The organism is Thiobacillus sp. (assembly GCF_030696885.1).
Classification (GTDB): Bacteria; Pseudomonadota; Gammaproteobacteria; order Burkholderiales; family Thiobacillaceae; genus Thiobacillus.
On record NZ_JAUYRI010000015.1, the window covers coordinates 56,458 to 109,913 of the forward strand.

General features: G+C 63.8%; 63 protein-coding genes (2 of these 63 only partly in view). 19 read left to right on the top strand and 44 right to left on the bottom strand.

Translation table 11 applies throughout. The features are described 5' to 3' along the window. The 20 genes from Q8R61_RS07420 to Q8R61_RS07515 all read right to left on the bottom strand — a co-directional run. Nucleotides 1-97: the start of an O-succinylhomoserine sulfhydrylase gene (locus Q8R61_RS07420; RefSeq protein WP_305535798.1), read on the bottom strand. The gene continues 1,079 nt to the left of window position 1, outside the view; the window shows 97 of its 1,176 coding nt (coding positions 1-97); the start codon lies at nt 95-97; the stop codon falls past the left edge of the window. 424 nt (nt 98-521) lie between these two features. Then, a complete protein-coding gene (gene purF / locus Q8R61_RS07425) occupies nt 522-2,045 on the bottom strand; it encodes an amidophosphoribosyltransferase (protein ID WP_305535800.1) in 1,524 nt (507 codons plus the stop codon). A gap of 21 nt (nt 2,046-2,066) precedes the next feature. Next, the gene (locus Q8R61_RS07430) at nt 2,067-2,558 is read right to left on the bottom strand and encodes a CvpA family protein (RefSeq protein WP_305535802.1); all 492 of its coding nucleotides are present in this window, start codon (nt 2,556-2,558) and stop codon (nt 2,067-2,069) included. Next, nucleotides 2,555-3,178 (bottom strand): SPOR domain-containing protein, encoded by a 624-nt coding sequence (locus tag Q8R61_RS07435; protein WP_305535804.1) that lies wholly within the window; start codon nt 3,176-3,178, stop codon nt 2,555-2,557. Before Q8R61_RS07435 ends, Q8R61_RS07430 begins: the two co-directional genes overlap by 4 nt. Further along, nucleotides 3,159-4,436 carry a bifunctional tetrahydrofolate synthase/dihydrofolate synthase gene (gene folC, locus Q8R61_RS07440; protein WP_305535806.1) on the bottom strand — a complete coding sequence of 426 codons (1,278 nt, stop codon included), beginning with the start codon at nt 4,434-4,436 and terminating at the stop codon, nt 3,159-3,161. Before folC ends, Q8R61_RS07435 begins: the two co-directional genes overlap by 20 nt. Before the next feature lie 3 nt (nt 4,437-4,439). Continuing rightward, nucleotides 4,440-5,306 (bottom strand): acetyl-CoA carboxylase, carboxyltransferase subunit beta, encoded by an 867-nt coding sequence (accD, locus tag Q8R61_RS07445; RefSeq protein WP_305535808.1) that lies wholly within the window; start codon nt 5,304-5,306, stop codon nt 4,440-4,442. A 12-nt stretch (nt 5,307-5,318) separates the two neighbouring features. Continuing rightward, on the bottom strand, nt 5,319-6,125 hold the full coding sequence (trpA, locus tag Q8R61_RS07450) for a tryptophan synthase subunit alpha (RefSeq protein WP_305535810.1): 807 nt from the start codon (nt 6,123-6,125) through the stop codon (nt 5,319-5,321). 45 nt (nt 6,126-6,170) lie between these two features. Beyond that, nucleotides 6,171-7,370, bottom strand: a complete 1,200-nt coding sequence (gene trpB, locus Q8R61_RS07455; RefSeq protein ID WP_305535812.1) for a tryptophan synthase subunit beta — start codon at nt 7,368-7,370, stop codon at nt 6,171-6,173. Beyond that, a complete protein-coding gene (locus Q8R61_RS07460) occupies nt 7,367-8,014 on the bottom strand; it encodes a phosphoribosylanthranilate isomerase (RefSeq protein WP_305535813.1) in 648 nt (215 codons plus the stop codon). The genes trpB and Q8R61_RS07460 overlap by 4 nt, the downstream gene beginning before the upstream one ends. Then, the gene (gene truA, locus Q8R61_RS07465; protein WP_305535814.1) at nt 7,999-8,778 is read right to left on the bottom strand and encodes a tRNA pseudouridine(38-40) synthase TruA; all 780 of its coding nucleotides are present in this window, start codon (nt 8,776-8,778) and stop codon (nt 7,999-8,001) included. Before truA ends, Q8R61_RS07460 begins: the two co-directional genes overlap by 16 nt. Continuing rightward, the gene (locus Q8R61_RS07470) at nt 8,775-9,401 is read right to left on the bottom strand and encodes a CbiQ family ECF transporter T component (RefSeq protein ID WP_305535816.1); all 627 of its coding nucleotides are present in this window, start codon (nt 9,399-9,401) and stop codon (nt 8,775-8,777) included. The genes truA and Q8R61_RS07470 overlap by 4 nt, the downstream gene beginning before the upstream one ends. Further along, entirely contained in the window at nt 9,394-11,808 is a 2,415-nt protein-coding gene (locus Q8R61_RS07475; RefSeq protein WP_305535817.1) for a FimV/HubP family polar landmark protein, read from the bottom strand. Before Q8R61_RS07475 ends, Q8R61_RS07470 begins: the two co-directional genes overlap by 8 nt. A 133-nt stretch (nt 11,809-11,941) precedes the next feature. Beyond that, nucleotides 11,942-13,054: an aspartate-semialdehyde dehydrogenase gene (gene asd / locus Q8R61_RS07480; protein ID WP_305535819.1), complete on the bottom strand. Its 1,113-nt coding sequence runs from the start codon at nt 13,052-13,054 to the stop codon at nt 11,942-11,944. A 91-nt stretch (nt 13,055-13,145) separates the two neighbouring features. Then, on the bottom strand, nt 13,146-14,222 hold the full coding sequence (leuB, locus tag Q8R61_RS07485) for a 3-isopropylmalate dehydrogenase (protein WP_305535821.1): 1,077 nt from the start codon (nt 14,220-14,222) through the stop codon (nt 13,146-13,148). Nucleotides 14,223-14,302: 80 nt separating this feature from the next. Next, nucleotides 14,303-14,941 carry a 3-isopropylmalate dehydratase small subunit gene (gene leuD, locus Q8R61_RS07490; RefSeq protein ID WP_305535823.1) on the bottom strand — a complete coding sequence of 213 codons (639 nt, stop codon included), beginning with the start codon at nt 14,939-14,941 and terminating at the stop codon, nt 14,303-14,305. A 5-nt stretch (nt 14,942-14,946) separates the two neighbouring features. Beyond that, a complete protein-coding gene (locus tag Q8R61_RS07495; RefSeq protein ID WP_059751398.1) occupies nt 14,947-15,081 on the bottom strand; it encodes an entericidin A/B family lipoprotein in 135 nt (44 codons plus the stop codon). A gap of 10 nt (nt 15,082-15,091) precedes the next feature. Further along, entirely contained in the window at nt 15,092-16,495 is a 1,404-nt protein-coding gene (gene leuC / locus Q8R61_RS07500; RefSeq protein ID WP_305535825.1) for a 3-isopropylmalate dehydratase large subunit, read from the bottom strand. Between the two features lie 39 nt (nt 16,496-16,534). After that, nucleotides 16,535-17,698 (bottom strand): MFS transporter, encoded by a 1,164-nt coding sequence (locus Q8R61_RS07505; RefSeq protein WP_305535827.1) that lies wholly within the window; start codon nt 17,696-17,698, stop codon nt 16,535-16,537. Nucleotides 17,699-17,845: 147 nt separating this feature from the next. Continuing rightward, on the bottom strand, nt 17,846-18,046 hold the full coding sequence (locus Q8R61_RS07510; protein WP_305535829.1) for a dodecin family protein: 201 nt from the start codon (nt 18,044-18,046) through the stop codon (nt 17,846-17,848). 79 nt (nt 18,047-18,125) lie between these two features. Next, nucleotides 18,126-18,662: a flavin reductase family protein gene (locus Q8R61_RS07515; RefSeq protein ID WP_305535830.1), complete on the bottom strand. Its 537-nt coding sequence runs from the start codon at nt 18,660-18,662 to the stop codon at nt 18,126-18,128. A 124-nt stretch (nt 18,663-18,786) separates the two neighbouring features. Between Q8R61_RS07515 and Q8R61_RS07520 the strand changes: the two genes are divergently transcribed. The 3 genes from Q8R61_RS07520 (at nt 18,787) to Q8R61_RS07530 (ending at nt 20,977) form a co-directional block, all read left to right on the top strand. Continuing rightward, on the top strand, nt 18,787-19,158 hold the full coding sequence (locus Q8R61_RS07520) for a TusE/DsrC/DsvC family sulfur relay protein (protein WP_305535831.1): 372 nt from the start codon (nt 18,787-18,789) through the stop codon (nt 19,156-19,158). A 179-nt stretch (nt 19,159-19,337) separates the two neighbouring features. Further along, nucleotides 19,338-20,132 (top strand): GGDEF domain-containing protein, encoded by a 795-nt coding sequence (locus tag Q8R61_RS07525; protein WP_305535833.1) that lies wholly within the window; start codon nt 19,338-19,340, stop codon nt 20,130-20,132. Further along, nucleotides 20,129-20,977 carry a MinD/ParA family protein gene (locus Q8R61_RS07530; RefSeq protein ID WP_305535835.1) on the top strand — a complete coding sequence of 283 codons (849 nt, stop codon included), beginning with the start codon at nt 20,129-20,131 and terminating at the stop codon, nt 20,975-20,977. Before Q8R61_RS07525 ends, Q8R61_RS07530 begins: the two co-directional genes overlap by 4 nt. A 172-nt stretch (nt 20,978-21,149) precedes the next feature. Here Q8R61_RS07530 and Q8R61_RS07535 read toward each other — a convergent pair whose 3' ends face one another. Further along, a complete protein-coding gene (locus tag Q8R61_RS07535) occupies nt 21,150-21,992 on the bottom strand; it encodes an HDOD domain-containing protein (RefSeq protein WP_305535837.1) in 843 nt (280 codons plus the stop codon). Nucleotides 21,993-22,330: 338 nt separating this feature from the next. Continuing rightward, on the bottom strand, nt 22,331-22,855 hold the full coding sequence (locus Q8R61_RS07540) for a DsrE family protein (protein WP_305535839.1): 525 nt from the start codon (nt 22,853-22,855) through the stop codon (nt 22,331-22,333). A gap of 192 nt (nt 22,856-23,047) precedes the next feature. Here Q8R61_RS07540 and Q8R61_RS07545 point away from each other — a divergent pair, with 192 nt between their 5' ends. Next, nucleotides 23,048-23,608: a hypothetical protein gene (locus tag Q8R61_RS07545; RefSeq protein WP_305535840.1), complete on the top strand. Its 561-nt coding sequence runs from the start codon at nt 23,048-23,050 to the stop codon at nt 23,606-23,608. Nucleotides 23,609-23,743: 135 nt separating this feature from the next. On the opposite strand, the gene Q8R61_RS07550 is transcribed toward Q8R61_RS07545, so the two are convergent. From Q8R61_RS07550 to Q8R61_RS07560, 3 genes are all read right to left on the bottom strand, one after another. Then, the gene (locus Q8R61_RS07550; protein WP_305535842.1) at nt 23,744-24,298 is read right to left on the bottom strand and encodes a DUF3617 family protein; all 555 of its coding nucleotides are present in this window, start codon (nt 24,296-24,298) and stop codon (nt 23,744-23,746) included. Nucleotides 24,299-24,356: 58 nt separating this feature from the next. Further along, nucleotides 24,357-24,872 (bottom strand): DsrE family protein, encoded by a 516-nt coding sequence (locus tag Q8R61_RS07555; RefSeq protein ID WP_305535843.1) that lies wholly within the window; start codon nt 24,870-24,872, stop codon nt 24,357-24,359. Nucleotides 24,873-24,983: 111 nt separating this feature from the next. Beyond that, on the bottom strand, nt 24,984-25,481 hold the full coding sequence (locus tag Q8R61_RS07560; protein ID WP_305535845.1) for a Spy/CpxP family protein refolding chaperone: 498 nt from the start codon (nt 25,479-25,481) through the stop codon (nt 24,984-24,986). A gap of 211 nt (nt 25,482-25,692) precedes the next feature. Between Q8R61_RS07560 and Q8R61_RS07565 the strand changes: the two genes are divergently transcribed. Beyond that, nucleotides 25,693-25,833 carry a hypothetical protein gene (locus Q8R61_RS07565; protein WP_305535846.1) on the top strand — a complete coding sequence of 47 codons (141 nt, stop codon included), beginning with the start codon at nt 25,693-25,695 and terminating at the stop codon, nt 25,831-25,833. Between the two features lie 219 nt (nt 25,834-26,052). Beyond that, nucleotides 26,053-26,559, top strand: a complete 507-nt coding sequence (locus tag Q8R61_RS07570; RefSeq protein ID WP_305535847.1) for a hypothetical protein — start codon at nt 26,053-26,055, stop codon at nt 26,557-26,559. 14 nt (nt 26,560-26,573) lie between these two features. On the opposite strand, the gene Q8R61_RS07575 is transcribed toward Q8R61_RS07570, so the two are convergent. Further along, nucleotides 26,574-26,843, bottom strand: coding sequence for a hypothetical protein (locus tag Q8R61_RS07575; RefSeq protein ID WP_305535848.1), 270 nt, complete (start codon nt 26,841-26,843; stop codon nt 26,574-26,576). A 357-nt stretch (nt 26,844-27,200) separates the two neighbouring features. On the opposite strand from Q8R61_RS07575, the gene Q8R61_RS07580 reads away from it, so the two are divergent. Both Q8R61_RS07580 and Q8R61_RS07585 read left to right on the top strand, forming a co-directional pair. Further along, complete coding sequence (locus tag Q8R61_RS07580; RefSeq protein ID WP_305535850.1) at nt 27,201-27,554, top strand: hypothetical protein; 354 nt, start codon at nt 27,201-27,203, stop codon at nt 27,552-27,554. Nucleotides 27,555-27,713: 159 nt separating this feature from the next. Next, on the top strand, nt 27,714-28,166 hold the full coding sequence (locus Q8R61_RS07585; protein ID WP_305535851.1) for a high-potential iron-sulfur protein: 453 nt from the start codon (nt 27,714-27,716) through the stop codon (nt 28,164-28,166). Between the two features lie 50 nt (nt 28,167-28,216). Here Q8R61_RS07585 and Q8R61_RS07590 read toward each other — a convergent pair whose 3' ends face one another. Continuing rightward, nucleotides 28,217-28,633, bottom strand: a complete 417-nt coding sequence (locus Q8R61_RS07590; RefSeq protein ID WP_305535853.1) for an AF1514 family protein — start codon at nt 28,631-28,633, stop codon at nt 28,217-28,219. Between the two features lie 260 nt (nt 28,634-28,893). Here Q8R61_RS07590 and Q8R61_RS07595 point away from each other — a divergent pair, with 260 nt between their 5' ends. After that, complete coding sequence (locus Q8R61_RS07595; RefSeq protein WP_305535855.1) at nt 28,894-30,009, top strand: GGDEF domain-containing protein; 1,116 nt, start codon at nt 28,894-28,896, stop codon at nt 30,007-30,009. A gap of 36 nt (nt 30,010-30,045) precedes the next feature. Here the strand turns inward: Q8R61_RS07595 and Q8R61_RS07600 are convergent, their stop codons facing one another. Then, a complete protein-coding gene (locus Q8R61_RS07600) occupies nt 30,046-30,540 on the bottom strand; it encodes a DUF456 domain-containing protein (protein WP_305535857.1) in 495 nt (164 codons plus the stop codon). Between the two features lie 185 nt (nt 30,541-30,725). Between Q8R61_RS07600 and Q8R61_RS07605 the strand changes: the two genes are divergently transcribed. The 3 genes from Q8R61_RS07605 (at nt 30,726) to Q8R61_RS07615 (ending at nt 33,543) form a co-directional block, all read left to right on the top strand. Further along, the gene (locus Q8R61_RS07605) at nt 30,726-31,961 is read left to right on the top strand and encodes an EAL and HDOD domain-containing protein (RefSeq protein WP_305535859.1); all 1,236 of its coding nucleotides are present in this window, start codon (nt 30,726-30,728) and stop codon (nt 31,959-31,961) included. Between the two features lie 351 nt (nt 31,962-32,312). After that, nucleotides 32,313-32,966 (top strand): guanitoxin biosynthesis heme-dependent pre-guanitoxin N-hydroxylase GntA, encoded by a 654-nt coding sequence (gene gntA / locus Q8R61_RS07610; RefSeq protein ID WP_305535861.1) that lies wholly within the window; start codon nt 32,313-32,315, stop codon nt 32,964-32,966. After that, complete coding sequence (locus tag Q8R61_RS07615; RefSeq protein ID WP_305535863.1) at nt 32,956-33,543, top strand: urea carboxylase-associated family protein; 588 nt, start codon at nt 32,956-32,958, stop codon at nt 33,541-33,543. Before gntA ends, Q8R61_RS07615 begins: the two co-directional genes overlap by 11 nt. A 39-nt stretch (nt 33,544-33,582) precedes the next feature. Here the strand turns inward: Q8R61_RS07615 and Q8R61_RS07620 are convergent, their stop codons facing one another. Further along, a complete protein-coding gene (locus Q8R61_RS07620) occupies nt 33,583-34,053 on the bottom strand; it encodes a cytochrome C (protein ID WP_305535865.1) in 471 nt (156 codons plus the stop codon). A gap of 218 nt (nt 34,054-34,271) precedes the next feature. Between Q8R61_RS07620 and Q8R61_RS07625 the strand changes: the two genes are divergently transcribed. Then, nucleotides 34,272-34,829: a PleD family two-component system response regulator gene (locus Q8R61_RS07625; protein WP_305535867.1), complete on the top strand. Its 558-nt coding sequence runs from the start codon at nt 34,272-34,274 to the stop codon at nt 34,827-34,829. Nucleotides 34,830-34,893: 64 nt separating this feature from the next. Here Q8R61_RS07625 and Q8R61_RS07630 read toward each other — a convergent pair whose 3' ends face one another. Continuing rightward, the gene (locus tag Q8R61_RS07630) at nt 34,894-35,325 is read right to left on the bottom strand and encodes a glutaredoxin family protein (protein WP_305535869.1); all 432 of its coding nucleotides are present in this window, start codon (nt 35,323-35,325) and stop codon (nt 34,894-34,896) included. A 63-nt stretch (nt 35,326-35,388) separates the two neighbouring features. Continuing rightward, nucleotides 35,389-35,982: a hypothetical protein gene (locus Q8R61_RS07635; RefSeq protein WP_305535871.1), complete on the bottom strand. Its 594-nt coding sequence runs from the start codon at nt 35,980-35,982 to the stop codon at nt 35,389-35,391. A 383-nt stretch (nt 35,983-36,365) separates the two neighbouring features. On the opposite strand from Q8R61_RS07635, the gene Q8R61_RS07640 reads away from it, so the two are divergent. Further along, entirely contained in the window at nt 36,366-37,388 is a 1,023-nt protein-coding gene (locus tag Q8R61_RS07640) for a hypothetical protein (RefSeq protein WP_305535873.1), read from the top strand. Between the two features lie 31 nt (nt 37,389-37,419). On the opposite strand, the gene Q8R61_RS07645 is transcribed toward Q8R61_RS07640, so the two are convergent. The 3 genes from Q8R61_RS07645 to Q8R61_RS07655 form a co-directional block, all read right to left on the bottom strand. Further along, nucleotides 37,420-38,832, bottom strand: a complete 1,413-nt coding sequence (locus tag Q8R61_RS07645) for a dihydrolipoyl dehydrogenase (protein WP_305535875.1) — start codon at nt 38,830-38,832, stop codon at nt 37,420-37,422. A 41-nt stretch (nt 38,833-38,873) separates the two neighbouring features. After that, nucleotides 38,874-40,535, bottom strand: a complete 1,662-nt coding sequence (locus Q8R61_RS07650) for an AarF/ABC1/UbiB kinase family protein (RefSeq protein ID WP_305535877.1) — start codon at nt 40,533-40,535, stop codon at nt 38,874-38,876. A 236-nt stretch (nt 40,536-40,771) separates the two neighbouring features. Beyond that, the gene (locus tag Q8R61_RS07655; RefSeq protein WP_305535879.1) at nt 40,772-41,830 is read right to left on the bottom strand and encodes a class I SAM-dependent methyltransferase; all 1,059 of its coding nucleotides are present in this window, start codon (nt 41,828-41,830) and stop codon (nt 40,772-40,774) included. Between the two features lie 115 nt (nt 41,831-41,945). Here Q8R61_RS07655 and Q8R61_RS07660 point away from each other — a divergent pair, with 115 nt between their 5' ends. Then, entirely contained in the window at nt 41,946-42,983 is a 1,038-nt protein-coding gene (locus tag Q8R61_RS07660; RefSeq protein ID WP_305535881.1) for a GlxA family transcriptional regulator, read from the top strand. 142 nt (nt 42,984-43,125) lie between these two features. After that, on the top strand, nt 43,126-43,413 hold the full coding sequence (locus Q8R61_RS07665; RefSeq protein ID WP_305535883.1) for a hypothetical protein: 288 nt from the start codon (nt 43,126-43,128) through the stop codon (nt 43,411-43,413). A gap of 8 nt (nt 43,414-43,421) precedes the next feature. Here the strand turns inward: Q8R61_RS07665 and Q8R61_RS07670 are convergent, their stop codons facing one another. From Q8R61_RS07670 to Q8R61_RS07690, 5 genes are all read right to left on the bottom strand, one after another. After that, the gene (locus Q8R61_RS07670; RefSeq protein ID WP_305535885.1) at nt 43,422-44,030 is read right to left on the bottom strand and encodes a YceI family protein; all 609 of its coding nucleotides are present in this window, start codon (nt 44,028-44,030) and stop codon (nt 43,422-43,424) included. A 78-nt stretch (nt 44,031-44,108) separates the two neighbouring features. Further along, nucleotides 44,109-44,648: a GNAT family N-acetyltransferase gene (locus Q8R61_RS07675; RefSeq protein WP_305535887.1), complete on the bottom strand. Its 540-nt coding sequence runs from the start codon at nt 44,646-44,648 to the stop codon at nt 44,109-44,111. Continuing rightward, entirely contained in the window at nt 44,645-45,739 is a 1,095-nt protein-coding gene (locus Q8R61_RS07680) for an RNA methyltransferase (protein WP_305535889.1), read from the bottom strand. Before Q8R61_RS07680 ends, Q8R61_RS07675 begins: the two co-directional genes overlap by 4 nt. Before the next feature lie 297 nt (nt 45,740-46,036). After that, a complete protein-coding gene (gene ppk2, locus Q8R61_RS07685) occupies nt 46,037-47,197 on the bottom strand; it encodes a polyphosphate kinase 2 (protein WP_305535891.1) in 1,161 nt (386 codons plus the stop codon). A 244-nt stretch (nt 47,198-47,441) separates the two neighbouring features. Beyond that, nucleotides 47,442-47,990, bottom strand: coding sequence for a DUF4410 domain-containing protein (locus Q8R61_RS07690; RefSeq protein ID WP_305535893.1), 549 nt, complete (start codon nt 47,988-47,990; stop codon nt 47,442-47,444). Nucleotides 47,991-48,165: 175 nt separating this feature from the next. Here Q8R61_RS07690 and Q8R61_RS07695 point away from each other — a divergent pair, with 175 nt between their 5' ends. Beyond that, a complete protein-coding gene (locus Q8R61_RS07695) occupies nt 48,166-48,477 on the top strand; it encodes a hypothetical protein (RefSeq protein WP_305535895.1) in 312 nt (103 codons plus the stop codon). A gap of 25 nt (nt 48,478-48,502) precedes the next feature. After that, nucleotides 48,503-48,742 (top strand): hypothetical protein, encoded by a 240-nt coding sequence (locus Q8R61_RS07700; RefSeq protein ID WP_305535897.1) that lies wholly within the window; start codon nt 48,503-48,505, stop codon nt 48,740-48,742. A gap of 340 nt (nt 48,743-49,082) precedes the next feature. Here the strand turns inward: Q8R61_RS07700 and Q8R61_RS07705 are convergent, their stop codons facing one another. After that, a complete protein-coding gene (locus Q8R61_RS07705; protein WP_305535899.1) occupies nt 49,083-49,271 on the bottom strand; it encodes a Thivi_2564 family membrane protein in 189 nt (62 codons plus the stop codon). 201 nt (nt 49,272-49,472) lie between these two features. Between Q8R61_RS07705 and Q8R61_RS07710 the strand changes: the two genes are divergently transcribed. Continuing rightward, nucleotides 49,473-49,829 (top strand): hypothetical protein, encoded by a 357-nt coding sequence (locus tag Q8R61_RS07710; RefSeq protein ID WP_305535901.1) that lies wholly within the window; start codon nt 49,473-49,475, stop codon nt 49,827-49,829. Between the two features lie 159 nt (nt 49,830-49,988). Here Q8R61_RS07710 and Q8R61_RS07715 read toward each other — a convergent pair whose 3' ends face one another. The 4 genes from Q8R61_RS07715 to Q8R61_RS07730 form a co-directional block, all read right to left on the bottom strand. Then, nucleotides 49,989-50,555, bottom strand: a complete 567-nt coding sequence (locus Q8R61_RS07715) for a PEP-CTERM sorting domain-containing protein (protein ID WP_305535903.1) — start codon at nt 50,553-50,555, stop codon at nt 49,989-49,991. A gap of 413 nt (nt 50,556-50,968) precedes the next feature. Beyond that, nucleotides 50,969-51,943 (bottom strand): phosphoribulokinase, encoded by a 975-nt coding sequence (locus tag Q8R61_RS07720; RefSeq protein WP_305535905.1) that lies wholly within the window; start codon nt 51,941-51,943, stop codon nt 50,969-50,971. A 269-nt stretch (nt 51,944-52,212) separates the two neighbouring features. After that, entirely contained in the window at nt 52,213-52,470 is a 258-nt protein-coding gene (locus tag Q8R61_RS07725) for a hypothetical protein (RefSeq protein WP_305535907.1), read from the bottom strand. A 179-nt stretch (nt 52,471-52,649) separates the two neighbouring features. After that, a protein-coding gene (locus Q8R61_RS07730; RefSeq protein WP_305535909.1) for a hypothetical protein crosses the window boundary here: on the bottom strand, nt 52,650-53,456 show its 3' portion. It continues 240 nt past the right edge of the window; the window shows 807 of its 1,047 coding nt (coding positions 241-1,047); the start codon falls outside the window, past its right edge; it ends in the stop codon at nt 52,650-52,652.

Here is a 53,456-nt window from a genome sequence, read left to right on the forward strand (position 1 = left end):
AGGTCAGGAACAGCGCCTCCGAGTGTTCGTTGAACTGGCTGCGCACCGTGCCGGCGCGAACGCCCAGCGTCTCGATGTCGTATTCGTCGTGGCTCATTTCAGCTCCAAAATAAAAAACCCCGAACAGCGTGCGCAATTCGGGGTTTCCCAAGCAGGCCGTTGAAGGACTTTCCGGGGCCGCGACGCGGGCTTTCCGGGATGGATCGCGGGGCGCGTCGCGATGCGAAGGGTCTCCCCTTCGCAAGCGGCGCAACGAAGCGAGCCGCCCGGAAAGCCCCGTCCCTTTGGGTTTGCCCGGGAAAGGCCCGTCTGCGGCGTTGCGGGCCTCGGCATCGTGGAATGACCACGACCTTCGGCCCGCGCCTTGCATCCAGGCCTTTCTCGGGCAAACGCGGCTCCCGGAAAATCCTTCAACGGCCTGCAAACGCTTTAGCCGAATTTCTTGGGCGCCCGCAAGCTGAGGTTCAAATCGGCGCCTAGTGCATTTACAGGTTTGAATTTACGCCCGGCGCCCAACGGGGTCAACCGTTGTTCGTTGCCAGGTTGAGGTCGAGCTGCTGGGTCGACAGCGCCGACGGCGGCGGGGTTTCGCCATTGCGCACGGCCTCGACGTAATTCAGATACTCCGGCGTGACGTCGCCGGTGATGTAGCGGCCGTCGAAGCACGAGGTGTCAAAGTCGAGAATCGCCGGATTGCCCGCCCGCACCACCTCCACCATGGCGTCGAGGTCCTGGTAGATCATGGCATCGCAGCCAATCTCGCGTGCGATGTCCTCGTCGGTGCGGCCGTTGGCGATCAGCTCGTTGCGCGTCGGCATGTCGATGCCGTACACGTTGGAATAGCGCACCGGCGGCGAGGCCGAGGCGAAGTACACATTCGCCGCGCCGGCGTCGCGCGCCATCTGCACGATCTCGCGGCTGGTGGTGCCGCGCACGATCGAGTCGTCGACCAGCAGCACATTGCGGCCCTTGAATTCCTCGGCGATGGCATTGAGCTTCTGCCGCACCGATTTCTTGCGCAGCGCCTGGCCCGGCATGATGAACGTGCGGCCGATGTAGCGGTTCTTGATGAAACCTTCGCGGTACGGCACGTTGAGGTGATTCGCCAGCTGCAGCGCGGAAGGCCGGCTGGTGTCGGGAATCGGGATCACCACGTCGATCTTCAGGTGGGCGAACTCGCGCTTGATCTTTTCGGCCAGCGACACGCCCATCGCGAGGCGCGTGCTGTAGACCGAGACGCCGTCCATCACCGAATCAGGACGTGCGAGATAAACATATTCGAAGATGCAGGGATTGAGCGCGGACTTGTCGCTGCACTGGCGGCTGTGCAGCTTGCGCTCGTAATCGATGAACACCGCTTCGCCCGGCGCCACATCGCGCAGCAGACGGAAGCCCAGCGTATCGATCGCCACGCTTTCCGAGGCGATGATGTATTCGTGCGGCACGACCTGGTCGTTGACGCCGATCACCAGCGGCCGGATGCCGTACGGATCGCGGAAAGCCAGCAGGCCATAGCCGGCGATGAAGGCCGTGACCGCGTACGCGCCCTTACAGCGCGCATGCACGCCAGCGACGGCGCCGAAGATCGTGTCCAGATTCAGCTGCCGCCCCGAGGCACGTACCTGCAGTTCGTGCGCCAGCACGTTCAGCAGCACTTCGGAATCCGAGTTGGTGTTGACGTGACGCAGGTCGGCGCGGAACAGCGATTCCTTCAGTTCGTGGGTATTGGTCAGGTTGCCGTTGTGGCCGAGCACGATGCCGTACGGCGAGTTCACGTAGAAGGGCTGCGATTCGGCCGACGACGAGGCGCTGCCGGCGGTGGGATAACGCACGTGCGCCACGCCCATGTCGCCGAGCAGGTTGCGCATGTCGCGGGTGCGAAAGACGTCGCGCGCGAGACCCTGTCCCTTGTGCATGTGGAAGCGGCTCTCTTCGGCCGTCACGATGCCGGCCGCGTCCTGGCCGCGATGCTGCAGCACCATCAGCCCGTCATATAGAAGCTGATTGGCTGCCGAATTGGAAACAACGCCGATTACCCCGCACATGCTGTGCACCCATCCATAAAATTATTCAAAACGAACATGCTTCGCCACGTCGGCCGGCAGCAGCGGCAAGGTGCGCAGCGCCATGGCCTGCAGGCTGCCCGACAGCGCGGCCTGCTTCCAGAAATCGGTGCGCGGCAGCGAGGTCAGGCCGGCGGCCAGCGTCAGCCCGACCAGAATGACCACGCCCTTGGCCAGGCCCATCACCCCGCCGAGCATCCTGTCGACGCCGCCCAGTCCGACCGCCTTGACCAGCGTGGCCAGCAGATGGCCGAGCAACAGCACACCAATCAGCACCACCAGAAAAACCGCGGTGAAGCCGCCAAAATAGCGGATCGCCGGGTTTTCCACCGCGACCGGCAGCAGCGGCGCCACCCACAGCGCGCCCCACTTGCCCAGCATGAACGCCAGCACCCAGGCCGCCAGCGCGAACAGCGCATTGACCATGCCCTGCATCAGACCCCGCACCAGCGTGAGCAACAGCAGCAGCACGATGATCAGGTCGAGCAGGCTCACTTCGCGACAACCTGGGCGGTTGTCATGCCGTTCTCGGCCAGTTTCACGGCCGCCGCCACCGCCGCCTCGCGCGTTGCAAACGGCCCGACGCGCACGCGCGTCAGCTTGCCCAGTGTATCGGTGTAGGCCGGCAGGCCCACGGCCGCAGCGCGCGCCTTGAGCGCCTCGGCCTTGGCGGCGTCGGACAGCGCGGCCAACTGCACCACATAGGGCTCGGCAGCCGGTTTGGCTGCGGGCTTGTCAGGCGCAGGCTTGGGCGCCGGCGGCGTCGGTTCGGATTTGACTGGCGCCGGCCTGGGCGGTTCGGCTTTGGCCGGCTCGGGCTTGGCCGGCGGCGCTGCGGCGGGTTCGGCTTTGGTCACCGGCTCGGGCTTGACAGGCTCCGGAGCAGGTTGGACAGGCGCCTCGGATACGCTAACCGGTTTGGGCGGCGGTGGTTCCGTGGCGGGCGCTGGCGCCGGCATGGCGGCCATGCGCACGGCCAGATCGCTGGCTGGCGGCGGCTCATCTTCCAGCAGCAGCGGCAGCACGATCACGGCAAGCAGCGTCAGCGCCACCGCGCCAATCAGGCGACGCCGCGCGAGGCGTTTGAGGTCATGTTCACTGCTGGGTGGCGGCATGGTCGAGGACGGCGGCAACGGTGTAGAACGAACCGAAGACGAGAATTCTATCACCTTCACGCGCCGCGCCCCGCGCCTCGGCCAGCGCCGTGTCGACATCCGGCTGCACCCGGACCGGCGCTGCCCCCGCCACCTCGTGCAGGACCGCGGCCAGCGCCGCGGCATCGCAGGCGCGCGGCGTCGCCGGGGTGCAGGTCCACCACGCATCGATCTCGCCGGCCAGGGCCGCCAGCACCCCCGCCGCGTCCTTGTCGGCCAGCATGCCCACCACCGCCAGCGTACGTCCCGCCGCCGGCTGCGCACGCAGGGTGGCCGCCAGCGCGCGCGCCGCTTCCGGGTTGTGCGCCACATCGACGATGATCTCCGGCGCCTGCGCGATGCGCTGGAAGCGCCCCGGCAACCGCACCGCCGCAAGCCCCTGCTGGATCGCCACCTCGCTCACCGGCAGGCGCTCACGCACCGCGTCCAGCACGGCCAGCGCGCCGGCCGCGTTGCGCAACTGGATGGCGCCCGCCATGGCGGGCAGCGGCAGCTTGGGCCAGTGGCTTGCGCGGCCGTGGAAGGACCAGCGATCGCCCATCTGTTCAACGGAGAAATCCAGTCCGAAACAGCGCAGGTCTGCACAGATGTCGCGGGCATGCGCCAGCAGGCTGGCGGGCGGATCGGGGTCGGCGCAGAGGGCCGGGCGGCCGACACGGTAGATGCCGGCCTTCTCGAAGCCGATCAGCTCGCGGGTGTCGCCCAGATAGTCCATGTGGTCGAGGTCGACGCTGGTGACGATCGCGGCGTCGGCGTCGAACACGTTGACCGCGTCGAGCCGCCCGCCCAGACCCACTTCGAGGATGGCGACGTCGACGCCGGCGTCGACGAACTGCAGCATTGCGCCCAGCGTGCCGAACTCAAAATAGGTCAGCGAAATGTCGCCGCGCGCGGCGTCGATTTTTTCAAACGCGGCGACCAGTTCGGCGTCGCTCGCTTCCGCGCCGGCGATGCGCACGCGTTCGTTGTAGCGCAGCAGGTGCGGCGAGGTGTAGAGGCCGGTCTTGTAGCCGGCCGCGCTGAGGATCGCTTCCAGATAGGCGCAGGTGGAGCCCTTGCCATTGGTGCCGCCGACGATCAGGAGCGGGAACGCCGGCGCCAGCCCGAGTGCATCCTTGACCTGGCGCACCCGATCGAGGCCGAGTTCGATCACGCTGGGGTGCAGCTGCTCCAGCCGCGCCAGCCAGTCGGCCAGCGAAAGGCCCGGATTTACACCCACGCGCTAGGCGGCAAGCGCGGGGCGGCCCATCATCATCGACAGCGTGGTCGCCAGTTCGTCGCGCATCTGGCGGCGGTCGATGATGCGGTCGATGGCGCCCTTCTCCTGCAGGAATTCGGCGCGCTGGAAGCCTTCCGGCAGTGTCTCGCGCACCGTCTGCTCGATCACGCGCGGCCCGGCAAAGCCGATCAGTGCGTTGGGCTCGGCGATGATCAGGTCGCCCAGCATGGCGAAGCTCGCCGACACGCCGCCCATGGTGGGGTCGGTCAGCACCGAGATGAAGGGCAGATGATGGCGCGACAGCTGCGTCAGCGCGGCCGATGTCTTGGCCATCTGCATCAACGAAAACAGGCCTTCCTGCATCCGCGCACCGCCGCTGGCGGAAAAGCAGACGAAGGCCGAATTCGACTCGATCGCCGCTTCCACGCCCTGGACGAAGCGCTCGCCCACCACGGAACCCATCGATCCGCCCATGAACTTGAACTCGAACGCCGCCGCCACCACCGGCACCGCCTTGACGCTGCCGCCCAGCACCACCAGCGCGTCGGTTTCCGAGGTGCCGGCCTGGGCGTCCTTAAGACGGTCGGGATACTTCTTGCCGTCCTTGAATTTCAGCGGATCGAGCGGGGTGACATGGGCGCCGATCTCGTGCTGCCCTTCGGCATCCAGCAGCATGGCCAGCCGCGCGCGGGCGCCGATGCGGTGATGGTGACCGCACTTGGGGCACACCTCGAGATTGCTCTCGAGGTCGGCGCGGTACAGCACCTCGTTGCACGCCGGGCACTTGGACCACAGGCCTTCCGGCATCGATTTGCGCGCCTCAACCCGGCGCTTGATTTTGGGGGGCAGGATTTTCTGGAACCAGCTCATGCTTTTCTCCGATTATTTGGATGCAGCGTCGACACCGCGCCGTAACTCGGCCACCAGATGCCGGACGCGGTTGCTGCACTCGCCTTCCGGCGCGGTCTCGATCTCGTTCACGATGCGGCTGCCCACCACCACGGCGTCGGCAATCCGCGCCACGGCCTCGGCGGTCGCCGCGTCGCGGATGCCGAAGCCGACGCCGACCGGCAGGCTGCAATGCCTGCGCACCATCTCCAGTTTTCGCGCGACCTCCTCGGTGTCGAGGTTGGCCGAACCCGTCACGCCCTTCAGCGAGACGTAATAGATGAAACCGCCCGCCGCCGCCGCCACCTGCTCCACGCGCGCTTCGGGCGTGGTCGGCGACAGCAGGAACACGGGGTCGATGCCATGCGCCTTGAACACGTCGGACACGCCAGCCGACTCTTCCGGCGGAATGTCCACCGTCAGCACGCCGTCCACCCCTGCCGCTTTTGCTGCCTTCGCAAAGGTTTCATAGCCCATGTGCTCGACCGGATTGGCATAGCCCATCAGCACCACCGGCGTGGTGGTGTTGCTCTTGCGGAATTCCGCCGTCATCGCCAGCACGTCTTTCAGCCCGACCTTGTTGGCCAGGGCACGCTCGGAAGCGCGCTGGATCACCGGGCCGTCGGCCATCGGATCGGAAAACGGCACCCCCAGCTCGATGATGTCGGCACCGGCTTCTACCAGCACGTGCATCATCGGCACGGTCAGGCCCTTGCCGGGGTCGCCGGCGGTGATGAAGGTAATCAGGGCTTTCTTGTTTTGCGCTTTCAGCGCGGTAAAGGTCTCGCCGATGCGGCTCATGGTTTGTTCTTCTGAAAAATGCGCTTCAATTGGCCGGGGTCGGGTCTACAGCGTGATGCCCGCCACCTTGGCCACGGTGTTGATGTCCTTGTCGCCACGCCCGGAAAGATTCACCAGGATGATTTTGTCCTTGCCCAGGGTCGGCGCCAGTTTCTTCGCATGCGCAACGGCATGGCTGGATTCGAGCGCGGGGATGATACCCTCGTACCTGCACAGGTCGTGGAAGGCGGCCATCGCCTCGTCGTCGTCGATCGCGACGTATTCGGCGCGGCCGGCATCCTTGAGCCAGCTGTGCTCGGGCCCGACGCCGGGATAGTCGAGGCCGGCGGAGACCGAGTGGGTCTCGATGATCTGGCCGTTGTCGTCCTGCATCAGGTAGCTGCGGAAACCGTGCAGCACGCCCGGAGTGCCGGCCGACAGCGGCGCCGCGTGCTTGCCGGACGCGATCCCGGAGCCGCCGGCCTCGACGCCGATCAGGCGCACGTCCTCATAGGGAATATAGGGATGAAAAATGCCGATGGCATTGGAGCCGCCGCCGACGCAGGCGACCACACAATCAGGTTGCCGCCCGGTCAATTCGGGCATCTGCACGATGCATTCGCGGCCGATCACGCACTGGAAGTCGCGCACCAGCATCGGGTACGGGTGCGGGCCGGCAGCGGTGCCGAGGATGTAGAACGTCGACTCGACGTTGGTGACCCAGTCGCGCATCGCCTCGTTCAGCGCATCCTTCAGCGTTTTGGAGCCCGACGACACCGGCACCACGGTGGCGCCCAGGAGCTTCATGCGGAAGACGTTGGGCGACTGCCGCGCGACGTCTTCGGCGCCCATGTAGACCACGCATTCCATGCCGTAGCGCGCAGCGACCGTGGCCGAGGCGACGCCATGCTGGCCGGCGCCGGTTTCGGCGATAACGCGCTTCTTGCCCATGCGTCGCGCCAGCAGCGCCTGGCCGATGGTGTTGTTGATCTTGTGCGCGCCAGTGTGGTTGAGATCTTCGCGCTTCAGGTAAATCTGCGCGCCGCCATAGGCCTCGGACAAACGTTTGGCGTGGTACACCGGGCTGGGACGGCCGACGTAGTGCTTCAACTCATATTCGAACTCGGCCAGGAAGGCGGGATCGTTGCGCGCCTTTTCATATTCGACACGCAGTTCTTCCAGCGCGGCCATCAGGGTTTCGGCGACGAAAATACCGCCATAGGGACCGAAGTGGCCGCGTGAATCGGGTAGATCGGTGAGCTTCATGTTGCCTTTGCCTTCGCAATGAATTGCGCAATCTTGTGCGCGTCCTTGATGCCCTTGGCGGCGACTGCCGCCCCATTTAATTGCATCGCTGCCTCAACGCCGCTGGACACATCCACCGCCCACGGACGCACCTGCTGGACGGCGGCGGCGACATTGACCGGGGTGAGACCGCCCGACAGCACGATCGGTTTCGGCAGATTGGACGGAATCAGCTTCCAGTCGAAGCTTTCGCCGGTGCCGCCCGGCACGCCGGGAACGTAGGCGTCGAGCAACAGGCCGCGCGCGGTTTCGAAATCAGCCGCGCATTTTAGCAAATCCGTGTCGGCCGTGACGCGAATGGCCTTGATGTAGGGCCGGCCATGGCGCGCGCAGTCGGCGGGCGACTCGTCGCCGTGAAACTGCAGCAGGTCGAGCGGGACGGCATCGAGCACACGCCGGATGAACGCAGCATCGGCGTTGACGAACAGTCCCACGCTCTGAACGAAGGGCGGCAGCGTACGCACCAGTTCGGCAGCGGCCTCGATCGACAGATTGCGCGGGCTTTTTTCGTAGAACACGAAACCCAGCGCATCCGCCCCCGCATCGCAGGCGACGTGCAGATCCTGCACCCGGGTGATGCCGCAGATTTTTACGCGAACAGCCATCGTTCAGAGCTTTCCGGCAGGGCAAAGTGCGCAGGATACCGGATATGGGTGAGGTACAGCCCGGCAGCGTCGAAGGTGGGCGCAGCCAGCGTGCGATCGCGACCGTGCAGGATCTCGCCCACCCATTCCGGCGCCCGGCTGCCGGCGCCGACCTGGACCAGACAACCCATCAGGTTACGCACCATGTGATGCAAAAAGCCATCGGCGCGGAAGTCGCATAAAAGGTAATCGCCACGCCGCTCGATCTCTGCCAGGCGCAACTCCTTGACGGGAGACTTGGCCTGGCATTCGGCGGCACGAAACGCGGAAAAATCGTGTTGTCCGATCAGGTGGGCGGCCGCTCGGTTCATTGCGTCGATATCGAGCGGGCGATGGTGCCAGCCGATCACCCCCTGGTTGATGCCGGGCCGCACCGGATGATTCAGCAGCACATAGCGGTAGCCGCGCTGGGTGGCGGCAAAACGCGCGTGGAAATCCTCGCCCACTTCGCGCGCCCACAGCACCGCCACGCCGGCCGGCAGGTGGCTATTGACGCCACGCACCCAGGCGGTCAACGGACGCTGCGCATCGGTATCGAAATGCGCCACCTGGAACGCCGCATGGACGCCGGTATCGGTGCGACCGGCCGCGGTGACCGCGGTTTTCACGCCGGCGATCGTTGAGACCGCGGCTTCCAGCGCGTCCTGCACGCCGCAGCGCTGCGGTTGCGACTGCCAGCCGCAAAAACCGACGCCGCAATATTCCAGACCCAGTACGACTCTCATGCCAACCCGATCACCATCCCAAACAGGCCCACGAGTATGACGGCGCTGTCGCGGCTTTGCCAGCGTTCGGCTTCGAGGGTGTATGTGGTCGGCGTTCCCTCGTCGGGCAACGGTACGCGCAGCGCATCCAGCCAGTTGGCTGGTTTGGGCGCGCGTTCGACATAGTCGAGCGTCAGGCCCAGACGCACGGCGAAGGCGCGACGGTCGAAGCCCAGCCAGGTCAGCGGCCAGGCCAGGACATAGAGGCCGTAAATCAGACGCGGGCGGCTTGTGCTGGCCAGCAGCAGCGCCAGACCGGCCAGCATCAGCGCCAGCCGCCCGACGCGCAGCACGCCCTGCTGCACGCCTTCCAGCGCCGGGCTGGCCCAGCCCAGCGCCGGCCACCATGCCGTCCCAGGCAGCAGATAGGCATAGGTCAGCAGCAACACCAGCAGCAGCCAGCGGGTACGCCGCAACAGACGCAGCAACTGCAGGCGGACCGGTGCAAACAGAAAGGCCGTCGCAGCGGCGACGGCCAGAAAGATCAGCGGGGTCTGCGCGGCGCGTTCCACCGTCACCGCCCACCCGCACCACAACAGGATGCGGGCGGCCGGGTGCAGCCCACCAGGGCGAACACTAGCCAAGCGTGCTCAGCATGTCCTTCGCGTCGGCCTGCTGCCGGTCGCTGCCCTCGGCCAGCACTTCGTTGAGGATTTCACGGGCACCTTCCTTGTCGCCCATTTCCACATAGGCGCGCGCGAGGTCGAGTTTGGTGCCGACTTCGTCGAGCTCCAGATCGTCGCTGTCGCCCGACTCGCCCAGATCGAGGTCGAGCGCGCCGAAATCGAATTTCCCATCGGCATCGTCGCCCGTATCCAGGTCGAGATCGAATTTCGACGCATCGTCCGGCGCCGGCAGATCCAGATCCGGCAGGTCGAAATTGAGGCCCTGGGTATCCATTTCGACATAGCCCGATTCGGGTGCGGCAGCAGGCTCGCTGCCCGCATCGAAATTGAGAGCAGGAGCGGCCGTTTCGAATTCGAGCGGCGCACGCGTGTCAACAGGCTCAGGCTCGGACTTAGGCTCAGGTTCAGCCATCTGGGTATCGAACGCCACCGCGCCGCCCGCGATGGCGGCGGTCCCGGCAATGGCCGCCAAGGGCGTAGCGGTGACCGGCGCGTCGTCGGACTGCACGCCGCCGTACAGGGGGTTGGTCGGGTCGATCGCACGGCCCATCTCGCAGGCCTTGTCCCACAGCGGGCTCGATTTGCTGCCGAGCGCGGCATAGAGTTCGCCGGCCACCGCCTCGAACGCGACGGGGTTGTGGCGGGCCGCATAGATTTCCAGCAACTTGACGCGGATTTCAGGGCGGTCCGGGTTCTTGCCGATGGCTTCCTTGAGAATTTCCTCCGCCTGAGCGTCGCGGCCATAGGCCATGTAGACCTCGGCTTCGGCAATCGGGTCGACGTCGTGGGTGTCGATGGTACCGAGACCGGCCTGGCTGAAGTCGGTGAGGAAGGATGTGTCGCCGGTATTGACGCTGCCCCCCGAGGCGGCGCCGATCACCGTGTTGGGCTGGATGTCGCCGCCGGTCATGATGCTGTCTTCCAGCGAGGTGCCGAGCGTCTTGCGGCGACGGCCGCCGCCGGCCATCATCCACCACAGCACGCCGCCGAGACCGAGCGCGGCCAGACCGCCGCCCCAGTACATCGGATTGGCCAGCAGCGGGTCATACCAGTTGTCAGTGGAAGTGGGCGCGGCCGGCGGTGCAGCCACGACCGGCGCCGGGGTGGGCGGCTTGGGTGCAGGCTCGGCCACAGCAGGCTCGGGCGCAGCTTCCGCCGGGGCCGGCACTGGCGGCGCAGCTTCGCCATTTTGCGCCTGTTCCTTCATGTCCGCCAGTTTCTGCAGATCCTGAACCTGTTTTTCCAGCATGGCCACACGCTGGCCGGATTCACTCAGCGCCTTTTCGCGCGCGGTCGCGTCTTCTTCCTGGGCACGCAGTTTTTCCTGCAGCACACGGGCCTCGTCCGCCTTGGCCGCCGCAGCGGCAGACGGCGGCGTGGCCTTGGACAGCTTCAGCACATCCTGCTGGGCCTCGGGTGCCGGCTTGGCGCGATCTTCCACTTTGGGCGTGACCTTGCCGCTGGCGGCCTGGCCCGGTGCAGCCTCGGCCTCAGGTGCGGCGCTGACCGCGGCAGCCAGCTTCTGCCGGTAGGCGCGCCAGTCTTCGGACTGCAAGCGGACTTCCCGCACAGCTTCCTGTTGCGGAATGGCCGCCACCGCCTCGGCGGAGGGGACACTGAGCGTTTTTCCTGCCTTCAGGCGGTTCATGTTGCCGTCGAAGGCCTGGGCGTTCTCGCGATAGAGCCCGAGCAGGGTCTGCTCCAGACTGACGCCGGCAGGTCGCACCCGGCTGGCGATGCCCGACAGGGTATCGCCGCGCTTGACGGCCACGCTGTCCGGCGTCGCGGCCTGCGGGGCCGGGGTGGGGGCCGGTGTCGGCGCGGGCTTGGCCGCGGCCGGTGTCGGCGCAGCAGTCACAGCCGGTGCGGGGGCGGGCGTGGGGGCAGGTGCGGGCGCGGGCCTGGCGGCGGGGGCCGGGGTCGTCGGCGCAACCGCAACCGGGGCCACGACCTGCGGGCCACCCATGCCAGGCGGATCGAGCAGGACGGTGTATTCGCGAACCAGCCGGCCTGAAGCCCAGTTCAGCTCGATCAGCATGTCGATGAAGGGATCGTTCACCGGACGGTTGGAGGTCACTTTCAGCACGGCCCGGCCGTCAGGCTTTTTAACGACCGAGAAGCGCAGGGAGGACAACACCGGGGCGTATTCGACGCGCGCATCGCGGAACGCCTGGTCGGAGGCGAGATTGGCCGACAGGCTGTCGAGTTCGGCCTTGTCGGCGGCGAACAGCTCGATTTCAGCCGCCAGCGGCTGGCCCAGCGCCGAAGTAATCGACAGCTTGCCGAGGCCGGCGGCATGGGCCATCAGCGGCAGGGCAATCAGACCAGCGGCCACCAGTTGGGTGGTGAAGCGCTTCAATTTCATCCCGTATCTCCCTATTCGCCCCGCTCGACGGGGCTGTTGAATCCTTGACGCCACTATTGACGGCTCGGCAGGCGCAATCTTTAGTGCAATAACCGCACCAACCCGTGATCCGTCCCTGTCACCCCTTGCCCGATCAGGCTTCCAGCAGGATCCGCAGCATGCGGCGCAGCGGTTCCGCCGCGCCCCACAACAACTGGTCGCCCACCGTGAACGCGGTCAGATACTCGGGACCCATGTTGAGCTTGCGCATGCGCCCGATCGGCACGGTGAGCGTGCCGGTGACCGCCGCCGGGGTCAGTTCGCGCATGGTGATCTCGCGGTCGTTCGGCACCACCTTCACCCACTGGTTGTGGGCAGCGATCAGGCCGTGGATGTCGGCCAGCGGCACGTCTTTCGTCAGCTTGATGGTGAGCGCCTGCGAATGGCAACGCATCGCGCCGACGCGCACGCACAGGCCGTCGATGGGGATCGGCTTGTCGCTGCGGCGCATGATCTTGTTGGCCTCGACCTGCGCCTTCCATTCTTCCTTGGACTGGCCGGATTCGAGCGCGACGTCGATCCACGGAATCAGGTTGCCGGCCAGCGGCACCGGCCAGGCGTCGACCGGGTAACGGTCGGAGCGGATGAAATCGGCCACCTTGCGGTCGATTTCGAGGATGGCGGACGCCGGATCGGCGATCAGGTCCATCACTTCCGTATGCACCGCGCCCATCTGCTGGATCAGCTCACGCATGTTGCGCGCGCCGGCGCCGGAGGCCGCCTGGTAGGTCATCGGCGACACCCACTCGACCAGCCCGGCGTCGAACAGGCCACCCATCGCCATCAGCATCAGCGACACCGTGCAGTTGCCACCGACGTAGGTTTTCACCCCGCTGGCGATGCCATCCCGAATCACGTTGCCGTTGACCGGGTCGAGAATGATGATGGCCTCGTCCTTCATGCGCAGGGTTGAGGCGGCGTCGATCCAGTAGCCGTTCCAGCCCGCCGCGCGCAGCTTCGGATACACCTCTTTCGTGTAGTCGCCGCCCTGGCAGGTGATGATGGCGTCGCACAGCCTCAATTCGTCGATGCTGTTGGCGTCCTTCAGCGGCGGCACGTCGCGGCCGATGTCTGGCCCCTTGCCGCCGACGTTCGACGTGGTGAAGAACACCGGATCAATATGGTCGAAATCGCGCTCTTCCTTCATGCGGCCCATCAGCACGGAACCCACCATGCCGCGCCAGCCGATCAGTCCTACCTTCATCATGTTCGTCTCCAAAAAATCCTGTCCGCGAAGGATGCGAAGGTTTGCGAAGAAAAGCACTTCTTGGCGTTTCTTCGCGTCCTTCGCGGAAAAATCACATCGCCTTCACCACCGCGTCGCCCATTTCGCTGCACGACACCTTCTGCGTGCCCTCAGTCCAGATGTCGCCGGTACGCAAGCCTTGTGCGATCACCTTCTTCACCGCGTTCTCGATGCGGTCGGCGGTATCCAGGTCGGCGAAGGTGTAGCGGTACATCATCGCCACCGACAGGATGGTCGCCAGCGGATTCGCCAGGTTCTTGCCGGCGATGTCGGGCGCGGAACCGTGGATCGGCTCGTACATGCCCTTGTTGTGTTCGTCGAGCGAGGCCGACGGCAGCATGCCGATCGAACCCGACAGCATCGAGGCTGCGTCCGACAGGATGTCGCCGAAGATATTGCCGGTGACGATGGTGTCGAACTGCTTGGGCGCGCGGATCAGCTGCATCGCCGCGTTGTCGACGTACATGTGGGACAGCGCGACCTCGGGGTAATCCTTCGATACCTCGATCATCACTTCCTTCCACAGCTCGGAGCATTCCAGCACGTTGGCCTTTTCCACCGAGCACAGCTTCTTGCCGCGCTTCATCGCGATGCCGAACGCGACATGCGCCACGCGGCGCACTTCGGACTCGGAATACAGCATGGTGTTGAAGCCGACGCGCTCGCTCCCCCCGGTTGGGCTTGGCCGGACTTCGATGCCGCGCGGCTGGCCGAAATAGACGTCGCCGGTGAGTTCGCGCACGATCATGAGGTCGAGCCCGGAGACCACTTCGGGCTTCAGCGAGGAGGCGCCCGCCAGCTCGGGATACAGCAGCGCCGGGCGCAGGTTGGCGAAGAGATTGAGTTCCTTGCGGATGCGCAGCAGGCCGCGCTCGGGACGCAGCGGCCGGTCGAGCGTGTCGTACTGCGGGCCGCCGACGGCGCCAAGCAACACCGCGTCGGCTGCGCGCGCCAGTTTCAGTGTCGCCTCCGGCAGCGGGTCGCCCGCCACGTCGTAACCGGCGCCGCCGATGGGCGCTGTTTCCATTTCGATCTTGGCGCCGTCGGCCTTCAAAACCTCCAGAACCTTGACCGCCTGCGCGACAATTTCCGGACCGATGCCGTCGCCGGGAAGCACTGCTAATTTCATTTCAACTCCGTAAGGGGTGAGGCGAAATACGTGAAGCGGGGCGCCAACTGCGCCTCACCCCTCACGGCTCACCCTCACCATCAATTGAACAGCCACGGCGCTTCGACACGGCGCCGTTCTTCATACGCCTGGATCTTGTCGCCCTGCAACAAAGTCAGACCAATATCGTCGAGGCCATTCAGCAAGCGATGCTTGCGGCCGCCGTCGACCTCGAACGCCAGCACCTCGCCGCCCGGCGTGGTGACAGTCTGCTTGTCCAGATCGACCTTGAGCCGGTAGCCCTCGCCGGCTTCGCACTCGCGGAACAGGCGTTCGACCTTTGCGGCGTCGAGCACGATCGGCAGGATGCCGTTCTTGAAGCAGTTGTTGTAGAAGATGTCGGCGAAAGACGGCGCGATGATGGCGCGGATGCCGTAGTCTTCCAGCGCCCACGGCGCGTGCTCGCGGCTCGATCCACAGCCAAAGTTGTCGCGCGCAAGCAGCACGCTCGCTCCCTTGTAACGCGAGAAATTCAGCACGAATTCGGGGTTGGGCGTGCGCGTGGCGGGATCCCCGCCCGGCTCGCCGTGGTCGAGGTAGCGCCATTCGTCGAACAGGTTGGGGCCGAAGCCGGCCCGCTTGATCGACTTCAAAAACTGCTTGGGAATGATGGCGTCGGTATCGACGTTGGCGCGATCGAGCGGCACCACCAATCCATCGAGTGTGGTGAATGCCTGCATGCTGACTAGTTGCCCGCCTTGCTTCCGGCTTTTTCGATCGAATCACCCGCTTTTTGAACATCCTGGCCAAATCCTTCCATGGTGTTGCAGCCCGCCAGGGTGAAAGCAGCGGCCATCAAAACAGCGATCATTGATTTCATGGTGTTTTCCTTAAAAGTGACGTACATCGACAAAATGCCCGGCGCATGCGGCAGCAGCAGCCATCGCCGGACTGACCAAATGGGTGCGGCCGCCCTGCCCTTGCCGCCCCTCGAAATTGCGGTTGCTGGTCGACGCGCAGCGCTCGCCCGGCTCCAGCCGGTCGGCGTTCATCGCCAGACACATCGAGCAGCCCGGCTCGCGCCATTCGAAGCCGGCCTCGACAAAAATCCTGTCCAGGCCTTCGGCTTCGGCCTGCTGCTTGACCAGACCGGAGCCCGGCACCACCATCGCCAGCTTCACGTTCGGCGCCACCTTGCGGCCCTTCGCCACGCCGGCGGCTTCGCGCAGGTCCTCGATCCGCGAATTGGTGCACGAGCCGATGAAGACCTTGTCGATTCGAATGTCGGCGACCGGCGTGTCGGCCGCAAGCCCCATGTATTCCAGCGCACGCGTCCAGTCGTGGCGCTTGACCTCGCTCGGCGCATTGGCCGGGTTGGGCACGCTGCCGCCGATGGTCGTGACCATCTCGGGCGAGGTGCCCCAAGTCACCTGCGGCTCGATGGCCGCGGCGTCGAGCTCGACCACGCGGTCGAATTTTGCATCGGCATCCGTATGCAACGTGTTCCACCATGCGACGGCCTGATCCCACGCCGCGCCCTTGGGCGAGTAAGGACGGCCCTTGACGTAGTCGATCGTGGTCTGGTCGACCGCGACCATACCGGCGCGGGCGCCGGCTTCGATCGCCATGTTGCACAGCGTCATGCGCCCTTCCATCGACAACGCGCGGATCGCCGAGCCGCCGAATTCCAGCGCGTAGCCGGTGCCGCCGGCGGTGCCGATCTCGCCGATGATCGCGAGCGCGATGTCCTTCGCCGTCACGCCTTTGCCGAGCGTACCTTCGACCTTGACCAGCATCGTCTTCGACGGCTTCTGCCACAGGCATTGCGTAGCCAGCACGTGCTCGACTTCGGAGGTGCCGATGCCGAACGCCAATGCGCCAAAAGCGCCATGCGTCGACGTATGCGAATCGCCGCACACCACGGTCATGCCGGGCAGGGTCAGGCCTTCTTCGGGGCCGATGACGTGGACGATGCCCTGACGGATGTCGTCCATCTTGAATTCGGTGATGCCGAACTCGGCGCAGTTGGCGTCGAGCGTTTCCACCTGCAGGCGCGAGATCGGGTCGGCGATGCCCTGGCTGCGGTCGGTGGTCGGCACATTGTGGTCGGGCACGGCGATCGCCGCGTCAACCCGGCGCGGCGTGCGGTGGGCGAGCTTCAGCCCTTCGAACGCCTGCGGGCTGGTGACTTCGTGCACCAGATGGCGGTCGATGTAGAGCAGCGTGGTGCCGTCGGCTTCGACGTGGACCACGTGGGCGTCCCACAACTTCTGGAATAGGGTCAGTCCTGACATGCGGAATTAGGCGTCAAATCGCGTAAAACGCTGATTATTTCATAGCTTGACGGCTGCAGGCACGGATTTTGTATTCCCCCACAGCGCATAAACGACCCAGGCCAGCGCCGCGCTCACCGCGGCCAGGGTAAAGGTCCACGCCGAACCCAGCGTATCCCAGGTCAGGCCGCTGGCCAGTCCGCCGATGGTGCCGCCGACGCCGTAAGAGATGCTGGTGTAGAGCGCCTGCCCGCGCGCCTGGTGGCGGCCGCGAAAATGCTGGTGGATCAGCGCCACCGCCGCCGCGTGATAGGTGCCGAAGGTGAAGGCATGCAACGTCTGCGCACCCCACACCACCCACGCCGATTCCACCCCCCAGGCGATCAGCAGGAAGCGCAGCACCGCCAGCGCGAAGCTCGCCAGGATCAGCTTGCGCGGTGTCACCTGGGCGAAGATGCGCGGAACGATCAGGAAAATCCCGATCTCGCACAGCACGCCGAGCGCCCACAGCCATCCCACCGTGGACTTGTCGTAGCCGTGGTCGACCAGGTAAATCGAATAGAAGGTGTAGTACGGCCCGTGCGTCACCGCCATCAGCAGACAGGCGGCCAGCAGCGAAGCGACTTCGGGACGCTTCAGCACGTCCCAGACCGGGATATGGTCGCCGGCGTGCGGCAGGATTTCGGCCTCGGGGATTACCCGCGCGAACGCGGCGATCCCCAGCATCAAGAGCAGCACCGCCCACGGCAGCCAGGCGATGGAAACGAAATCGAACGCATACCCCAGCCCCACCACCACGATGATGAAGCCGATCGAGCCCCACAGGCGGATGCGGCCGTAGGTGTCGGTGCGATCGCCCAGATGCGACAGCGTCATCGCCTCGACCAGCGGCAGCGACGCGCTCCAGAAAAAGCTCAGCCCCGCCATCACCGCGAACATCCACCAGAAGCTGCTGCCGAAGAACACCCCGGCGAACACAATCACGCTGCCCAACGCCGCGACCTGCACGATCGCGGTACGGCGGCCGGTGCGGTCGGCGATGTGGCCCCAGATGTTGGGCGCGAAGATCCGCATCACCTGCAGCAGCGACATCAGCACGCCGATCTGGAACGCGTTGAACGCCAGCGACTGCAGATACAGCCCCCAGAACGGCGACATCGCACCGACGAAGGCGAAATAGAAGAAATAGAAACCGGACAGACGCCAGTAGGGAAGATTGGGCATGAACTCAGACTGCCGCGCAGGCGGCAAAAACGCAGCGCGCATTATGCAGCCTAGGGCCGCATGCAGAGAAACGCCGGCGCGGCTTCGGCATCCATGCTGGGAAGCGCACGCGCGACGCAGGCCGGGCGCACCCGGCTTCAGCCAGGCCTACTTCAGGACGAAGGTCAGTTTCATCCTCACGCTGTATTCGGCCAGCTTGCCTTTGTTCACCTTCACGCTCTGGTCCATCACCCAGGCGCCGGTGATGTTGTCCAGCGACTCGGCCGCCTTCGCGACCCCCTGCTTGATCGCGTCCTCGAATCCCTTTTTGGAACTCGCCGTGACCTCGATGGTTTTTGCGATGCTCATGTCGTCCCCTTCCGTTTTAACAGGATGTCCAGCATTCAGCCTATCAACTGGCGCGCGGAATCCAACCGTTAAATGGTCGCTATTTCATCCTCGAGCGCAGCCTGAGCGTTTCGCCGGCCACCGCGAACACGCCGTTGCCGCGATGATGCAGCGTTTGCGGATTCCTGATGGCACGATCGACCCATGCCTGCACCCCTTCCAGAACGAAAAAGTTGTAGCGGTTCACCAGCCGAGTATCGGCCACCCGGCATTCCAGGCTGGCATAGCATTCGGCGATCAGCGGCGCCCGCACCTGGGCGGCCTCGACCGGCGTGAGGCCAAATTTCGCAAATTTGTCGACCTTGGCACCGGAGCAGTTGCCGATGCCCACCACCTGCTTCGCCAACTCCTGCGTCGGGATGTTGATCACGCATTCCTTCGTCGCGCGCAGCGTATCGAACGAGGCATTGCGCCCGCTGATCACGCAGCCGACGAGCGGCGGTTCGAACTCCATCATGGTGTGCCACGACATCGTCATGATGTTGGCGCGCCCCTTGCGGGCAGTCGTCACCAGCACCACCGGGCCGGGCTCCAGCAGGCCATACACCTTGGCGAGCGGACAGGATCGTTTTGCCATGGCAGCGCACCCTCGCAGTAAGCAATTCATTTCAGCTTAGTCGGTCCGGGTCGCCTTGTATGCGCGGTGGGGCTGGCCTATTTTTAAGGCACGCACTTGTCTGGACACCTCGAAGGAGAAGACCATGCTGCACGCTTCAAACGACATCAATCGGCTGATCCGCGAGCCTGTAAGCGACCCCGACTTTCCCGACGCGCCGCTGGACTGGACCCGGGAAGACGCGGTCCGGACCTCGCAACAGGAAGACCTGGAACTTACGCCCGACCATTGGGAGACCTTGCGCGCCTTGCAGCATTACTACGCGCATCACGCGGACGATGCAGTCATCAATCTGCGCGAACTGCACGATGCGCTCGATGAGCATTTCCACGCCAAGGGCGGTCTGCGCTATCTCTATACCCTGTTTCCGGGCGGTCCCATCGTGCAAAGCTGCCGCCTGGCCGGGCTGAAGGCGCCCGCCATCGCGTCCGATCGCAGTTTCGGCAGCGTCGCCTAGCCACCGCACGCTCGCTGGCCGTCGTCGCTGCCGGCAACCCGGCACGGCCGCCTGCTGGCCGGCGGCGGCCCTGCGCTGCTTGATCAAACCGTCGAATCGCCACATACTGGGCGCTCACACGCTCGGGCGCATTGTGTCCGCCCCTTACCGACAGTGACCCTCAAGCTTTCTGCCCCGTTGTGAGCTCTCCAATTCCGCCGACGCTGATCGACCTGCAGCACCTGCGTCTTGACGATGCGCGGGCGCTGCTGGCGCACGCTCGCCAGGATAGCCATCCTCAGCCCGGCGAAGCGCCGTTGCACTACCTGCAGCGACTGATCGACGGCCTCAGCGAACTGTCGCTCAAGGATCCTCTGACCGGACTGGGCAATCGCCGTTACCTGCATGCTGCTCTGGAGCGCGCCATCGAGACCGTCGCCCGCTCTGGCGATGCGGTGCTGCTGTTGCTGATCGACATCGACCATTTCAAGCACATCAACGACGCGCACGGCCACCTGGCCGGCGACCAGGTGCTGCAGGCCGTGGCCAACCGCCTGGCATTGTGCGTGCGCCCGATGGACATGGTCGCCCGCTATGGCGGCGAGGAATTCGCGCTGCTGTTGCCCAATTGCCGGCCAGCCTGCGGACGCGCCGTCGCCGACCGTGTCCGCGCGGCGATCGAATCGCTCAGGATCGAGGTTGCGCCGAGCACCCAGCTGCAGGTCACGGTCAGCATCGGCGGCGCCTATGCGCCGGAATGGGTGCGCTCCACCACGGAACTGTGGATCGAGCGCGCCGATCTGCAGCTCTATCGCGCCAAGCACAACGGACGCAACCAGGTGATGCTCGAACTGCCGCAGCAGATTTCAGTCAGCGCCGAAGAAAAAGGGCTGCTGTTCAGCCACCTCCCCCTGCCCGTACCCGAAGCGGCCGGGCAGCTACCCGATGCTGCGCCTGAAAACGCCGGCACCCCGATCCCCCGAGTAATCGCATGAACGACGTCGTCACGCCCCCCGCCACACAACAGGACACCGGGCTGAAAGCGGGCTCGGTTCCGCTCAAGCCCCACGGCAAGGTCATTGCCGTTACCAGCGGCAAAGGCGGCGTCGGCAAGACCTTCGTGTCGGCCAACCTTGCCGCCGCGCTGGCCAAACGCGGCCACAAGGTGCTGGTGCTGGACGCCGACCTGGGCCTGGCCAACCTCGACGTGGTGCTGAACCTCCATCCCAAGATCACGCTACACGACGTGTTCACCGGCAAGGCCAAGCTGGAGGACGCCATCCTGCAGGCGCCCGGCGGGTTTTCAGTGGTACTGGCGGGGTCCGGCATGGTCGAGTACTCGCGTCTGACGCCCGAGGTGCGCGACGAATTCCTGCGCATCATGAGCAGCCTGGTGCCGAATTTCGACGTGGTCCTGCTGGATACCGGCGCCGGCATCTCGGATGTCGTGCTGTTCGCCGTGTCGCTGGCGTCCGAAGTGCTGATGGTGGCCACCCCCGAACCGACCTCGCTGACCGACGCCTACGCCACCATCAAGGTGCTGGTGGGTCAGCAGCAGCGGCAAGCCGTGCGGGTGCTGGTCAATCAGGCGGCGCGTGCCGGCGCCGGCCAGGCCATCACCCACCAGCTGCAGCAGGTACTCGACCGTTTCGTCGTCACCGACCCCGACCGCCCCATCCGCCTGATCCACATGGGCGACATCCCGATCGACCCCGAAGTGCGCCAGGCCATCATGCGCCGCCAGTTGATGATGCAGACCACACCGGGCTGCCCTGCCGGACAGGCGATCACGCAGCTTGCGATCAAGCTGGAAGAAAGCGTCATACCCGCACGCGCCTAGTGTCGCGAATCAGAAATAGCGGGACAAATAAAACGGATGGATTTTTTGGCAGGGCAAGGCGCGAGGTGGCGACATAGCTCGGTCTATGGCAACGACACGCAACGCCGCCATTCGAAAAAAAGACGGCGGAAAAAGACGCCGTTTAATGTTTCGATATTTCTGATTCGCGACACTAGTGCGCGCCGTTGCTCCGCGCGGAGGCGGGGCGTGTCCTGACCAGTTCCACCACCTGATCCGGACTCATCCGTAGCAGGGTCCCGATCTCGCGGTAATCGTCCGGCAGCGCCGCATCGTCCCAGCCGTGGGCGGAATGGCGGGCCAGATTGGCCGCCAGCATCACATTGCGCACCCGCTTCGTGTTTGCCTGCGCCGGATCCAGCAGGTTCAGCAGCAGCGCCGGCAAGTGCCACTCTATGGTCAGCTGGCGCTGCATCTCAATGCCGGTAAAGCCCAGCACCTCTTTCTGCACGTCCGCGCTGCGCAGCGTTTTATCGGCGGTCTGGCGCCTCTGGATTTCGAGCATCTGCTCCGGGTTGAAGCACCACATCAGCATTTCCGAAACATGGGTGAGCAGCGCCGACACATACACTTCATCCGCATGCAGATCGTGCAGGCGCAGCGCCCAGTCGTAGGCGTAGAACGCGGCGCGCTGGGCGCGCCGCACCGTATGCAGCAGGCTGACCAGGGCATCCAGGTGGCCGTGCAGCATTTCTTCCGCAAGCGGTATCGACGGCACCTTCTGGAAAAAGGTGTCCAGCCCCATCATCAGCAGCGTTTCCTTGACGTCGACCAGCTCGTAAGTTTGGTTGCGATGCTTGTGCGTCTGCATGTAGTGCAGCAGCTTCACCGTCATCAGCGGATCGTCGGTCACCACATGGGCCACACTGCGCGCATCGAGCAGATTTTCATCCGCCTTCAGGCGATCGAGCTCGCGTGCGGTCTGTTTCAGCACGGGAATCTCGGCCTGTCCCAGAAAGACAAGCCAGCCTGCCAGGCTCTTTTGCGGCTGTGCCATTTTTTCTCCATACGGTAGACCGTGACCCGGTTGTCCGCGCGCACAATGCAATAGGCAAGCGCACACCTGTCGAATCGGTTCATTCCGCCTCAACTTGAGCGGATCGCCCCGTTAAACCTAGCACCCGAAGCCCCCCTGGCGAGCAGCAACCTTCTGCATAGCAGGGCTATTTCATGTAGGCGAAATCCTCTTCCTGCAGCAGCCGCACGATTTCCGCATCGGCCATCGGCACCCTTTTGGCGAAGCCATGGACATACCCAAGCGGGAAGCCTCGCAGCTGTGCCACAGCGCGGCGCCCGCCGGCCGCGCGCAGGCGCTGGTTTAATTTCCTGAGTGTTTTATTTCCTGAGCTGCGGCTGGTCCAGATAGCGTACATCCTTCACCGGCAACGGCAGCGGGTTGACGTACTGATAACCCTGGTTCTGCCAGTACACCAGTTCCGGGAAACCGGCCGGCACCACGGTGACGAAGCCATGCATGTCGGAGGCGCTGAAGCCGGCCGCCTTCATGGCGTTGTTGCACATCTTGAACTGCACGCCTTCCTGCGCCAGTTCCGCCAGCTTGTCGACGATGCCCTGGTATTTCTCGTAGTTTTCCTTGGCAAAGGCGCGCAGTTCGGGTCCATGGGTCACCACCACCACCTCGCCCTTGGTTTCGCGCCGGGTGTTCTTGACGAAGTTGTAGAGGATGCCCAGCTTGTTCGGGTCCTCGTAATTGACATCGAATACGGTGTGCACCACCGGCATCGGGTGCATGTCGACCTTGGCGGTGCCATACGGCGCCAGCGCCTCGGAAAAAGCGGGTGCGGCGCTCATCAGGGCCGTCGCGGCGGCCACTGCAATACCAGTCAGTCTGATGTTCATGATGCTCTCCTCGGGTGAGGACCCCCGCGGATGCGTCGGCGCGGGATCGGACGGATATCGTCATCGCCACGTCGTCGGGAGCCTGTCTTCATCATACCCACTGTCCGGCGCCATGGGCGACGCAGCCTGGGCGCAGCAGCGAATGTTCTACAGTTACAGTGAAGCAAGCCCATCCTGCATGAGGCGTTCGCCATGTCCCCTTTCTCTAAGGCCCTGCGGCTACCCGTCCCGCTCCCGGTGTTCATCGTGCTGGCGGCCCTGCTGCTGGGCACGCTGCCGGCACACGCGGCCAGCACATCCAAAATCAACCGCGAAGTCGACAAGGCACTGGTCCGTTTCCAGCAGTTCGACGGCGCCAAGGCCTATCTCGACATCGCCCAGGGCGTGCTGGTCTTTCCCAAGGTCTACAAGGCAGGCATCGGCGGCGAATACGGCGAGGGGGCCTTGCGCGTGGATGGCAAGACCGTCGATTACTACAGCACGGCCGTGGCCTCCAGCAGCTTTCAGCCGAGGGCGCAGGCCAAGACCCTCATCGTCCTGTTCACCCGCGAAGACGCACTCAGTCAATTCCGTGCGAGCGAAAGCTGGAAAGTCGGCGTCGACGGTGCGGTCGTACTGGTCGATCTGGACGCCGGCAAGGCGGTCGGCACTCCCCACATCCAGGACCCCGTGGTCGGCTTTGTTTTCGGCCAGAAAGGCCTGATGTACAAGCTGACGCTGGAAGGAGCCCAGTTCACCCGTCTCAGAAAATAGGGCCGTCGGCTGCGCGCCGGCAGGCTTCAGGGATTGAGCCGACCGCCGGACCGGCCAGCAACGAGGTGGCCACACTCAAGCCGGCCACTCCTGCCGGCATGCAAGCTGCATCCCGTCTGGCCGCTTGACCATGCCCTAGCGCCCATACTGCTCCTGCAGGCGCTTCATCGTTTCCGCGTCCATCCGGAATTCGCCGCCCGGCCCCATGCCCGGCATGCCAGGGAGAGTCACCGACCCATGCTGCTGACCGGGCTTGCAGGGGCCGATCCACTTCCCGGTCTGCACTGATGACATCGTCTGCATGCCCTGCATCGGCGGATTGAAGCGGGTGGTGTTTTCCATCCGGTAGTCGGTGGCCATGTTGCCGCTGATCACCGTGCGCCCGGTGGCGGTGTGGCCGTCCATCATGCACACCGAATCGATCGTCGTCGTCTTGCCGCTGCGCTTCACGTCCATTTTCGAGCACCGCTTGCGCATTTCGCGTGCATCGCCGGGTTCCGCTGTCAGGTCGTCCTTGCCCTGCTCGATGCACATCTGCATCGTCATCGGGCCGGGCATGGCCTGCGTGCCGGTACGGGTTTCTGTGCGGATCTCCCACAGGCCGGGTTTGCGCATCGGCGCATCGGCGGCATGCAGCGCAGGCGCGAGCACGACCGCGCCCAGCAGGAAAAGGGATGGGATGTGTCGCATGGTGCCTCCTTGAATGTCGTTGTCGATGCCAGCCGGGCCGCAACCCGGCGTGACCTGCTCAAAAGCCGCCGATATAGGCGTAGCCGTCGTTCTGCAGCTTGATCAGACGCGTATAGCCGTCGTGCACGATCGTCACGCCCGGCAGGACGTCGGCGGGCGTCCAGCCTTTTGCTCGCATCACGCTGTGACAGATCTCCACGCTGACGCCCAGGTTCAGCAGGTCCTGTGTGATCTTGGCGTTGTAGTTCAGCGTGAAGGGGTCGTCGACCGCCTTCTGATAGGCCGCGTCGACCAGTAGCGCGGTAGCCGCATTGCCATGCAACACCAGATGGATGTCGAGCTGCGCCGGCGCCACCCCCTGCTTGCCGTAGGCCTCGATCAGGCCGCGCGCATAGTACAGGCCCTTGTTGATGCCGGCTGCAATCGCGCTGTCATGGATGTCGTACACCACCTTGACGGGTGTGGCCGGATCCACTTTCACCATCTCGCGCGCCGCGGGCGCCTCCGCCGCCAGCGCAGGCCCGGCGAGGCCCAGCACGCACACAATGGCACACAGCTTACGGATGAAACGCATGCGGTCCTCCCGGCGGATTGAACATCCGGCCCACGACGGGCCTGGCGCCATCCTGCCACAAAAAAACGGGGACGGTTTCCCGTCCCCGCCCGATCAGCGACCGATCTTCAGTCAGGCCTGGCGGCGATGACCGTGATGGCCGTGCTGGCGCTTGGACATCACCTCGGCATCAAACACCTTCTGCTGCACCGGCGTCAGTTGGGTGTAGAAGGCCTTGATCGCCTCGGCCCGCTCGGCCATTTTGGCGCGGCGCATGTCCGACATCGCCTGCATCCGGTCCAGGCGCTCGGGTGTGCTCAGGCTGGCGAACTCGGCGTGCATCGCCTTGCGGTCGCCGCCCGCGCGCTTCATGCCGGACTGGCCCGCGCCAACAAAGGCATTCCACGCGGTTTCCTGCGTGGGCGCCAGTTGCAGTTTTTCCTTCAGCGCGCCCATGCGCTCGGCACGCTGCGCTTTCCGGTCTGCATGGCCCTGGCGGGCTTCGCAGCCCGGCTTGGCCGGAGCCGCGCCTTCCGGCATCGCAAAGGCCGACACCGCCAGCATGCCGCTGCCGGCAATCAGGCCGGCCAGCAGGATCCGTTTTGCAAAAACACCTTGATTCGATTTCATTGCTTGCTCCTTCAGAGACGTGATCGAAACAGCCGGCGCCACGATGGCACGGCATGCAACGCAGTCTGCGGCGACCCTGTAACCCGGGCATGTCAGGCGCAGGCGAAGTTGTAACCGCTTGTATCCGAATGTAACCCCGCCGCCACAGTCGGTTCGGAGAACTTGCCCGGATCGGGTATCGTTTGGGTTCAGCGATTAAAGGAGCCCCGGATTGAAGCCCAACTACCAGTACGAAAAGCGACAGCGCGAGATGGAAAAGAAGAAAAAGAAGGCCGAAAAAGCGCTCAAGAAAACAGCGCCTACCGACGCGCCCCCGGAAACCGAAGCGACGCCGCCGCCGGCAGACAAGTAAGCCAGGGGTCGGCGGCCAAGCCGGCGCCCGCCTCTTCCAGACGTCAAGGCCTCGTGTGCGAGGCCTTTCACCCTGCGGTTTTTCCAGGCCGCTTCCTTGCCGCCTCCCCACGCACGCCCGGGTGGATTTCTCCCAGTCGATACGATCCAGCACCGCCATCCCGCGTCGCGGGCGACCGTCTATGCTTCAGTGTCAACCCCGAGCGGAAGAGATGAACGCATGACACGCACGCCCATGCTTTCCCCCTGCCTGACCCGCCTGCTGCTGACCGCCGCCCTGCTTTCCGCGAGCGCGGTCGAGGCGGGCAACTGGGGCGTCAATGTCTATGGCCTTTCCTACCATTGGGACCGCGACCAGGCCAGGCAAAACGACTGGGACAACGAATTCAATCCCGGTCTCGGGGTGCGCTACCAGCTGGGCAGCTGGCTCAAGGCCGATGCCATCCTCGACGCCGGTGCCTACTACGACTCCGGACGCAACACGGCGGTGTATGCCGCCGCCGGCCTGCTGTGGCCACTGGACCGGGACAAGCGCTTCAATCTAGGGGTGGCAATCACCGCGTTTCACAGCGACACCTACAACCAGGGCGATCCCTTCATCGCGCCGATCCCGTTGTTCTCGCTGCGCTTCGACCGCGTCGTGGTCAACCTGACGCACTTCCCCAAGGTCGGCAACCTGAACGAGATCCATACCACCGCGATGTTTCTCACCTTTCCGCTGCGCTAACGCACGGCAAGGCGTCAGGCCGCCAATCCTTTGGCTAGCAGTTCGGCCACGGTTTCATTGATCCCCACCTGACGCGACGCGGCGCGCGCCTGCACCTGTTTCACCAGTTCGCCGTCGAGCTTGACCGCAAACGCCACCAGGCCCTGCGCCTGGTCCTGCTTGCGCTGGTCGCGGCGCGACAGCGCCGCGCCGGAGGCGCTGCCAAAACGGTCAGGTGTACCGGCTTGCTTTAGCTGGCCGTTGATTTTCAGGCCTTCGTTCTTGTCGAGATCGGACTTCTTCATGGGGGTTTCCTGTTGAGAGGTATGTGGCGCTGCCGGCAGTCCGGCGCAGGGCGGTGAGCATACGCGATGCGGCCGCGGCACGGCGGAATCCTTGTCGTGTCTGTCGGCAATGCCTGCCGGGATGCACCTGTCTCCGTTATAAGACAACAAAAGGTCTTTGTTTACAGACAATTGCCGACGAGGCCTGGCTTCTTGTCGTCCTGAAGCGACGAAATGCATGCGGTGCCCACCCGGCAGATTCACGCAAATCATTGAAACAAATACGATTTCATGGGCTGGCATGGCCTGTGCAATGAGCTGGGTGGCTCATTGATATAAAAGCCGTCCACTCAACCTGTTGCAGAGAAGGAGCAGTCCATGAAGCGGAATATCCAATCGACCCGTAGCCCCCTGTTGACCTCGATTCTGGCCGGCGTGACCAGTGCCAGCTTTACCGCTGCCGCGCTGGCCGCCGGTGTCGGCGTGGGTGCCGGCGCCAGCGTCGGCGCAGGCGCCCAGGTCAGCGCCCCCGGCCAGGCCCAGGCGGGTGGTAGTGCGGATGCCAACATGAACACCTCGGGCAGCGCCAACACCAACGCCCAGTGGCGCGATGGTGCAGTCCGGGGCGCGGACCGTGCGGCCCAGCGCATGAATGGCGCGGCCGAGGCCGCAACCGAACTCGAGGCCACGGGCAAGGCCGACGCCAGCACCCAGCGCGCGCCCGCGCGCTGAACGTCCCTCCGGCGCCGCCTTGGTGAGGGCGGCGGGTTGCCGGTTTCGGCCTGGGCAACGCCCGGATCGGAACCGGCTTTTTTTATCTGGCGGGGGTCCGCCCCGCTGCTTTTATCTGGCGGGGGTCCGCCTCGCTGCGTGTTACAGGAGACTTCTATCATGAACAGCAATACGCACACCAACCGCCGACCGTCGCTCGCACACAGCACGACGCCCGCCTCGCTTCCTCAAATGGAGGCCGACATGCCATCACGCAGAATCGTGCTGCGCGGCGCACTCGCCGCCGGGTGCAGCCTGCTGCTCCCCGCCGCGTTGATGGGCTGCGATGCCCCGCAGGAAGTGGGCTCGGTCGGAAGCGACAGCCTGCCGTCCGACGCCGAAGCCCTCTCCGCGGCCAGCCCATCGCCCGATCAGCCGTCCGGGCAGATTGCCGCTGCTCCGGCGGAGGCGGTCAAATCATCGCAAGCCAGCGTGCAATACCGGGCTCAGCCGAAGGGCGAGCAGAAATGCGGCAACTGCATGCACTTCGTTGCCGAGTCGAACACCTGCCAGCGCGTCGATGGCACGATCAGCCCCCAGGGGTGGTGCATCATCTGGGCCAACGCGGCCTGAGTCCCGGCGGGTCGGGTGAACGCCCGGTCCCGGTCCGGTGCGCGGCGTTTTCAGTACTGGTCGGCCAGCCAGCCATCCAGCAGTGAACAGGCGTCTGGCCTCGGCACCGTGGAGTCCCTGCCCTGTATCGGGGTGTAGCAGAGGTATTGATTGCCTTCGCTGTCCATCAGGTTACGCAGTGGCAACTCGCCCACGGTTTCGTAGCCGCGCGCATCCATCATGATGAACTGATAGTCGTCGCCCACGCTGACTTCCAGCCTGCCGCCGTTGCCTTCGCCGTACTTTTCCCACCAGGTGTCCGGGTTGGCGCCTTCATAGTGGGGCGTGTCGCCCAGCGCGCGACTTTGATGCCAGGCCACGATGGTCGGGTCCTTCATCTGATTGTCCTTCGCTGCCTCTTTCGCAAGCAGGCTGGCGGCCATGTAGCCATGGTCGGGTCCAGGGTATTCAATATGCAGGGTGCGCATGATAAGGTCCTTTCGAGTCGTCCGGAATGCGCCGGGCGCAGTACGCGCCGGCGCATGAGCTACTCTTTGTAGGCCAAACCCGTACAGAAACAATCGCGGATTCCGGTAGCGCGCCATTGCCCGCCCGGCACGCCCATTCCGCGCAAGCCATGCCCTGGATGTGCCCAGACCCAGGGTGATCAGGTGTTATTTTATTTTGCGGCCCGGATGCCGTTAGCAATCATGGAACCCCTGATGCTTTTTGGCCCGAACAGAACCGCATGACCGCGCCTCCGCCGCAAAACTTCTACCAGCACTGGCTGACTCTCGGTGTCGCGCCCGACGACAATGATGACCTGCGCCTGAAAAAAGCGGTGCTGACGCTGGTCACCAGCGGCATCGCCTTTCTGGCCATTTTCTGGGGTGCCCTCTATATCTACAGCGGCTACCCCCTGTCCGGCGCCATCCCGCTCAGCTATACCGTCATCTCGTTCAGCAGCACCCTGTATTTTTTCAGGACCAAGCGCTTTGCCTTTTTCTGCTTCAGCCAGCAGTTGCTCATCCTGTTGCTGCCCTTCCTGCTGATGTGGAGCCTGGGCGGATTTGCCAACGGCAGCGTGGTGATGATCTGGGCCATTTTTGCGCCGCTGGCCGCGCTGTTCTTTATCGACCTCAAGGCCGCCACGCGCTGGATGTTCGCCTTTCTTGCCCTGCTCCTCGTCTCCGCGCTGTTCGACCACACCCTCGCCGATATGGCGCGTCCGATGCCGAGCGATCTCAACACGCTGTACTTCCTGATGAACCTCGGCTGTGGCTTCGTCCTCATCGCGCTGATGCTCCACTACTTCGTGCGCGACCGTGAACTTGCCTACGGTCGACTGCTGGAAAGCGAAGCGCATATCCGCGAACTGATGCTGACCGACACGCTGACCGGCGTGCCCAACCGTCGCCATCTCAACGACCGGCTGGAGATGGAGCTTGCCCGCCAGGCCCGCTACGACCAGCCACTGTCCGTCATCCTCACCGACATCGACCGCTTCAAGCACGTCAACGACACCTATGGGCACGCGGCCGGCGACGCCGTGCTCAAAGCCTTCGCCCGCACGCTGGAGTCAAGCATCCGCGGCAGCGACTTCCTGGCCCGTTACGGCGGCGAGGAATTCGTGCTGCTGCTGCCGAATACCGGCATCGAGGAAGCGACCGCGCTTGCCGAGCGCATGCGCGAAGCCACCCGCAGCATCCATATCCCGGAAACCCCGATCGGCATCACCGCCAGCTTTGGCGTGACTCTCGCCCGGCGCGGCGAGAGCATGGGCGAGGTGCTGTCGCGCGCCGACGAAGCCATGTATCAATCCAAGTCCGGCGGACGCGACCGCGTCACCACCCTGGCCGACTGAGCGCGGACATTGGGCAGCGGTCTTTTTGCTTGCGGGCTACAGCAGGCGGTCGACCACGAACACCCCGATCATGGTGAAAGCCAGGGCAATTTTCAGCAGGGCGCCGAACAGCAGGCCCAGCGTGGCGCCTACGCCGGCGTGCGTCGCCGCCTTCAACGAGGCTTTGCCGCTGAACTCGCCCACCACCGCGCCAACGAAGGGCCCCAGCACGATGCCCGGCAGGCCGAAGAAGATCCCGACCAGCGCCCCCAGTGCCGCGCCAATCACCGCCCGCGGCGACGCGCCAAACCGCTTCGCCCCCAGCGCCGACGCCGCCAGGTCGACGCCATAGCTCAACGCAGCCAGCACCCCCAACAGCGTCAGCGTGATCCAGCCGACGTAGACAAAATTCTCCGCCCACGCCAGCAGCACCAGACCGGCGAACACCAGCGGGATGCCGGGCAGCATGGGCAGGATGAGTCCGGCGAAGCCGAGCGCGATCAGTAGCGCCGCCAGCAGCCAGAGCATGATTTGAATGGAAGGATCGAACATGTGCCTGTGGGGGTGAACGGGGTCCGCCCAGCATAAATCCGATTACCGCCTTCGCCCAGCCCGGACCGTACTCCGCCGTTTTACCTGCCCGTCGCCCGCAAAACCTGCCGCCCCCTGTCTCCCGGAGGAAATGAACTGATATGCTCCCGATGACAATGACATGACACATTTTTCGAGGAGCCTGGATGGGCAAGGAAACCTATCTCGCACGACAACCCATCGTCGATGCCGAGCACAATCTGTTCGGCTACGAACTGCTGTTCAGGCAATCGCTGGCGTCCGTCTCGGCGCAGATCACCAGCCAGCTGCAGGCCGGCGTCGAAGTCATCAGCAGCACCCTGTGCCTGGGTCCTGACTGGCTGCTGCAGGGCAAGCTCGCTTTCATCAATCTGGACGAAGCCACATTGATGAGCGACTTCGTCTGTCTGCTGCCGCCCCACCACGTGGTCTACGAAATCCTCGAGACCGTGCAGGTGACGCCGGTGCTGATCGCCCGCATCCAGGAATTGCGGCAGATGGGCTACCGCTTCGCGCTCGACGATTTCGTCTGCCTCGACGAATACCGGCCGCTGCTGCCGATGGTCGACTTCGTCAAGCTCGACGTGCTCGAACAGCAACCGGAAAAAACCGTGGAAATCATTGCCCACATCCGGCTCGGCTTCAGCGGCCAGTTCATCGCCGAAAAGGTCGAAAGCCGCGAAATGTTCGAGCTGTGCCGCGGCTGCGGCATTCAGTATTTTCAGGGCTACTACTTCGCCCGCCCGGAAAACCTCGCCAGCAAGACCATCCAGCCCGGCCAGATCGCCGTGCTCGAACTGATGAACAAGGTGCGCACCTGCGAAGACCTCGGCGAAATCGAAGAGCTGCTGCGCCGCAACGCCGCCCTCACGCTGCGTCTGCTGCGCTATGTCAATTCCGCTGCCTCCGGCCTGCAGCAGCAGGTTCACACCGTGCGCCAGGCGCTGACGCTCACCGGCCTGCAAACGCTCTACCGCTGGCTGGCGCTGCTGCTGGTCACTGCCAACCCCACCCCCACCCGCGCGCTGGCGGCGCGCACCGCGGTCACGCGCGGACGCATCTGCGAACTGCTCGGCCAGTCGCGCCTGAGTCGCGACGCACAGGACGAGCTCTTCATCACCGGATTGTTTTCGTTGGCCGAACCACTGATGGAAATCTCCCTCGCCCGCCTGCTCGACTACCTGCCGATGCCCGAGCCCATCGTGCAGGCCCTGGTTGATCATTCCGGCCCCTATGCGCCCTTCCTCAAGCTTGCCGAGGCCTCGGAGCGCAACGACTTCGAGCAGATCGCCCGCTACGCCGCCGATATCGACTCCAGCCCCGAGGAAGTCAACCTTGCCCAGCTGCAATCGCTGGCCTGGACCGAAGCGCTGACCCGCGAAGCGAGCCCGCAGGCCGCGTGAACGGCGGCGGCTGAGCCGCGCTGCAATCGTTCGTCATCATCGTCGTGGCCGGTCGAGCCGTCCCGCGCGACATCCCCCCTCTCCCTGTTCGGCCCATTGCGTGCCAATGCGCCCACTTCGTTCTGTCTGACAGACAGACGCGTCCTTGCGCCCATGCGTACTCGCGCTGTGCCGACGCGGGCTTCAGTCATGTCCTACACACAGCATCGCCCGGGGATGACTTCGCGCGGTCGCGGTCCGTTCTACGCTTGAGGTCCACTCCATTGATCCCGTCTGCCACGCAGCGGGCGCTGGGACACTGTTCAAGGAAGGAAGACCGTCATGCATAGCCCAGCGCGATCACCTGCCCTGTTGTATTCGGATGAGGCACTGATCCATCACTTCAAGCAGTTTATTGCTGCGGAGGCATTCCCCTGCGTGGGCGCGAAATCGGCACTCAACCGCGGGCAGATCGTCTATCAGATCGAAAACGATTTGGGCTGCGGGCCGGCCGCTGCCACCGTCGCTGCCTTGCAGTGCTTCAGTCAGGAATACGACCAGGATTCGACACTGTTCCGCAGCGTGGTCGTGCTGTTCCGCCAGCCCGGGGTGCTCACGGAGCAGGCGTTTGAAGCGCTGCTGTGGCACTATTTGCAGGCCATGCACGATGCCGATGCCGTTCAACACGAGTGGGACCCGCGGGTGAGCAAAGACCCCGAATCTGCCGACTTCAGCTTCAGCGTCGGCGGGCGGGGCTACTATGTCGTCGGCCTGCATCCGGGCGCGAACCGCACAGCGCGGCGCTTCGTGCGTCCGGCCCTGGTGTTCAACCTGCACGATCAATTCGAGCGCCTGCGCAGCGACGGCAAATACGGGACCATCCGCGACACGATCATCGAGCGCGACACCCGGCTGGAGGGCTCCCGCAACCCCATGCTCAAACCGTTCGGCGCCAGCTCGGAAGCCCGACAGTACAGCGGGCGCGCAGTCGAGGAGCGGTGGGCGTGCCCGTTTCATGCGCGCTGAGATCGCCCCCCGCTCCGGCATCGCATTCCTGCTGCGTGCCGGCCAGCGGCTGCGGGTCATCGATCCCCAAGGCGAGCAGGTCGCCGACCTGATCGCCTTCAATCGCGACGACACGCAGGAGTATCTGTCCTCGGGGCGCACCCTCGATTACGCGTCCAGGCTCTTCCTGACCACCGATGACCTGCTGTATTCCAACCGCAGCAGTCCGATGTTCCGCATCGGCGAGGACTGCGTGCGGCGTCACGACTTTCTGCTGACGCCCTGCTCCGCCGACACCTTCCGCATTCTCTACGGCCACGACCATCCGCACCGCGGCTGCCACGGCAACCTGGCAGAAGCGCTCGCGCCTTACGGCATCACGCCCGACCAGATCCCGGTCACTTTCAATGTGTTCATGAATGTCGACGTCAATGGCGAAACCGGCGAGCTCGGGGTCCGGCCGCCCCGCAGCAAGGCGGGCGACTACGTGGATTTCGTTGCACAAATGGATTTGATCGTCGGCCTGACCGCATGCTCCGCCGAGCAGTCCAACAATTACAGCTTCAAGCCCATCGAATACGAGGTGTTCGACGCCTGAGTGCCGGCGGGATGGACGTCCGTCCCGCCGGAGACCGGATCAGTATTTCAGCTTCATCTTCGACAGCTCTTCCTTGGTCACGCCCGGCATGTCGCCCTTCTTGTCCCAGCGCTTGTGAACCCAGGCGTCTTCGCCGACCCACTTCTTGAAAACCTCAAAATTCTTCTGCCGCTCGGCGTCCGTCGCACCAAGGTACTGATACATGTTGCCCGGCTTGCCGTCCTTGCTGTTCTTGCCGTCGTCGAGCCGGCGCATGATCGCCCCGGTGTCCGGCCAGCCCACAAAAATAATCAGGTCTGCATAGGTGTCCATGCGCGGCCCTTTCATCATCTTGGTGTACTTGTCCTGGTTTTCCAGAAAATCGCCGAGGTAGGGCGACGATGCACCATGGCACGCTGCGCACTGGGCATTCCACAGCGGGCGGATGTCCTTGCGGTAGGTGATATCGGAAGCAAGCGCCGGGGCGGCCAGCGCCAGGCAAACAAGGGAAGGAACGAGCGTCTTGAACATGATTTCTCCATGCGGACAACGGAAACGAAAACGGGTCGATGCGGCACCCGGCTGCATCGGGTACACAATTTACAACGAAACCGAGCGCCTGTCGCACACGGCCTGCCCAATTTGCGCGCCATTGTTTTATAGTCGTCTGCAGGGGATTTATCGCCGCCGGCCCGTTGCTCAGGCCCGGCGCAGGTCAAGCCAAACAAAAATCAAGCAAGGGGCGCAGTGTGGGGATACTGGACAAATTTCGATCCGTTTTCATCTCGGCGAAAGCCGCGAGCCAGACCGACGTTGAAACCGCGCCGGCAGTGCCGACCCGGGAAGAGCGGCGGCGCAACAAGCGGGTGAATGCGCGCGACGAAACCCGTGCGCTGATCATCGACGACTCGCCCACCATCGTCTTTGCGCTGAAGAAAATCCTGCAATCGTCCGGCTTCATCACCCTGGAAGCCCTCGATGCCGAAACCGGCATCGCCATCGCCCGCGAGCAAACGCCCGACCTGATTTTCCTTGACATCATCCTGCCCGGCGTCAACGGCTTCGCCGCCCTGCGCACCCTGCGCAAGGATCCGGCGACCTCGCACATTCCCATCATCATGATCAGCGGCAACGAACAGGCGACCGAACTGTTCTTCGGCAGCCGCACCGGCGCCGACGACTTCATGAAAAAACCGTTCTCGCGCTTCGAAGTGTTCGCGCGCATCGAACGCCTGCTGGACGCCAACATGGTGCCGCAGCGCATCACGGCCGCGTCCGCCGAATCCGGGCACGACGCACACGACTAGATGTGCGCGGTGCTCAGTGCACCGCCATCGCCCCGTCGCATTCTGCAGCCCTCGCAGCTGGAATTCACTTCGCGTGCTGGGCGGCTTTCCACATTTCCATGAAGCGGCCGGACTCGAAACCCATCATCTTTTCCGCGCCGACCGTGATCACCGGCACGCCGCGCCCACCCAGCTGCCTGTGCTTGATCGCGCCGTACTCCGTTTTTTCCACGTCCCATTCGGTGAAAGGGACGCCGTTCTTCCGGAAAAACGCCTTGGCGCGCGTGCACACCCCGCACCACTCGGTGGTGTAGATCGTCACCCCGCTGTCCGCCCCGGTGGTCCGGCTGACCTCGGCCGGGCCGGTATGGGTTTGCAGCTTCATCTGCGTGGCCCTGGCCGCGGGTGGCGGCGAATCGGTGTAATGGATACGGCCCTGCGCATCCGTCCATTTATATACACCGGCAGCAGCCGGCACGGCGAACAGCATGGCGAGCAGAATCAGGCAGGTTTTCATGGTGGCGGGGTTTTCATCGGTTGAATGTGCGTGGGGATCGTTGGCAGCGCGTGAACCGTCGACTCAGCGAACGGTGAGGTCTTTGACCCACACCACTTCGCAGGCGCCGTTGCCCGTATCGCGGCGGGTCATGGAACTGTTCCAGCGCCAGCCATCCGGCGACTGCACGCGCACCAGATAACCGCTCAGCGCGACGACCTGGCCCACACGCACCTTGTCCAGACGGCGCTTGATTTCGTCGGTGGCGGGAATCATGTGCATGTTGGCGCTGTTTTCAACGATGTCGGACGGCGGGATCGGCGGCTGGTCCGACCAGCGGTAGAAATAGAAACGATTGCCCTGGCTGATCTTCAATCGATCCAGCACCGCGTTATCCGACATCGGCCCCCAGCCGAGCGCGAGGTCGATCGGCGAAAGCTCGGCTTCGCGCCCCCGGCGGTAGGTCTCGGTGGCAAGCACGCGGGCTTCCAGGGAAAATTCCGCGGCAGAAAGGATGTCGTAATTCCCCACGCGGAACGACGGCAGGTCAGCGCGATCGACCTGAACCGGCGCCGCCGGCGCGATGGCCCCCTGCGCATGGCTGATCGGGCGCGTGGAAACATAATTCCAGGCGCCGGCCGCAATGGCGATCAGTAACAGGGCGGGGACGAGTCGCATCGGTGGCATCAACGGGTGGGAACGCCATGATATCGGCCAAAAGCGGCGTGCGATTGAGCGCGCCCACCCCTGCTTTCTTCCGCTTCGCGAAACCCGGTCCCCCTGTCTCTGTTACAAGACAGGAAATGTTCATACCCTGCAATGGCTTGCATGCAGGGGTCGGTTTCGTGTCGTCCAGATGCGACGAAACCCCAGGCGGCCACACACCGGAATTCCACGCAAGCCCATGAAAACAGAGGGAATACCTTTGCTGGCATGGCCTGTGCTCATAACAGAGTGTTAGTGCGGGCCTGCGCCATGCGCGGTCTGCCCTCCCCGGCATGCGTTGCGTGCCCGGGAACGGCCTTTTCGACGGGCTGCCCTTTTATTGAGAGGACCATCGAATGAGTAGCAACACCGCTGCACAGATCGAAAACACGGCACACACCGAACCTGAACCGCTGAGTTTATTCAGCAAGGATGGACATCTGATGAAGCCTTCATGGAAAGACAGCATCCACCAGCAGCGTGGAGAACTCGCGCACCTGCTGCGGGAGCCGCTCAGCCAGCTGGCGGAGCGTTGCGCACCGGTATGGGGCGATTGCGATGCGCTGGATGCGGTGCTGACGGACCACTTCGCCAGCATTCCGCATTGCACGACGCTGTACTGTGTGGGCATGAACGGCACCCAGATCTGCAACAACGTCGGTCCCGCCGGGATTGTCCCCGGCCATGTCGGCGGCGATCGCTCACAGCGCCCGTACATGCAGGAGGCGGTACCGATCTGGGGTTTCCTGCTCTCGAATGCCTACATCGGACAGAACGGACACCGCCCCACGCTCACCGCGCTTCAGGTGGTGTGCCGGGATTCGCTGGCCGTGGGTTACCTCGGTGCCGCCTTCGACCTGCGCGACCTGCCGGTCACGGCCGCGCTCTACGAAGAGCCGGGTGACTGGCGTCAGGTGAAAGGTGATCCGGCGATCCGCCGCACGGTGTTCCAGCAAAGCCGGGTGGAAAGTCCGCTGGACGGCAATCTGGAAGCGGCATTGTCGATCCTGGAGGAACTGCTGACCGAGCGCGGCGTGTTCCAGTGCCAGATCCATTTTTCGAGCAGCCTGGCCACGATCTGGACGCTCGACGACCCCTTGCGCTATCGCATCCTCGATCACGAAACCCTGAGCGATCCGGACATCTGCCTGATTTATCCGTCGCACCCCTATCCGTCAGATGCCACGATCGCGCCGGGCGAGATCAGCCGCATCCTCAATACCCTGCAGGCCTTGCGTCTCACCGATCCGACCATCTACCTGCGCATGGCGTCGATCAATATTTTCAACGGCATGGTGAGTCTGACCTTTTCGTGCGATGGCTCGCACTACATGCCGCACGACGAATTCCTGGCGAAGGATATTTCGTTCTGGTTCTGATTTCGGGTTCCGGCCCGGCCACGGCGGTTGTTCAATCCAGTGCCACGGCCTGGTAACTGTCGCAGGCGCTGAGGTCGGAACGGCCACCCTGTGATTGCCGGGAAATCTCACGCAAGGCGGTACGCAGACCCTCCTCCAGTACCGGATGGTAGAACGGCATGGCCAGCAGATCATGAACGCTCAGTCTGCGATGAATGGCCAGTGCGAGCAGATGGGCCAGGTGCTCGGCAGCAGGTGCGCACATTTCAGCACCGAGTATGCGGGCGTCATCTCGTGCGGCATAGACACGTAACACCCCCTTGTTCCGCTGTGCCGTCAACGCGCGCCCTTGCGAGGCGAAATCGACGCTGCCGATCAGACATGGGGCTGTGCCCACATCGGCGTAGCGCTGACCAATCGCAGCGATGCCGGGGTCTGAGAACACGATGGCCAGGGGCGTGCGGCGCTGAAAGCAGGATGGCGCGTCGGCCACGGCATTGACGCCTGCGATGTAGCCCTCGTCGGCCGCCTCGTGCAAGAGACTGGCATCTGCGTTGGCGTCTCCGGCGATGAACACCGGCAGATCGGCGATCTGCATGGTGCTGCGATCGAAAGGCGGCAGGCCGCGCGTGTCGAGCGTCACACCGAGAGTCTCAAGACCCAGATCTCCCAGATTCGGCTTGCGCCCGATGGCCACGAGCACGCGATCGACTTCGATATCGACCGGGCCGGCCTGGACGCGCACGCCGCTTGCGGTGCCGGACAACTCGACTTCGTGTCCGGCGTGGATGGCAAATTCTTCAATCAGGATTTGGCGTGCGGTTTCGGCCACGGCCGGGTCGGAAATCCCCGCGAGTTCGTCGTTGCTGTTAAATGCGTGCACGTCTACCCCGAGGCGCGAAAGGGCCTGAGCCATTTCGATCCCGATGGCGCCCAGGCCGATCACCGCCATGCGGGCCGGTAACGTTTCCTGCTCGAAGAACGTATCGGTGGTCAGCAGGCGGTCGCCGAGCGCCTGCCACGGTTGCGGTACGACCGGGCTCGAACCGGTGGCAATGACGATGCTACGGGCGTGCAACACTTGATCGCCCACCGCCACGTCGTTGGGGCCGAGCAGGCGTGCCCGGCCTGCAATACTGCGCGCGCCCAGCGCCTCGGTCGATTTGAGCACCCCGCCGACAAAACGGTCGCGCAGCACACGCACGCGCTGTAGGACCGCCGGGATGTCGATGCTCAGGCGCTCGCTGCCACGAATTCCGAACGCCTCCGCCTTTTTGCGCGCATGAAATGCATTGGCAGCCTCGATCAGCGCCTTGGACGGCATGCAGCCCACCCGGGCGCAGGTCGTTCCATAGGGGCCGTCGTTGATCAGGACGAAGTTGTCGGTTTTCTTTTTGACCTGCCGCACAGCAGCCAGTCCGGCCGAACCCGCGCCGATGACGATGACGTCGAGTTTCGTAGTCATGACAGTCTCTTTCCTCAGTAGTCGAGCTTCTGCGACCTGCTCTAACGCGGGGTATTGCTGCGGTCCTTGTGATCCTGAATGAAAATTCCGATCACCAGCCAGAACCCACCGGCCGCTGCGGCCAGGAAACACAGAATAGCGAGGCCCGGGTAGCCCCACAAGGTGAACGACGTCTGCACCTGCATCAGCAGCGAGGCGCCGATGATCAGCGCCGCGAGGATGACGCCGGCCGCGATGCGGTTGGCAATTTTTTGCAGGCCTTCCATCACCAGGCCCGCGTCGACAGCGCGCACTTTCAGCTCCAGCTCCGAATTGGCGACGCCATCCATGATTCGGTTGAGCCGCGACGGCAAGGCCGTCACGAAGTCGCGCAGCTCGATAATCGAGTTCAGCATGCTGCCCTGACTCGCCTGCTTGCGCATCCGCTGGGCGAGGATTTCCGTCGCATTACGGCGGATCGCCGCATTGGGGTCGAACTGTGGATCGAGGATCTTACCGATCTGGTCCAACTGCATCAGGGTCTTGCCCAGCAGCGTCAGTTCGCTCGGCACATAGAGGCCGTCGCGCGCCGCCGACTCGCTGACTTCGAGCAGCGTCCTGCCCACGTTGATGCGCCCGAGCGCCACGTCCCGCTGCTCGATCACCAGCTCGCCGATACGGCGTCGCAGGCTTGTCTCGTCGAATTCCTCGGCCACCTGGCTCATGCTGATCACCACCGTAGCGGCGTCTTCGCCCTTGCCTTCGCTGACGGCGATCAGGATCTTCAGCAGGTTCTCCTGCATCTCCGGCGTCGTCGTGCCCACCATGCCAAAGTCGAGCAGTGCGATGCGATGGTCGCCGGTGAGGAACACATTGCCCGGATGCGGATCGGCATGGAACAGGCCGTCCACCAGCACCTGCTTGAGATAGGCGCTGAACAGTTCCTCCGCGAGTTCGCCGCCCGGCATCTCCAGGCTGGTGAGCGGCCCCAGCGCCGTCAGCTTGCGCCCGCGCACATGCTCCATCGTCAGAACCCGGCGCGTGGAATAGCTGGCAATGGGCTGCGGCACGAAGAGGCGCTTGAACCCCGCCAGGTTGTTCGCCATCGTCCGCAGGTTGTTGGCTTCGAGCTCGTAGTCGAGCTCCTGCTTCAAAACCAGCCGAAACTCCTCGATGATCAATTGCAGGCGATGGCGACGGCCGAAGTCGGTATGGGCGTCCAGCCATTCCGCGATCTCCCCCAGCACCTCCATGTCCTCGGCCATCTGCTTTTCGATCGCGGGGCGCTGGACCTTGACCACCACCGGCCGGCCGTCGCGCAGCGTGGCCGCATGCACCTGTCCCAGCGAGGCGGCCGCCAGCGGCACTTCGTCGAAATCTGAAAACGCCTTCGACAGCCGCACGCCCAGCTCGCGCGTGACGATCTCTTCGACCTCCTCGAAGGGAAACGGCTTCACCCCGTCATGCAGGCGCGACAGCGCGGCAATGTAAGAGGCGGGAACCAGATCCGGCCGGCTCGACAGCACCTGGCCGAGCTTGATGTAGGTCGGGCCCATCGCCTCCAGGTCGTCGGCCAGTTCCTCGGGGGACGCCCCGCCCGGATGCGGCGGCGCCGATTCGTCGCCCTCGATGGCATCCTCCATGCCGATGCCCACCACGACATCGGCCCGTCCGTACTTCCATAGCAGGCGGGCAAGCTGCTGGTAACGCTGAAGGTGCTGCATGGACAGTTTCATACGGGGACTCTCACGGGACACAGGACGCGCAGCGCCTGGCGCATGAGCAAGCGCCGACGCCGGATGTCAGGATGCCCGCGCCACGAGGGAAAGCCTGTCCGCCGGCACCGATTTGCGTGTAGGACGACAAGCCGTCGAAACGCACCCGCTTTTTTCTGCAATCGAACGGTCACATCATTCGAAGTTGACCCCTTTCTTTGAATTACCGCCTGGGCCCACCGCGGTCAGTGGCGCGCCTCAAGAACCAGGTTGAACGGCGTCTGCACGGCGCGCCGGAATCGCGAGAATCCGCTGGCGCGCGCCAGGTCTCCCAGTCGCGCCTCGCCGGCCTGCGCGCCAAGCACGTGCGTGCCGTTCTCGGAGATGGCATGCGCGCAGCACAGCGTGGTGGACGCGGCGTAATACAGGCGGCCGACCGGATTGATGTTGTCCTCGACCCGGTCCTGCGCGTAGGGCTCGACCAGCATGACGGTCCCTTCGGACGCGAGTGCCTCGGCGGCGTGACGCAAGGCGCGATCGGGGTGCCCCATGTCGTGCAGGCAGTCGAAGAAGCAAATCAGATCGTAGTGCTGCGACGGATAGTCGGCGGCGTTCGCCTGCACGAAGCTCACGCGGTCGGCGACGCCGGCCTGCTCGGCGTGGCGCCGGGCCGCCTCGATCGAGCCCGCGTGCACGTCGAAGCCCCAGAAGCGGGAATCCGGGAAGGCCTGGGCCATGATCACGGTGGAGTGGCCGTGGCCGCAGCCGACGTCCGCCACACGCGCGCCGCGCTGCAGCTTATCGGTCACGCCGTCGAGCGCGGGCAGCCATTCCTGGACGAGGCTGCTCTGGTAGGCGTTGCGGTAGAACGCTGCGACGCCGCAGTAGAGACGTTCATCGTGCGCGCCCCAGGCGATGCCCTTGCCGCTCCTGAACGCGTCGATCGCCTTGTGCTCGTCGAACCACATCGACGCCGGCACCTGCCAGGCGCTGGGAATGAATACCGGACTCGTGTCGTCGGCAAGGACCATCGCCTGCTCGGCGGTGAGCTCGTAGGTTTCGCTCGAGGGATGATAGACGACGTAGCCGCCTGCCGCCTGCGCGTTGAGCCATTCGCGCACGTAGCGCTCAGCGCAGTCGCTGCGCCGGGCGACTTCGGCCGAGCTGAGCGGGCCTGCGTCCGCCATGGCGCGGTACAGGCCGAGCTTGTCGCCGAGGCTGATCATGACGCCGCCATAGCCGGCGGACAGATCGCCCACGGCGACGTTGAGGATGGTTTCGAGCTTGCGTGGATCGATGTTCATGGACTAGCCTCCAGTCGGTTAACGCCCAGCTGCGCCGGGAACACCTGCAGAATGCCCACATCCGCCCGCGGAGTTGAGAGCGCAACGAGACAATACCGGTTCATACATGCCAGCCATGCCCGATGCCATGCCGCCGCTTCGTGTCAGCCTGATCGCCCTCCCCGAGGGAGCGATCTCGACCCTGCACGGCCTCTATGACGTGCTGAGCGCATTCGAGTTGCTCGCCGGCTTCGACGCCGCGATCCCGACCGCGCCGCCGTTTCGCGTTGAAATCGTCGGCGCGGCAGCCGGGCCCGTCAGGCTCGCCAGCGGCCTCACCGCCCACGCGCATCGCGGGATCGCCGACGTCGCCGAGACCGACATCGTGATCGTGCCGTCGGTCGTGCTGCCTGCCGGCGGCTGGCAGCCGGGCCGCTACCCCGAGCTGGTCGAGTGGCTCGCGCGGGCGCACGCGCGCGGCGCGCACCTCTGCTCGGCGTGCTCGGGCGTGTTCCTGCTCGCCGAAACCGGGCTGTTCGATGGCCGCGACGCGACCGTCCACTGGGCCTATGCATCCGCATTTCATTCGGTATTTCCCGACGTCCGCCTGTTTCCCGAGCGTGCGTTGGTGGCCGCGGGCGAGCGCAGCGAGCTTGTCACCTCCGGCGCCTCGATGTCATGGCACGACCTCGTGCTCTACCTGATCGCGCGCCACGTCGGTCCCACCGCCGCGCAGGCCATGGCGAAGTTCTTCGCGCTGCAATGGCATCGCGACGGGCTCGGCCCCTACGTGGTGTTCGAGGGACGGCGCGACCACGGCGACGCCGCGGTGCTCGCCGCGCAGGACTGGCTGGAGAAGCACTACCCGGTCGCGGCCCCGGTGGAGGAGATGGTGCGCCGCTCGGGCATCGCCGAACGCACGTTCAAGCGCCGCTTCACCGAGGCGACCGGACTTGCGCCGCTGCCCTATGTCCAGCAGCTGCGCGTGGCGGAAGCGAAGCGTCGGCTGGAGCGCACGCGCGAGGCGGTGGACGAGATCGGCTGGCGGGTCGGCTACGAGGATCCCGCCTTCTTTCGCCGCCTGTTCAAGCGCATCACCGGCGTATCGCCGGCGGGCTACCGCCGCCAGTTCCAGATCCCCTTGTTCGACGCCGACGGTCCGCGGCGCCGATAACGCGCCGCCGCCTGCGCCAACAGCCGAAGCGGCCCAGCCATTCCGGAACAAACGCCGCGGCACACGGGTCGCATTTTCAGATGGGTGGCTGCCACTTAAGGTGCGAGGCAACACGCCCAGCCAACCTGAAAGGATGTGTCAAATGATCCAGAACCCAACGTCGCAGCAAGACCGGCCGCTGCCCGATCCCGCCCTGGCCACTGCCAGCCCGCAGGAGATTCTTCACCACCCCGCGCTCACGCGGAAAGAAAAAATCGAGCTGCTGCGCTCCCGGCAGTACGACGCCGCCGAAATCGCGGTCGCCGAAGAAGAAGGCATGCAGGGACCGGAAAACGAGCCGATGCGGGACATCCTCCTCGCGCTGGCCCAGCTGGAGGAACCCGAGTCCGACGAGCCGGTGGCGCCCACCAAACAGCATGGCCATTCCTGACCCACAAGTCAGCCATCTGCCCGGGCTTCCCGGGCTTGCAGCATCCCGGCGATCCGCTGCATATCGGATTCGAGGATGGCCTCGGCGTCCAGGGTGATCGCAATCTCGTCGCCGACGACCCATCCGCCGCGGTCCAGTGGCGCGTTCCAGCTCACGCCGAAGTCATGGCGATTGATCGTCGTGGTGGCGACGAAGCCGATGCGCAGCGTCGGTCCCAGATCCCGGTCGCCGTCCCAGTAAGGGCATTGCCAGCGGCCCAGATAGCGGGTGGCGAGGACGACCGGGCGGGTCACACCCCGGAGGACAAGATCCCCCGTCACCTGGAAATCGGCTTCGCCCGTGCAGCGCACCCCAGTGCTGCGAAAGACGATGTCCGGGTATGCCGCCACATTCAGGAAGTCCGCATCGCGCAGGTGCGCATCGCGTTCGTCGTCCCCGGTCCAGATTTCCGCTGCATCGATCGTCGCCTGGACCGCAGCGCCCCCCGCCGGATTGTCGGGGTCGAAGTCGATGCTGCCTTGCACGTTCTTGAACTGGCCGCGCATCTGCGAAACCATCATATGCCGCACCGCAAACGTCGCGGCGGAATGTCCGGGTTCGAATATCCATCTGGCCATGTTCGATCCTCCTTCCCCAGGCGCCCAGCCCTGACCGGCTCCCAGTATAGGCATCGCAGGGAAAGTGGAAACGAAGGCTTATCGAAAAACCGGGGGCTGGCCCGTCGTGTTCTCCGCTTGGAATCCTTCGTGGAAAGTGACTGTGCCCTGCGGAGCGTGCCCGTCGAACGACAGCGCGAAGAAAACCTCCGGCGGCACGCCCTCAAGCACCAGCCCCGGCAGGTGGGTGAACCCGAATTTCCGGTAGTAATCCGGATGCCCCACCAGACAACATCCTTGCGCATTGATGGCTTTCAGCCGCGCCAGTCCTTCCCGGATCAGGGCTGTGCCCACGCCTTGCCGCTGGTACGCCGGCAACACCGAAACCGGCCCCAGGCCGTACCAGTTCTGGGTGCCATCCGAAATCGTCACGGGAGAGAACGCAATATGCCCGATCACCCGGCCCTCCACTTCTGCGACGAGCGAAACCGTTAAGACTCCGGCGGCGCGTAGTGCCGCGACGATGTACTGCTCCGTGTGATTGCTGATTTCCAGGGTCTCGAACGCGGCGACGGTCACCTCGGTGATCGCGCTCACATCGGCAGCGGTTTCGTTCCGGATAAGGCTCTTCGGATTCATGGCGTTGCTGTTTCTCGTTCTTGCGGGTCAAGTTTCAATAAAGCCAACGGCCATGCGGCGCCGGTGGGTGGGAAAGCGGCCGCCGCGCCCAGCGCCCGCGCCCGCAACTGTCCGCAGCCGCCCTCGACATCCTGTCCCGCGGAGTGGCGCAGCTTGGTCAGGATGCCGCGCACATGCAGACGGCGCGCCATCTCGGCCGCGCGCTCCCAGCTCGGGCGACGGAAATCGAAGCCGTCTACACCCTCGACGCTGTTATAGGGAATCAAATTCATCACCGCGTACTTGCCGGCCAGCAGGCGGGCGATACCTTCCAGCTCGGCCTCGGTGTCGTTGATGCCTTCGAGCAGCGTCCACTGATACTGGATCGGGTAGCCGGTACGGCGGGCATAGGCCTCGCCCAGCTCGGCCAGTTCGGCCGGCGCGATGTCGGGCGCCTTCGGCAACAGGCGCCGACGCAATTCATGATCCGTGGTGTGCAGCGAGAGTGCCAGCGCAGGCTTCACCGTGCACTGCGGCAGGCGCTCGAACACACGCCGGTCGCCGACGGTGGAAAAGACCAGGTTCTTGTGGCCGATGCCGCCTTCCACCCCCAGCAACTCGATGGCCTCCAGCACGTTGTCCAGATTGTGGGCCGGCTCGCCCATGCCCATGAACACCACTTTCTTCACCGGGCGACGACTGCGCGCCAGCACCACCTGGGCGACGATCTCCGCGCTGGAGAGCTGGCGCAACAAGCCGGCGCGGCCGGTCATGCAGAACACGCAGCCCACCGCACAGCCGACCTGGGTCGACACGCACACGCCGTCGCGCGGCAGCAGCACGCTTTCCACCGTCTGGCCATCCGCCAGCGCCACCAGCAGGCGGGACGAGCCATCGTCACCGGCGTGTTCGGAATGCACCCGCGCCAGGCCGCGCAATTCGTCGAAAAGATCCGGCACATCATTACGCAGCGCCAGCGGCAGAAAGTCCTCGGCGCGCCGTCGCTTGGTGTCGAGCGAGCGCCCCTGAACCCACGCCCGCAGCACGCGCCCCTCGTGGCAGGGTGCAGCGCCCAGATCGCGTAGTCGTTGTCGGAGTTGGGAGAGTCGCATGGCGGGCGCGATGGTAGCACGGGGGGTGCGGCTGGCTGCAGAGCGGCTTGGCCGCCGACGGCCCTGTGTTAATGGAGGACCTGGCCCTGGCGTTTTGCGTGTACTGCGCCTGGGTGGCAGGCGCGGCGGCTCAGGGCGCCAGACCCGTCCGGCTATAAGCAGGCTGCGTCGATGCGATCTGCGGTATGGCGGCCGACGAGGCGAGCCGCGAGCGCCACAGGTTGACGTCGATCCGGCCACCGCCGGGTTCGGATGAGCCCTTCTGCTGATTACATTTGAGCGTGCACGGCCGCTGCCTCACAGCAGCGGGTTTGCCTGATGCTCTCCGCGCTCGTACACCACGTGCGCACGGCCGACCAGCAGCAGATCCAGCGAACCGATGCGCGAAACGTCTTTGTTGGTGTAGGGCAGGCGATGCAGGATGTAGCGCATGGCATTGAGCCGTGCGCGCTTCTTGTCGTCCGACTTGATCACCGTCCACGGCGAGTCGGCCGTGTCGGTATAGAAGAACATCGCCTCCTTGGCCTTGGTGTAGTCGTCCCACTTGTCGAGTGAGGCCAGGTCGATCGGCGACAACTTCCATTGCTTGAGCGGATGCACCTTGCGCTCCTTGAAGCGGCGGCGCTGCTCCTCGCGGCTCACCGAGAACCAGAACTTGATCAGGTGCACGCCGCTACGCACCAGGTTGCGTTCGAACTCGGGCGCCTGGCGCATGAACTCCAGGTATTCCTCCTGATTGCAGAAGCCCATCACCCGTTCCACCCCGGCGCGGTTGTACCAGGAGCGGTCGAACAGCGCGATCTCGCCCGCCGTCGGCAGATGCTGGACGTAGCGCTGGAAATACCACTGGCCACGTTCCATCTCGCTCGGCTTTTCCAGCGCGACCACGTGCGCCCCGCGTGGATTCAGGTGCTCCATGAAGCGCTTGATGGCGCCGCCCTTGCCTGCAGCGTCGCGGCCCTCGAACAGGATCACCACCTTCTGCCCGGTTTCCTTCACCCAGGCCTGAAGCTTGAGCAGTTCCACCTGGAGTTGATATTTCTGCTCCTCGTAACGCTTGCGCGACATCAGGTTCTTGTAGGGATAGCCGCCCTCACGCCAGTCTTCGGCCAGCTCGCCATCCGGATCGGACGAAGCGCCAGGCCGGCCGAGCGGCGGCTTGGCGAGCAGCGCATTGCGCAACACCTCCGCGTCTTCCGGCGACGCGCCGGCGAGAATGGCCTTCAGCGACTCGATCATTTCGGGACTGCCGTTGCTCGTCCCGCTGAGAATATCCTGCACCGCCACCACCTTGGACTCCTGCGCGGCGCTCACCGCCTCGTCCACGGTGAAGGTTTCCACCCCCTTGCGGGTGTGGATCGGCGAAATATCGCCCTTGGCGGCGATGCGGGGCTTGGCGTTGCGGCTGCGTGCCGAAGACCGTTTGGCGGGCGTGGGGGCGGAAGGCTTGGTAGTCAAATCAGTGTCCTGTCGAAGTCATTGATGAGAAGGCGGCAAGGCCCGCGCACAGTCGTCGCGGCCGCTTGCCATGCGCGCCCAATATTAGGACTCACATATCTCATTAAAGACCAATTTCGGACTTTGTGGAAGCGCCGAGTGAGCGACGCCCGGTAACCCCAATACGGTGCGGACCTTGCCACAACCCGCACCAATAAAAATGGCCAGCGTAGGCTGGCCATTTTTATTGGTGCTGATCGAGCGCCTAACGTTGCGACACGACCGGTTGCTGTTGTTTGGTGAGTTCCTTGACGGTCTCTTCGGCGAACTTTTCATACAGCCAGCTCATGCGCGTGCCGTCCTGCCCACCCGCGATCCCGCCCAGGGCGTAGGATGTAGACACCACGAAGCGATCAAGCTCCTTACCCGCTGCATCCGTCAGCACAATCTCACCCTCAATCGAATCCGAGCCGGCCATGAACCCCCACATGATCGCGGAGAAATTCGAACGAACGCGCATGTCCTTGACCACCACTTCGAGCTTGGGCAGCTGGCTGTCGGCTGAAGCACTGATCAGTGAGCGTGAATCCAGCGCCCGTTTGACATGACTGAGCAGCTCATCCGGGTTGAATTTCAGATTCTCCAGTGCCTTCTCCTTGGCCGAGGCCGACATGGAGAGAGATACCGAAGCGAACTGGCTATACGCCGGCGCACTCATCTTCTCAGCCGACATGTTCGGTGCACGGGTCACACCCGATGCACACCCTGCAAGAATGAATGCAGCCGCAATCACAGACAACAGTTTCTTGTTCATTACCACCCCCTATTGATTGAATTGATTTTGAATATTATCGATGGACACCCAGAGGTGTCCGCCCGGATTTTCACCGAGAAACGCCAAAGTGAAAAGGCGCTTTAACATGGGGCTGCGGTGGTGGCGGTGGCTGGGGAGCTCTGAGGGCTCTGGGGAGCTGCCCCAGTTTTCAGACATGGCTTACACGGAAGTCGGACGATCCTTCGCCGACAATCGCCGTTTTAATCGGCATCATTCAACTGCCGTTATCAATTCTGGGCAATGGAATATCGCGCGGGCGCAGCGCATCGATACTTCCAGGGACATGAGAGAAATGGATGACTCACAGCGGGGACTGCTACTGACCTTGTGCAATGAATTCCAGAAATTCGGTGCGGTCATGGCCTTGAGACATATCTGTCACCTCAAGGGTCGAGATGCAGATTGTCTGCCCAATCCGGTTGAAGAAGCCAACGCTATCGGACCTGAATCCCGTCCACACCAGTAGCTTTCACCTTTAGGGATGGCGAGCCATGATCGGACACCTCGATAAATTGCCCTACGCGATCGCGAAAGGCTTTCTCGACCAAACAGAGGACGCGCAAGCCTTGCCGTTTTTATTGGAGATCGAGCCATTCATGGAGGAGCAAGCGTGGCTGGCGCTCCTCAATTCGACCTGGCCGCGCATCAAGAACGCGGATGACTATCGAGACGCGCTGCTCCAAACGCCCTACGGCCAGTATGTGGATGAAAAGCCGCGCCGAAAAAAATAGATTGCCGTGTAGACCCCCCCAAATAAATTGAAGTGGCAGGCTTGCCTATGCACGCTGACGGGTTAGGTCTTGGCTTTTGTGGCCGGAGGCAAGACCTGACTCCATAGTTCAGAGAGGCTTGGCGACTTCTGCTCTTTATGCTCTTTACTTAACCCAAGTCATCGCCCAACTACCGGACATGACCCGTTGCGTGTCGCCACGATGTCGCTGCGCCCAGGCGTTCTCAAACAAACGGGGCCAGACTTCAATTCCCGCCGGTCCAGAAATCAGGCGTATCTGACTCCATTTATTTGGAGGGCATCACTTCACCTGCTGGCGACCGCACCCCTCTCGGGATGCGTCAGCCAATACGAACGTTGCCCAGCGAACCGATGACGCCGAATACCTGCAGTAGCCATATAACGACAACAATGACGACGACAATATTCAGGATCTGTTTAATCTTTCGGTCCATGGGAATAAAGCTGTTAACGAGCCAAAGCAGCACGCCAACCACAATCAAGACGATGACCAAGTTAATCAGGGGCATATAGATTCTCCGGTGGGGTTATCAATCACAAGGGCAGCGGCCGAAGCGAATAGTCGAGCGTGCTGATCCCCTTGCGTACACTTATCATGGTAGGCAATTCCGATCGGCTCTTCTGTACGACAGCGAACATAGCTAGGCAACTGCGCAGCGGCAGACAGTCGTATATAAGCTTGTATCGCCATCTTTGATCCGGGAAAACGCATGATCCTTGCCGCAATCGTTTTGTTTTGTCTGGCGGCGGTGCTTGGCCTGTGGCTCGTGGTTCTGGGCGTGCGCTATCGGCGGGGCTCTCGGGCTCTGGCGGCGGGGCACGCCGGCTTCGCCCTGCTGGGCCTGATCCTGTTGGGAACGCATATTTTCAGCAGTCCCGTGCATATGTTGTACAACAATGCGGCGCTGCTGTTTATTCTGGCGCTGTTCGGCGGGTTGGTTCTTCTGGCCCTGCGCATCGGCAATCGCGAACATCGCTCGCCACCGCCGATGATGGGCGTCAGCCTCCACGCGGGCATGGCCCTATTGGCGCTGCTGCTGTTGGTGTGGGGGTACACGCATCCCTGACCCCGGAATTCCCAGGATTCCCTGACAGCGAAATGAATTCGAGCCGGGCCCGTTTGATTCGCTTTCATTCGTGCAAAACAAAACCCCGCCTCAGGGGCGGGGTTTGTCAACACACTGCAAGCAGACTTACGCCTTGCTGGTGGTACGGTACCGGATCTTTTAGCAGGCCTTGGATTTGCGCTTTGAAAGCATCAGGCCAGCGATACCGAGCCCCAGCAGGGCCAGCGTTCCAGGTTCTGGAATTTGTGCGCCTCGCACAACCAACTGGTCGGCAAAGCCGGCCGCACCGGGCAGCCCGGCCCAAGGACCGAAAGGCTGACCTTGCCCATCCTGCCAATCGCAATGGCGATACGAATTGCTGAAATAAGGCGTCGCACATGCCGCTGCGCCGGTCAGAGAGGCATTGACAGCTTGAAATGAGGCCCCGCTAACCGGATCACTTCCCCCCAGCGGAACGTTGGCGCCCACGAACATGAAATCCGTTGCATCGGGCGCGAGCAGCAGTTCTTCCAGAGTAGGAAGGCGCCACCCCAACGTGCTCTGGTAAGAAAGGTCCAGGCCAGAGCTGGCAGGAAGCGGGAATGCCCAGGCCCAGTCAAGTCCGTTTGAAACAATATAGGTGTTGGTCGGCAAGGGGGCATTGATAAATGCCGCCTGAACATTTCCCGAAATAACTGCGCTAACAAGCAACGCACGGATAAGCGCTTTCTTGGTTTTTGTTTCCATTTGGTGGCTCCCTTTTGATAAAAGACGAGCTTTACCAAGCAAAAGCCGGGCCCGAATAGTAACCAATTGTTTTTAAACGGTATTAATCGTTACACCTCCCCGAATTGTAAAAAAGTCCGACAAAGATCGGGGACGCGGCCCTAATTCATGGGGCTAGAGTAAAACCCGCCCCTAAAATCGGTTCACACATTTCTGGAGGCCTCGGGCGAGCTACGTTGACGTGATCGGAGGTTAGATACCGCCTTGAACTGCAGCTCCGAATCATGGCGAAATTTGCATCAAACGGTTTACCTGATTTCACGACTCCATCGAGCAGATGCGCAAGCTTGCGCATCGCAGCCTCCACTGACACCTTCGGCGCCAGGCCATTCGGGACGCGTGACGGGGTCAGGTCTGACCCCACCCCTGTACCCCTAATCGCGCGCGGACGCGTTGGTGACTTCGCGCTCCGGTGCGGCCCCGCGCGCCTCCATGAACCTGGCCAGAATCGGACCACAAATCATGCCGAGGGCTAGGCGCAGGTCATTGTTGGGAACCACCATCGTGGTCGGGCGCGACATGTACGCGTCGGGAATGCGCCTGAGCAACTCGGGAAAATCATGGCGCTCGCGGTCGCGAAAGTGGATGATGCACAGCGATTCGTCGGCCAGCGGCACGTCGCGCGCAATGAACGGGTCGGAGGTATCCACCAGCGGCATGCGCTGGATATTGATATCGGTCAGGCCGAACTGGGGGACGATGTAATGGATGTAGTCGTCCATGCGACGCAGGATGGTTTCCACCGATTCTTCAGGCGTGCACGTGCCATTTTTGCAGTCGCGGTGGACCTTCTGTATCCACTCCAGGTTGATGGCCGGCACCACGCCGATCAGCAGGTCCACATGCTGGGCCACATCGGTGCCCTGGCGTCCCACGCGCCGATCTATTTCCGGCGGAAAGTGGCGCGACTCGACTTTACGGCGCGTCCAGGAATTGGCCATCAGACCGCCATGCTGTCCCTCATAAAACAAGAGATCGCTGCCCGGCTGCAGCGGCGCCCAGGGGGTGAACTCGCCCGCCTGCACGCCCAATTCCTTGCCGTGCTCGGCCGTGTGCGCATACTGGCGAACCACCCCGCTGCCGCATTCGCCATAGGTCCTGAAAAACGATTCCAGCTCCTGGAAATGATTGCACTCGGGCCCGAACCACGAAATCTTGCGGCCGCTGCCCCGCGCTTCCTCCAGCAAGGCGGCGAACTGCCGATCGGTATAACGCCGGAAACCGTCGCCGTGAACGATCGCGGGCTTGATGTTCTGGCGCTCGAAAATGAACTTGAACGCGTGGCGTATCGTGGACAGGCCCGCGCCGGACGAGCCGGTCACGGCGATGATGGGATGCTGCTGGGACATGGTCGGTTATTCCCCCAGATTGGCCAGAAGGCCGCGGAGCAGGAAGTTTAACCCGGCGCATCTCGCGAAGAACAGAATCCGAACATCGCGAGACCCGAGACCCGTCAAGCGCGTGGCGTCCATTCGAGCCCTGCCCCTTGGTTCACTGCCCGATTGTTACCTCAACAGCGGTTGCCCTGCGGACACTGTTGGATCTGATCCATTTCGAAGCGGCGGACATCGGCGCGAAATCCATTCGAGCCTGTCCCTTTGATGCGCTTTGATTCAGGTCAGTCAACGGTTCCCCGGATGGCCTTCAACCGTGCACGCTCTTCCTTCAAGCGCGCCTGCACTTCAGCGTTGATTCTGACGAACTCCAGACTCAACACCTTGCCCTCTGCCACGGTGATCTCTTTGTTGCGGCCGGCAAGGATGGTTTTAACCATCACATCGCGCTGCGCCTCGGGGGTTGAGGCCGCGCGCAGTTGATGGAGCAGATCGGTCACCTGGGGGTTTTCAGAGGCGAGGGCTGATTCTTTTTTGGCCATGGTCGTATTGTCCTGTAGCTCGATTGCGGTCAGGGGCGACCGATGTGGATGCGCTTGCCGCCCTGCTTCATTGGGCCAACGCATCCTACGCCTATCCATACGAATGCGTGCAATCAAGGGCAATGCGCCCGAATAGGCTGCCCCTGTGGGTTGCAGCAGGAAATGCGTGTTAACACACCCTAGCGATCCTGATAACGCTGCGCGTCCTCTCTTTTCTTCCGCTCATACTCTAGCCGGGCATCCTCCTCTTTTTGAGCCTGGTCTTGTGGCGACGTCTTGGGGACGTTGGTCCTGCCCCTCGGTTCAGGCTGGGAGCGTTGCCGCTCCAGATCTTGTTGCTGCAGCTCTTTCTGCCGTTGCAGCTCTTTCTGCTGTTGCAGCTCTTTCTGCTGTTGCAGCTCTTGCTGGCGTTGTAGCTGTTGCTGGCGCTGCAGCTCTTTCTGCCGTTGCAGCTCTTGCTGGCGTTGCTCTAGCTGGCGTTGCTCTAGCTGGCGTTGCTGCTCTAGCTGACGTTGCTCTAGCTGACGCTGCTCCTGCTGACGCTGCTCTAGCTGGCGCTGCTCTAGCTGGCGTTGCTCCTGCTGACGTTGTTCTAGCTGACGCTGCTGGTCTTGCTGCACACGCGGTTTGAAATACTGCTGCGTGACAGGCTCACGCGGCTGGTAGCGGTAATACTCGGACCGTATCGTATGCTGCTGTTCTACTGCGCGAGGATAGCGGTCGCCCGGATAATTCCGCTGGTAAGTCGGCAACGGTGCGGGAGCCGGGGCGTAGCCGCTCTCCCAACGGTCCCACCCGCTTCGACGCTGTTCCCATTCGCGACCCCAGTGATCCCCCCAACGTGGCGGTGCGTCGGCACGCCAGCCGCGGAAATACGGCGGAGGCTGGCGGTAGTAGCGAACCGGGACGCGCAGAATATAAACCGGCACATCGTAATAGCCCACCCAATCCCACGGCCCGTTGTACCAGCTGCTCGCATACCAGTT

Excerpts from the sequence above, each read along its gene's own strand:
- Q8R61_RS07460 (WP_305535813.1), bottom strand. The coding sequence starts at position 8,014 with ATGGCTGTTCGCGTAAAAATCTGCGGCATCACCCGGGTGCAGGATCTG.
- Q8R61_RS07530 (WP_305535835.1), top strand. The coding sequence starts at position 20,129 with ATGAACGACGTCGTCACGCCCCCCGCCACACAACAGGACACCGGGCTG.
- Q8R61_RS07535 (WP_305535837.1), bottom strand. The coding sequence starts at position 21,992 with ATGGCACAGCCGCAAAAGAGCCTGGCAGGCTGGCTTGTCTTTCTGGGA.
- leuD (WP_305535823.1), bottom strand. The coding sequence starts at position 14,941 with ATGCAGGCATTCACCACACTCGATGGATTGGTGGTGCCGCTCGATCGC.
- Q8R61_RS07545 (WP_305535840.1), top strand. The coding sequence starts at position 23,048 with ATGTCCCCTTTCTCTAAGGCCCTGCGGCTACCCGTCCCGCTCCCGGTG.
- Q8R61_RS07555 (WP_305535843.1), bottom strand. The coding sequence starts at position 24,872 with ATGCGTTTCATCCGTAAGCTGTGTGCCATTGTGTGCGTGCTGGGCCTC.
- Q8R61_RS07680 (WP_305535889.1), bottom strand. The coding sequence starts at position 45,739 with ATGCGACTCTCCCAACTCCGACAACGACTACGCGATCTGGGCGCTGCA.
- Q8R61_RS07510 (WP_305535829.1), bottom strand. The coding sequence starts at position 18,046 with ATGAGCATCGCAAAAACCATCGAGGTCACGGCGAGTTCCAAAAAGGGA.
- Q8R61_RS07590 (WP_305535853.1), bottom strand. The coding sequence starts at position 28,633 with ATGCGCACCCTGCATATTGAATACCCTGGACCCGACCATGGCTACATG.
- Q8R61_RS07540 (WP_305535839.1), bottom strand. The coding sequence starts at position 22,855 with ATGAACATCAGACTGACTGGTATTGCAGTGGCCGCCGCGACGGCCCTG.
- Q8R61_RS07635 (WP_305535871.1), bottom strand. The coding sequence starts at position 35,982 with ATGCGACTCGTCCCCGCCCTGTTACTGATCGCCATTGCGGCCGGCGCC.
- Q8R61_RS07655 (WP_305535879.1), bottom strand. The coding sequence starts at position 41,830 with ATGAACATCGATCCACGCAAGCTCGAAACCATCCTCAACGTCGCCGTG.
- Q8R61_RS07695 (WP_305535895.1), top strand. The coding sequence starts at position 48,166 with ATGGCTTACACGGAAGTCGGACGATCCTTCGCCGACAATCGCCGTTTT.
- Q8R61_RS07650 (WP_305535877.1), bottom strand. The coding sequence starts at position 40,535 with ATGCAGCACCTTCAGCGTTACCAGCAGCTTGCCCGCCTGCTATGGAAG.
- Q8R61_RS07505 (WP_305535827.1), bottom strand. The coding sequence starts at position 17,698 with ATGCCCAATCTTCCCTACTGGCGTCTGTCCGGTTTCTATTTCTTCTAT.
- trpB (WP_305535812.1), bottom strand. The coding sequence starts at position 7,370 with ATGAAGCTCACCGATCTACCCGATTCACGCGGCCACTTCGGTCCCTAT.
- Q8R61_RS07550 (WP_305535842.1), bottom strand. The coding sequence starts at position 24,298 with ATGCGACACATCCCATCCCTTTTCCTGCTGGGCGCGGTCGTGCTCGCG.
- Q8R61_RS07665 (WP_305535883.1), top strand. The coding sequence starts at position 43,126 with ATGATCCAGAACCCAACGTCGCAGCAAGACCGGCCGCTGCCCGATCCC.
- Q8R61_RS07615 (WP_305535863.1), top strand. The coding sequence starts at position 32,956 with ATGCGCGCTGAGATCGCCCCCCGCTCCGGCATCGCATTCCTGCTGCGT.
- Q8R61_RS07725 (WP_305535907.1), bottom strand. The coding sequence starts at position 52,470 with ATGGCCAAAAAAGAATCAGCCCTCGCCTCTGAAAACCCCCAGGTGACC.
- Q8R61_RS07520 (WP_305535831.1), top strand. The coding sequence starts at position 18,787 with ATGCTGCACGCTTCAAACGACATCAATCGGCTGATCCGCGAGCCTGTA.
- Q8R61_RS07630 (WP_305535869.1), bottom strand. The coding sequence starts at position 35,325 with ATGAAAACCTGCCTGATTCTGCTCGCCATGCTGTTCGCCGTGCCGGCT.
- Q8R61_RS07595 (WP_305535855.1), top strand. The coding sequence starts at position 28,894 with ATGACCGCGCCTCCGCCGCAAAACTTCTACCAGCACTGGCTGACTCTC.
- truA (WP_305535814.1), bottom strand. The coding sequence starts at position 8,778 with ATGAGAGTCGTACTGGGTCTGGAATATTGCGGCGTCGGTTTTTGCGGC.
- Q8R61_RS07705 (WP_305535899.1), bottom strand. The coding sequence starts at position 49,271 with ATGCCCCTGATTAACTTGGTCATCGTCTTGATTGTGGTTGGCGTGCTG.
- Q8R61_RS07720 (WP_305535905.1), bottom strand. The coding sequence starts at position 51,943 with ATGTCCCAGCAGCATCCCATCATCGCCGTGACCGGCTCGTCCGGCGCG.
- Q8R61_RS07495 (WP_059751398.1), bottom strand. The coding sequence starts at position 15,081 with ATGAAATCAATGATCGCTGTTTTGATGGCCGCTGCTTTCACCCTGGCG.
- Q8R61_RS07710 (WP_305535901.1), top strand. The coding sequence starts at position 49,473 with ATGATCCTTGCCGCAATCGTTTTGTTTTGTCTGGCGGCGGTGCTTGGC.
- Q8R61_RS07660 (WP_305535881.1), top strand. The coding sequence starts at position 41,946 with ATGCCCGATGCCATGCCGCCGCTTCGTGTCAGCCTGATCGCCCTCCCC.
- purF (WP_305535800.1), bottom strand. The coding sequence starts at position 2,045 with ATGTGCGGGGTAATCGGCGTTGTTTCCAATTCGGCAGCCAATCAGCTT.
- Q8R61_RS07475 (WP_305535817.1), bottom strand. The coding sequence starts at position 11,808 with ATGAAATTGAAGCGCTTCACCACCCAACTGGTGGCCGCTGGTCTGATT.
- Q8R61_RS07690 (WP_305535893.1), bottom strand. The coding sequence starts at position 47,990 with ATGAACAAGAAACTGTTGTCTGTGATTGCGGCTGCATTCATTCTTGCA.
- Q8R61_RS07715 (WP_305535903.1), bottom strand. The coding sequence starts at position 50,555 with ATGGAAACAAAAACCAAGAAAGCGCTTATCCGTGCGTTGCTTGTTAGC.
- Q8R61_RS07515 (WP_305535830.1), bottom strand. The coding sequence starts at position 18,662 with ATGGCAAAACGATCCTGTCCGCTCGCCAAGGTGTATGGCCTGCTGGAG.
- Q8R61_RS07585 (WP_305535851.1), top strand. The coding sequence starts at position 27,714 with ATGAACAGCAATACGCACACCAACCGCCGACCGTCGCTCGCACACAGC.
- Q8R61_RS07605 (WP_305535859.1), top strand. The coding sequence starts at position 30,726 with ATGGGCAAGGAAACCTATCTCGCACGACAACCCATCGTCGATGCCGAG.
- leuC (WP_305535825.1), bottom strand. The coding sequence starts at position 16,495 with ATGTCAGGACTGACCCTATTCCAGAAGTTGTGGGACGCCCACGTGGTC.
- Q8R61_RS07670 (WP_305535885.1), bottom strand. The coding sequence starts at position 44,030 with ATGGCCAGATGGATATTCGAACCCGGACATTCCGCCGCGACGTTTGCG.
- Q8R61_RS07675 (WP_305535887.1), bottom strand. The coding sequence starts at position 44,648 with ATGAATCCGAAGAGCCTTATCCGGAACGAAACCGCTGCCGATGTGAGC.
- Q8R61_RS07600 (WP_305535857.1), bottom strand. The coding sequence starts at position 30,540 with ATGTTCGATCCTTCCATTCAAATCATGCTCTGGCTGCTGGCGGCGCTA.
- Q8R61_RS07575 (WP_305535848.1), bottom strand. The coding sequence starts at position 26,843 with ATGAAGAAGTCCGATCTCGACAAGAACGAAGGCCTGAAAATCAACGGC.
- trpA (WP_305535810.1), bottom strand. The coding sequence starts at position 6,125 with ATGAGCCGCATCGGCGAGACCTTTACCGCGCTGAAAGCGCAAAACAAG.
- Q8R61_RS07570 (WP_305535847.1), top strand. The coding sequence starts at position 26,053 with ATGACACGCACGCCCATGCTTTCCCCCTGCCTGACCCGCCTGCTGCTG.
- Q8R61_RS07700 (WP_305535897.1), top strand. The coding sequence starts at position 48,503 with ATGATCGGACACCTCGATAAATTGCCCTACGCGATCGCGAAAGGCTTT.
- accD (WP_305535808.1), bottom strand. The coding sequence starts at position 5,306 with ATGAGCTGGTTCCAGAAAATCCTGCCCCCCAAAATCAAGCGCCGGGTT.
- Q8R61_RS07560 (WP_305535845.1), bottom strand. The coding sequence starts at position 25,481 with ATGAAATCGAATCAAGGTGTTTTTGCAAAACGGATCCTGCTGGCCGGC.
- Q8R61_RS07620 (WP_305535865.1), bottom strand. The coding sequence starts at position 34,053 with ATGTTCAAGACGCTCGTTCCTTCCCTTGTTTGCCTGGCGCTGGCCGCC.
- Q8R61_RS07645 (WP_305535875.1), bottom strand. The coding sequence starts at position 38,832 with ATGACTACGAAACTCGACGTCATCGTCATCGGCGCGGGTTCGGCCGGA.
- asd (WP_305535819.1), bottom strand. The coding sequence starts at position 13,054 with ATGATGAAGGTAGGACTGATCGGCTGGCGCGGCATGGTGGGTTCCGTG.
- Q8R61_RS07435 (WP_305535804.1), bottom strand. The coding sequence starts at position 3,178 with ATGCCGCCACCCAGCAGTGAACATGACCTCAAACGCCTCGCGCGGCGT.
- Q8R61_RS07640 (WP_305535873.1), top strand. The coding sequence starts at position 36,366 with ATGAGTAGCAACACCGCTGCACAGATCGAAAACACGGCACACACCGAA.
- leuB (WP_305535821.1), bottom strand. The coding sequence starts at position 14,222 with ATGAAATTAGCAGTGCTTCCCGGCGACGGCATCGGTCCGGAAATTGTC.
- Q8R61_RS07580 (WP_305535850.1), top strand. The coding sequence starts at position 27,201 with ATGAAGCGGAATATCCAATCGACCCGTAGCCCCCTGTTGACCTCGATT.